Genomic DNA, 56,888 nt, shown 5'->3' with positions numbered 1-56,888 from the left:
CTTGCGAAGCTCGTCTGCGCCGCCTTCGGCGTCGATCCGGAGACGACGGAGAGCATCGCCATCGGCGCGATGGTGCTCGCGGCGCTGTTTACGTACACGCGCCTGAACCGGAACCGCGCGAACAAGAAGTAGCATTTACTTCGGCTCCAGACCGAGCCCGCGCGCGAGAAGCTTCCGAAGCGTCGAGGCGACGGCTTCCCCGCTCAACGCCTCTTCGTTGTGCGCCGGCGTGTAACAAGCGACGAACCCTCGGCCGAACGTATGCGACCAGCCTGCGATCGAATCCCCGTCCACGGAGGACGATCGCAGGAAGACGTTCGTATTCGCTTCGTCGCACGAGACGAAGTAATGCTCGTCATACAATTCATAAGCCGCTTCGTCCGCCGCCGTCGGAGAGTAACGCACCTGCTGATGTTGCGCCGGATGGAATTCGAAATATCCTCGAAGCATCTTCACGTAAGGCCCCTCAGGATCGTAACTCGCCAGACCGGAATGCCACGCGAGCCAGCTTCCTCCCGCTTCTACGTAATCCGACGCTTTCCGTTGCAGCGCTTCGCTCATCCAGCGCCGCGGTTCGTCCGCGTTCGGATCGACGCGATCCTCCTTGAACAAGACGACCATCCCGGGACCTTCTCCCAACGCCGCTTCGAATCCCGCTTCCTCGACGAACCGCAATTCTACGTCCTCCAGGCCCGCCGCGGCGAGGCGCAGCGCCGCTTCCGCCCACGACGCACGATGATAATAGTCTCCTACTAGGGCGATTACGGTTTTCTTCGTCATTCGTTTTTGCCGCCTTCCTCCCGCGAGGGAATTTTGCTGTTGAATTCTAGGACGTTGCCGTCCGGATCCGTCGTGAACAATTGGTGCCACCCCGTAATGCTCTGCGGGCGATCGTCGAACGGCCAATCGGCCGCCTCGAGCCGGGCTCTCACTTCCGAGGCGTCGCGCACGCGTACGGCGAAGTGGCCGTCTTTCGAATCGATCGAGAAGGCGCCTCGCAGCGTCTTGGCCTCGTCATGCACGATCAGATGCAGTTGATCCTCCCCGAGCGCATACCACGCGCCGGGGAACGGAAAGGCGGGACGGCCGTCCAATTCCTCGAGTCCGAGCACGCCGCCGTAGAATCGTCTGGCTCGTTCCAGATCGACGACGACGACCGCGACATGATGCAGCGCTTCATACATGGTTCGTTCCTCCCTCAGGTTCCGAGTGCAACGCTTCCATTGTAGCATACAACGTCCGACGAGACGTCCTCGCTCGCCATGTTCCGCTCCCCCGGTTGCAAGCTCCTTCGGAACATGCCAAACAACCCGCACCGCCGAACCGGCGAAACGGGTTGCTCCCAACCAACGTCATTGGCGCTCCGGAACGATCAACGAGAGCCCCCGCGGAACGAGCGTCAGCTCGGTAACCAACGGCTCGGCGGTTTCCCCGTCCACGTGGCAGGCCAGCGTTCGATCGCTCTTCAGACTCAGGCGCGCGCCGCGCAGCATCGTAACATACGGCAGCGAGACATGCGCGCCGCGATAAATGAGCGGGAAGTGGCGCAGCAGCCGCAGCCGCCCGAGGCCGTGCACGACGCACACGTCCATGACGCCGTCCGTCGCGGACGCGCCGGGACAAATATGCATCCCGCCGCCGAGATACGGCAAATTCGCCGCGACGACGAGCCAGACGTCATCGAAGTCGTACGATCGGCCGTCCAATGCGACGTTGACCCGCGCAGGACGATATGCGCCGAGCGCCGCCAGTACGATCAAACCGTAGGAGACGGCGCCCAGTCCGATCTTATTCATCCACCGCTTCCACGGAGAGCCGTTCGACCTCGCGGCCACTTCGCCGTCGAAGCCGGAACCGAACGAATTGACGAAGACGCGCCCGCCCGCGCGGCCGACGTCGATCTCGAGCCGATCCCCGCGCACGAGCGCCTCGACCGCCTCGCTCGGCTCCGAAGGCAGCCCCATAGCCCGCGCGAAATCGTTGCCCGAGCCGGCGCCGATATGCCCGAGCGCCACGTCGCTGCCGAGCAGCCCCGCCGCGACCTCGTTCACCGTGCCGTCGCCGCCGATCGCCGTGATCGAATCGTACGACCGATCCCGGACCATCCGCTGCGCGAGCGCCGTCGCGTGGCCGGACGCCTCCGTCCGAAAGACGTCGTACGGCACGCTTCTTGCCGAAAGCTCCCGTTCGACGGCGGACCAAACCTTCGCCCCTCGCCCGTTGCCGGAAGCGGCGTTCACGATAAACCCAAGCCTTGCCATGAGCAGCGTTCCTCCGTGCGTCCGCGCGTCAGACGAGAATATTGATGTCGAAATCTCCGATCCGCTCGACCGATAACGGGATGCTGACGGCCTTCTTGCCCCAATCGATCGCGCCGTCGCCGACGAGGCTCGGCGGCGTAATGTCGACGGCGATGCCGTTGTGATACAGTATCGTGCTGGCATTGCCGCTGATCATATTGCCCAGCTCCGCTACGGCGCTCCGGCACATGTCGTCGAGCTCCGTGACCGCATATCCTCCGAGCATCGTCGAGACGATATTCATCGCCATCGTGTCGGGGAAGCCGAACAAGATCTCCTTCTCCATCTGGCCGTGGATGCGGATTTTAAGCCATACGTAATCTTCCGTATATCGCATTTGCTTTAGCTGTAATTTGCCCACGGTGGGCTTCACTTGAACGATCGTCTCGAATACTTGTATCGAAGAAGTCAAGAACGGGTTAATGAGTTCGGCCTGCATGAAGATCTCCCCCTCTTTGTCCATTTTCGCAACAAAAAAACGCCCGAATCGCCGGGCGTTCATTCGAGAACGAACGAAACGTCTCCGCAATTTCGGCAACCCAGCTGCCTTAGCTCAGCCTTAGGCCTGTGGCTTTGCGCCCCTACCTTTCGGAAGGTTTGCCTTTTCGATTTAGAAGACTAGTAATATGGGCTTATTCTACCATACAGGTCATACTTTGGCACTATAATAATTTAGTTTGCTTACATTTCCCATTTTATTTGTCGATCAGCTGCACGTCGACGTCGACGAACAGCCGCTGGTTCGGCGTTCCGCGGTAAATCCCCTTCACCGGCACGATATCGAGATAATCGCGGCCGTGACCGAGCTTGATATATCGGCCGTCGACGCGGTTATTGTTCGTCGGGTCGAACCCGAGCCAGCCGGTGCCCGGAATATACGCCTCCACCCATGCATGGGACGCCTGCTCGAAATCGGCGGCGCGCGTCTGCAGATCGCCGATGAAGTGGTACCCGCTCGCGTATCGCGCCGGAATGCCCGATAATCGGCATGCGGCGATCATCAAATGCGCGAAGTCTTGACAGACGCCGGCTCGCCCCTCGAGCAGCTCCGCGGGCGTTGTGCCGATGCGGGTCGCGTTCGGCCGATACTCGAACTCCTCGTAAATCCTGGAGACGAGCTCCATCGTCTGCTCGTAGACGCCCGCGCCAGGCCGCCCGCACGACGCCGCGAACGCGGCCACGTCGTCGTTCGCCTCCGTGTAAGGCGTCGGGATCAAATATTCGGCGTACTTGTTCTGCACGGCGTCGTCCGCGAGCGTCGCCCAATCCTCTTCGGGCGTCAACACTCGCTTGCGCACCCCGTCGTTATCGTGCGTGACGACCGTCGATTCGGACCGAATGACGAGCTCCCGATGCGAGTTATTGACGGTGAACGCATGGATCCGGTTGCCGAAGCCGTCCTCGTAGGTAAGGAGCGGCGCGTTCGGCTCGATCGCGACGGAGTGGTGGTAACAGGATTGCCGATAGTTCGTACGCGGAGCGAGTCGGATTTCATTGACACTGTCCGTGACCGGCTCGTCGTATCGGTACGTGGTGACGTGACAAATTTTGAACTTCATGCGCCCGCCCCCTGCTCCTCGCGAAAGAACGCATTCCCGATCAAGCCTCCGAGCCCGTGGATGACCGTCATGCAATGCACCAGGTTGTCGTGAAGGGAGGCTTCTCCGCCATCGGTTCCTTCCAGCCACGAAAGCTCCGCTCTCGCCTTGACGACGAGCCGGATCGCTTTATCGTACGCCGCGTCGGAGCTTTCGAGATTGCGGAGCGAGCGAAGCTGCCCTTCCAGTTCACCGAGGCCGAATTGCACCGAACGGGGAAACTTCTCGTTGAGGATGAGCAGAGAGACGACGTTTTCCACTGAAAAGAGATCCATATGGAGGCGCCGGAACACGTCCGCGCCGCCGATCGCCCGCACCGCGGAAAACAAGTAAAACTGCGTCTTCTTCGGGTCCTCCAGAATCGAGTGATAGACCGAATCGAACAGCCTTGCCGTATTTTCCGCCCGCTCGAGAAACCGTCCGCTCTCCATCATATGCCAGTGACGGTCCCGCATCATCGTATGATGCGCCGCGCCGTAGAACGCGCCGAGCCATTCCTTCACGCGCTTCAGGAACAAGAACGGCGAATCGAGCAGCAGTTCGTCCGTCTCGTTGCTCTTGAGCCAGAGCGCGAAGCCGTTCAGGATATCCCACAGCTCCTCCGGCAGCCGGTCGCGGATCGCTTTGAGATTCGAACGCGCCTGATGGACGCAGGATTGGATCGAATTCATATGATTCGGATCCAGAATCATGTAGTGCAACACTTCGCGTTCGCCGTACGTGCGATACACCGTTTCGAACACCGCCGGGTCGCCCAGCGCCTGTACGATGCGGATCCACAGCCGCTCGCCCGAAGACGTCTCCTCCCGGATGTGATAGAACGCGTCGATCAAGCGAGCGTGGTTTTCCGCCCGCTCGGTGTACCGCCCGATCCAGAACAACGATTCCGCAATGCGATTCATCATCGCCGCCGCCCCCATTCCGATATATTGGAAAACGTTACGTCCCCAGCACCCATGTGTCTTTCACGCCGCCCCCTTGCGAGGAGTTGACGACGAGCGAACCTTCCTTCATGGCGACCCGCGTCAACCCGCCGGGGATGACGTGCGTCTCTCGGCCCGACAGCACGAACGCCCGAAGATCGATATGGCGCGGGACGAAGCCGCCGTCCCGATAAATCGGCGCCGTGGACAGCTTGATCGTAGGCTGCGCGATGTAATTCGACGGATTCTCTCGAATCTTGACCGCGAACGACGCGATCTCCTCGTCCGTGGCGGTCGGACCGATCAGCATGCCGTAGCCGCCGGAGAGCGACGTCTCCTTCACGACCATCTCGCCGAGCCGCGAGAGCACGAACTCCCGCTCGTCGGGTCTCGAGAGCAGATACGTAGGTACGTTCGACAGAATCGGCTCCTCGTTCAAATAATATTTGATCATGTCGGGAACGAACGTGTAGATCGCCTTGTCGTCCGCCACGCCGGTGCCCGGCGCGTTCGCGATCGCGACGTTGCCCGCGCGGTACGCGTTCATGACGCCGGCTACGCCGAGCAGCGAGTCGGGTCGGAAGGCGAGCGGATCGAGGAAGTCGTCGTCGATCCGCCGATAGATGACGTCGATGCGGCGCAGCCCCGACCGGGTTCGCATGTAGATCTTATGGTCCATGCATACCAAATCTCGGCCTTCGACGAGCTCGATGCCCATCTGCTGGGCTAAATACGTATGTTCGAAATAAGCGGAGTTATAGCTGCCCGGCGTAAGCAGCGCGATCGTCGGGTTCGCACGATCCGAGGGGGACATACGCTTCAGCGCGGCGAGGAAATGATTCAAGCTGTGGTCGACCTCTTCGATCGGATGCGAGAAGTACAGCTCGCGGAACAGCCGCTTCATGATCGAACGCGAGGTGAAGAGGTAGGAGTAGCCTGAAGGCGAACGCAGGTTGTCTTCGAGCACGAAATAATTACCTTGCTCGTCGCGGATCAGGTCGATGCCGGCGCAGGTCGTATAGATGCCGTTCGGCACCTGCAGGCGCATCATCTCCGGACGAAAATACCGGTTCGCGACGATGAGCTTGCGGGGAATGATTCCGTCGTGCAAGATATGCTGCTCGTGATACACGTCGGCCAGGAAGCAGTTCAGCGCCTTCGTGCGCTGCACGAGTCCGCGCTCGAGCTCCCGCCACTCCGCGTTCGGGATAATGCGGGGGATCAGATCGAACGGGATCGTCCGCTCGAGCGGATCCGCTTGACCGGGGTCGTAGAGCGTATAGGTGATCCCTTCTTCGAGCATGCGATCGTTCATCGCGGCTTGCCGGCGCGCCACGATTTCCGGCGTCATGCGCTCGAACGTTCGGCAGACCTCCTCGTAATGCGGCCTGACCCGCCCCCCGGCGTCGTGCATCTCGTCGTAATATGCAGCTGTCGCCGCCGCGAACGGCAACCCGGACTGCGATTGCGATAGGTTCATGCGAACGGCCTCCTCTACTGTATAATGTCATCTACTTTCATATTAATAACAGTAAATGTTATTGTAAATGACATTATTAGAGGAATTTTCAATAATATATTACACACACCTTACGTCAATTAGGATAAATCCGGTTGGTTGCGCTTTCCTCGTCGCGACGCGATGGCGTCGGCCGCCTTTACGATGCCGAGCAGCGCGAAGATCATCAGCAGCGCCACCGCCTCGAGCTCGAGAATGTACCAAGGCCACGGCGCCAATGCGTCGAGCAGCGAGCCCGTCGACGGCTTTCGCGCAAGGAACATGAAATTTTCGCCCGTGATCGCGTTCGCGATGCCCGCGGGGACGGCGAGCGCGTTCAACCAGAGCAGCGATCGGAGCGCGGAATGCCAGGTCGGTCGGATCCCGTCCACCGCGGTAAGAAATACGCCGGCGCTGACGATGCCGATATGCGCGAGGAAGAAGTGAAAGTAACGGAAGTCGGGAAAGCCTACGGTCAAGTACGGCGTCGCCAGCGCTTGCAGCGCGCCTAAGATGCCGAGGAAGAACGAAATCTCTACTAACGTCCGCTTTCGTGTCAACAAAGCGAACACGGAAAACCACAACGTCATTGTGCACAGCTGGAACGGCAGCGCGTAGAGCCCCCAAGCGTCCGTTATCGTATACCAGGAGTATAGCGCTGCCTCCGAGGCGGCGAGCAAGCCGGCAAGCCCGTACCGCGCGATACGGTTGGCCGTCGGACGGCGCAGCGCGGCGCGGAAGCCGACGATCGCCGCTACCGCCAGCGCCGCCGCGAGCAGACCCGCTCCGTGCGCCGCGGAAAATAAGACGAACGGTTCCCTCATGTCCCGACCCTCCCTTCTTCGTTCGGAATCAGTAGCGCTTGCCTTGCGCGCCGAGCCGATTGATCGCCGGCGGACGGCCGTTCAGCACCATCTCCAGGTTGCTCAGGAAAATATCGACCGCTCTCTCCGCGTACCGCTCGGTCGACCCGGCCGTATGCGGCGTCACGATGACGTTATTCATCGCCCAGAGCGGATGATCCGCCGGCAGCGGCTCTTCCTCGAAGACGTCGAGCCCCGCTCCGGCGATTCGCCCGGCGTTCAAAGCGTCGATCAGCGCTTCGGTGTCGACGACGCTGCCGCGTCCGACGTTCACGAAGTACGCCGTCTCCTTCATCGCCGCGAACGCGCGGGCGTCGAACAGATGCTTCGACTCGGACGTCGACGGTACGACGGCGACGACGTAATCGCAGGCCGGCAGCATGTCGAGCAACCGTTCGACCGCGAACATCTCGTCGACGGCGGGCGACGGCGCCCCCGACCGGCGCACGCCGAGCACGCGCATGCCGAACGCCGCCTTCGCGATGCGCGCCGTCTCTTCCCCGATCGCGCCGACGCCGACGATGCCGATCGTCTTGCCGTGCATCTCGGATTTGAGGCCGGCGTGGTCCCATTTTCGATGCTGTTGGTTGCGAATGTATGCGTCGATCTTGCGCGTGAAGGCGAGCAGCATCGCGAACACGGTTTCGGAGATCGGATACGCGTGCACGCCGTTCGCGCTCGTCAGCTCGATCCCTCGCTCCAGGTAGCGATCGATTTCCAGATGATCCATGCCGGCGCTCCAGCTTTGCAGCCATCTTACGCGGGACGACTCGGACAACACGACCGACTCGAGCCCGTCCCGCCAACCGACGACGATCTCGGCGTTCCGGACCGCGTCGTCCGTCGCCTCCCCTCCCGCCAGCACGGTCCAGCCCGGAGCCGCTTCGCGAATCCGGTTCAACTCGGGCGCCTTCAATTTCGGAATGATCGCGATCGTTCTGGTCATTCTCGTATCCTCCTTCGTTTTAAGCCTGTCATTGAAATAAAAATCCCCTGGGCGAAGACGCCCAAGGGATCACCCGTCAAATTGTTACGTCCAGCACCTTCCCGAGATTCGGATGCGGCGCCGCCTGAGGCTGCGCTCCGGCGAAGTCGGCCAACAATTGCGACGCCTGCTGCTTGGCCAAATCCTTCACCTTGCCGTACATCGCGTACGACACGTCTCGCTTCAAGATCGCGGTATCGAGCGAGATTTCCATACGGATTCATCCTCCTTGGTTTCATCGCCTCTATTATATCCGACCGCAAACTGGGAATCAATGCCTATTCGTCCGACCGGCCGCGAACTAGACTCGAGAAGGTTTACCGCGCTAACCTTCCCTCTGGTATAATAGACCCATTCTGACTAATTAAGAGAAACCAGGTGAATGTATGCAAGCTCCTCCCGGCGCGATCCCAAGGACCCAAGCCCCCCCGAAGAAGCGCAAGAATCGCCGAACGCTTCGCAAGCGGATCGTCCGCAATATGAACTATTCTTCGCTGATCAATTTATTTCTGTTCGCTTGCGTCCTCCTCCTGCTGGTTACAGGCGTCTTGCGGCCGATCAGCTATTCGCTGTCGGAGTATTTCGCGAAGTCGATTCAGAAGGACCTCTCCTCTCCGATCACGCTGCAATATTTCGGCGTCGAACGACTGTCGGAGCTCGACCCCCGGGACCCCGCGGTGAACGCTTGGATCACGGAACGCGTCGAAGAAGTGACCAAATACGAGCAGTTCTCGCTTATGGTGGAGATCGAGATGGAAGACGGCCGCTTCGAGAGCGCGCCGAAGCCGGAGGACGCCGTTTACGTCGAGCTTCGACTCGGGGACGCCGTTCCTTATTCCAACATCCCCCCGATGGCGTTATTGGGAGAAGGCCCGTTCCGGGAGCTCGTGGAGTATTACAAGACCGAGACGGTCCTTCCGCTCGTCGACGAGGCGACGGGCGCTCCGATCGGTTCGATCATGGTCGGCATCAATCCGAAAATTCCGGTGGCTATTACGTTCTTGCTCGGCTTCGCGATGCTCGTCCTGTGCATCGTCGCGCTCATGCTCACGAAGCTGATCGCGAGGCTCCTTACCGTACCGCTCATCGCGCCGATCACGCAGCTGGAGCATAAGGTCAAGGCGATCGCCGAAGGCGACTTCGAATCGACGATGGACGCCAAGATCGAGTTGAAACGGCCGCTTCGCGAGATCGAGTCGTTGATGGATTCGACCAATCTCATTATGGAAAATATGCAGCGTTACGCGGAGCAGCTCCAACTGCAGAAGACGACCGTGGAGGAGCAGAACGACGAGCTGGAAGCGCAGAACGACGAGCTCGTCCAATCGAAGCGCCGACTGCAAGAAGCCCAGCGCCTCCTCACCGCTCGGGAGCGCAGCGTCCGGAGCTTGCTCGACAACGCGAAACAAGGCTTCCTGACGTTCGGACCGGAGCTGCTCGTCGACGAGGAATACAGCCGCGAATGCGCGCGTCTGTACGGCGGACCGATCGCCGGCCTCTCGTTCCCGGACATGCTCGCGCAGGGCGACGAGGAGCAGCGGCTATTCATCGAGCGGCTGCTGCGCAAGCTGTTCGACGAACGGGACGCCGCGCGGCGGCAGGTGCTGCTCCCGCTCCTCCCGGAAGAGACGCGGATCGGTTCGATCGACGTGCAGATCGAATACGCGATGATCGCGGATCGCGGCAATGACGGCGAGCACTCGGAACGCTGCATGGTCATGTTAACCGACATCACCGAGAAGCGTCAGCTGCAAAACCGGATGGAACAAGAACGCAACACGCTGCAGACGGTCGTCAAGGTCGTCGTGGATTACAACGGCTATTCGTCGCTCGCGCGTTCCTTCTCCGAATGGGCCGCGGCGCCGTTCGACGAGGCGTGTCCCCCCGCCGGGATGAAGTCGGCGCTGTTCGATCTGTTTCGCGCCGTCCATACGTTCAAGGGCAGCTTCGCGCAGATCGGCATGTCGCGTCTCGCGGCGCGGCTGCACGGCGTCGAATCGCTCGTCTCCGCTTGGAGCAAGCATCCGGAGCCGCCGACGCCCGCGGAGGCGCTAGAGATGCTGAACGAGCTGCGAATGAGCGAGTGGCTGCAGGAGGAGCACGAGGTGCTGCGAAGCGTGCTCGGCGACTCGTTCTTCGATCAAGATCAAGTTCTCCTCGTCGACCGCGCAAAGCTACTGGAAATCGAGCGCAAGATGATGGCGACGCTGTCCCCGGCGGATTGCAGCTTGCTGCTGCCGGAGCTCCGGAAGATCCGGTACAAGCCGTTCCGCGAGCTGCTGTCGTCTTATCCGGAATACGTCGTAGGCCTTGGGGAGCGATTCGACAAGATGATCGAGCCGTTCGACGTCGAAGGCGGCGATTTCCTCGTCGACGGCGACGCGTACCTGCCGCTCGCCCGATCGCTCGTGCACGTATTCCGCAACGCCGTCGACCATGGGCTGGAAGGGCCCGATGAACGCGTCGCTGCCGGGAAGCCGGAGGAAGGGACGATTCGGTGCTCGGTGTCGCTGCAGGACGACACGATCCAGGTGCGCATCCGAGACGACGGCCGCGGCGTCGACGTAGAGAAGCTGAAGCGGAAGGCGCTCGAGCAAGGCGTCCTCCCGGCGGAAGCGATCGAAGCGCTCTCCCCTGCGGAAGCGATGCAGCTGGCGTTTCTCGGCGAGCTGTCGTCCAAGGACGAGGTGACGGAGTGGTCCGGACGGGGCGTCGGCCTCTCCTCCCTCCGTTACGAGGCGGAGCGGCTCGGCGGAACGGTGTCCGTCGCGTCGACGCCGGGCGCCGGCACCGCCTTCACCGTCACGCTGCCGTACGACGCCCTCGGGGGCATGCCGGTAGTTACGCCCTCCTCCCTGCTCCTCCCGATCGCCGAAACGGCGGCGAGCTTCTTCCGGGAAAACGCGGACCTCGACTTCCGTCCGAACGGCGACGTACGGTCCGAGACGGGAGGCAAGATGGCGCTGCTTAACTTCTCGACGTTCATGTCGGTCCAAGGCGTCTGCAACGGCATGTTCGTCCTGACGATGGACGAGTCGACGGCGAATACGTTGACGCGGCGGCTGGCGTACGGCGAGCTGACGCCCGAGGAGACGCGGCTGTATATGGAGGACACGCTCGCCGAGGCGGCGAATATCGTCTTGGGCAACTCGCTGAAGCGAATGGACGAGCTTGAAACCTACCTATCGATCGACCCGCCGATCACCGTCTTTACGGAAGGCGCTTCGATGAAGGTGGCGGAGTCGGAGATATGGACGATCGAGCTCGGCGGCGCTTCGGGCGCGATCGCGATCGGTTTTATCAAAATGTGATTCGGAAAAGGACGGGACTCTCGATATGGCAACGGTATTGATCGTAGACGATTCGATTTTAATGCGTCGCAATTTGAAGATGATGCTGACGGAGGCGGGACACGAGGTCGTAGCCGAGGCGTCGAACGGCATCGAGGCTTATAAGGAGTACGTTAAGACGATGCCGGACATCGTCACGATGGACATCACGATGCCGGTCATGAGCGGCATCGACGCGGTGAAGAAGATCATCGCCTCGTATCCGGACGCGAATATCGTCATGATCAGCGCGCTCGACCAGCGCAGCATGGTGTTCGACGCGATCCAGAACGGGGCGAAGCACTACATCCTGAAGCCGATTACGGCGGAGAAGGTGCTGCACACGATTAACGAGGTGCTTCACCAAGTATCGGCGGAGGACGAAACCGCCGCCTCGGCCGCGTCCTCCGGCGTCGCCGGCGCCGGGAACGCGGCTCCTCCGTTCGAGATCGCCAATAAGAACGGCGTCTTCATCGTTACGCTGCGCGCGTCGATCGGCGGCGAGCAGCTCGACGCCCTCGGCGGCGCGATCGCCGGCTTCCAGTTCATTAAGCCGCTCAAAGTCGTGTTCCACTTCGACGAAGCCGAAGGCATCGCCGACGAAGCGCTCGTCCGCATCGCGGGGTACGCGAAACAAGTGCTCCAGGCCGGAGGCACCTCGAAGACGGTGTCGACCGGGAAGCTGCTCAACGCGCGGTTGAAGTCATTGGACGAATCGCTGTTCGCCACGATTTACACCGACCTGTCGCAGATCGTCATATGAGCGGCGAACGCGGCGACGAGGCATACCGCCGGTTCGTGCCTCACGAGTTGCTTACTTACCTAAATAAGGGATCGTTCGGCGAGCTGCGGCACGACGACCATGTGCGGCTCGAGATGACCGTGCTGTTTACGGACATCCGCGCGTTCACGACGTTGTCCGAACGATGGAAACCGGAGGAAACCCTCCGGTTTTTGAATTCGTACTTATCTCGCATGGAACCGAGCGTGGAAGCGTTCGGCGGCTTCATCGACAAGTTCATCGGCGACTCGATCATGGCGTTGTTCGGCGAAAGCGCGGACGACGCCGTCAAGTCGGCCTTGCATATGCTCGGCGCCTTGCGCGAGTACAACCTCGGCCGGCTGCGTGCCGGCTATGAACCGATCCGCATCGGCCTCGGCCTGAACAGCGGCCCCCTCCTGCTCGGCATCGTCGGCGGCGAGCGGCGGCTGCAGGGCACGGTCATCGGCGACGCGGTGAACGTCGCTTCCCGGGTGGAAAACTTGAATAAGGCGTACGGGACGACGCTGCTGCTCACCGGCAACACCGTCGACCGGCTCGCCGATCCGTCCGCGTACGCGATGCGGCAGATCGACGCCGTCCAAGTGCGCGGGCGCCAGCGCGTCGAACGCATCTTCGAGCTGTTCGAGGCGGACGCGCCGGACATCTTCGAGAGGAAGCTGCGAACTAGGGAACGGTTCGAGGAAGCGCGAGGCTTATTCGAGCGGGGCGCGTATACGGAGGCGAAGCGCGCGTTCCGCGACGTATACGCAGCGAATCGGTACGATCTCGTGAGCCGCGCGTACGTCGATCGCTGCGACCGCCCGCCGATCGAGCGGATCGAAGCGCCGCTCGTCTATCCGAACGTCGGCGACAAGCTGGAACGCGGCGAACGCCGGCTGACCGAATGGATCGACGCCGCGCTATCCCCCGTTCCGTCCGCCGCGCGTTCGGCGTCCTTCGGACCGGACGCCGGAACGCCGGCCCTGCTCGAGCGGTTGGTCGAGGCGGCGCGCATCTACTTCGCGTATCATCTCGGCTTGCGCCTCCCGGAGGACGCTTGGAGGAACGCCGTTCCGACCTGGTCCCCTTCCGCTCCGTTGCTCGATTTGACGGCATGCGTCATCCTCGAAGGCGCGATGGACGGCGGGCTGCTGTTGAGCGTGGAGGTGGACGGCGGACTCCGGCTTCTGCATCGGATGAGCTTCGAAGGCTGGAGCGCCGAGGAGGAGATGCCGCTGCTTCTGGATGCCCTCGGCGAAGCGCTCAACATCGTCGCCGGCAACAGCCTGCGCATGTTTCATCAGTACGCCGACTTCGTCACGATCGAACCGCCCGTCGCGATGCGCACCTTCCGCCGCGAGCTTCGTCCGCCCGAGGGCGTCTGGTCCGTCGCGCTGCCGTTCGGGGAGGCGCGGATCCGAAGGATGGCCGTCGCTTGATCGACTTGCGAGTATACGAAGCCCGATAGGAGGAATGCGTCTTGAAGCTGAAGATCGGCGTGTTGGATCAATCGCCGCTCTTGGAAGGAGTCGACGCGTCGGAAGCGCTCCGCCAGACGATCCGGCTCGCCAAGCGGGCCGAGGCGCTCGGATTCGAACGGTATTGGGTCGCGGAGCATCACGACACCCCCGGCCTCGCCGGCTCCGCGCCGGAGGTGCTGATCGCCGCGATCGCGGCGAACACGGCGCGCATCCGCGTCGGCTCGGGCGGCGTGCTGCTGCCGCACTACAGCCCGTATAAGGTCGCCGAGCAATTCCGCGTCCTCGAAGCGTTGTACCCCGGCCGCATCGACCTCGGACTCGGACGAGCGCCGGGCGGCATGCCGCTCGCCTCGAAGGCGCTGCGGTACGGTCGAACGAAAATCATGGACGACCGGCTGCCGGATGCGCTGCTTGAGCTCTACGGTTACTTGCACGACCGCCTTCCCGAAGGACACGAGCTCCAAGGGCTTCAGGCAACGCCGGTCGTCCCGACCGCCCCCGAGCTGTGGCTGCTCGGCTCGAGCGTCGTCAGCGCGGAGATCGCCGCGAAGCTCGGCGGGGCGTTCGTCTTCGCCCATTTCATCAACGGCGACGACGGCGCGCAGGTCGTCCGGGATTACCGCGACGCTTTCCGCCCCGGCCCGCTCGGCGACGCTCCGCGCGTTATCGTCGCGGTACACGTCGTCTGCGCCGAGCGCGACGAAGACGCCGAGGCGTACGCGACGGCGTTGGATTTGCGGTTTCTGCTGTTCGAGCAAGGTCAGTTCGGACGACCGTTCCCGACCCCCGAGGAAGTGCGCGACTATCCGTATTCCGAGTGGGATCGGATGCGGATCGTGGAAAATCGCAAGCGAATGCTGGTCGGCGGCCCCGAAGCGATCCGCGGGAAGCTCGCGGCGTTCGCGGACGCGTACGGCGTCGACGAGCTGCTCGTCGTCACGTACGCGCCGACGTACGAGGCGCGCTTGCGCTCCTACGAGCTGCTCGCCGAGTCGACGATCGGTTCGTAATTAAAAATCCCCTGTCCGGCATGCGGACAGGGGATTCGTCGCGATCGAATCGAATCAATCGGAGTGAGCTTCGTCCTTCACTTCGCTGCGGAACTTCTCGATCGCCGCTTGACGGCGTTCGTTTTTCGCGAGAAGCGTCTCCTTTTCGGAAACGGGAATCTCGTCCGCGAACTCCTCCAAGTAATCCTCGGTGTCGTGTTGTTTCTTCAGCGTATTCTGAATCGCTTCCTGCAGATGTGGCACGTTATCTTCCCGGTTATCCGGCTTCGCCATGTCGCCTATCCCCCCTTTCCCCAGCGAGGTTAGTATGCGTAAGGAAGGAACTGCTTCATACAAATAGATGCGCCAAGCGGAGTCGGGATGTCGAAACTCGCGCCGCAGCGCCAAGCCGTTCGCTTCGGCGTCCTCGATGGGCAGCGCGGAGAGGACGTACCGCCCTCCGAGCGCGCGGAACGCGTCGACGTCCCACTCGAAGTTTCGAATCTTTTTCTTCGAGTTCGCCTTATAATCGTACTTCTTCCCCAATTCGTCGACGAACACGTAACAACGCCCGCCCCACGTATCGAAATACTCGCGAAGCTTCTCGTTCTTCTCGAGTTCCCGCGCGATGATGCGCCGAAAGGCATGCTTGTAGGCGAGCGGATAGAAATTATTATAGGTATCCAGGGTGTAAAAGCCGTTGAATTGGGCGATCGCCGGATGAATTCCGATGCTGACGACCCGGTAGCTCGACGGAGGCTCGCCGATATAGTCCCGGATGTCCCGAAACTGCGCTTCGGCGTAAAATTCGCGGAACGACGGCCGTTTGCGGTATACGATTTCTTCGTTGAACGCGCCGAGCAGGACCGCTTGGCAGACCAGCCCGGCGCATACCAGCACCCGCCCCCTTCTGCCGCCGAGGCGCCAGAACAACGAACAAGCGAGAGCGAAGCAAACATAGACGACGAGAGGACGCAGAAAATGAAACCGGGCGAAGTTAAACGTATTGAGCAAGTCCCAACGCTCTTTCAACGGCTGCCACCCGACGTAAAACCAAAACGCGTACCAAATCGACAACGCGGCGTTCAACGCCAGCAGCGGCAGCAGCCATCTTCCGTCGACGCCGGATCGCCAGGACCGACGGCCCGCCGCGAGCAGCGCGGCGACGTACGTCATCGGCAAGACGATCGCCGTATGAAGCGTATGCGCATGGTGATGCCCAAGGAGGAAGTTTTTCGCGGCAAGCCGCACGCACCGCCAGAACGGGAGCTTCGAGGAAACGAACTCGTCGCGGCTCGTCGGCGCCTCCGACAGCACGAGCGATAACACGAGCCGGTACTCGACGCATAAGTAGAGCGCCGTCGTCAGCGCGATCGCCGCCAGAAACCGCGGATTCCATCGCCTCCGGACGACGGCCTCCCACAGCCACCACGCGAACATCGCCGCAAGAAAGAAGAAGAAGCCGAGCACGAAGCTCGAATACAGCGGCAGCGCAGCGAGCGCGCCCCAGTGCCGCAGCTTCGCCGTTCCGCCGCGAATATGCAATAACGCCCACAGCGCCAGCGGCTGTCCTAGCGTGCTCAGCATCCCCGAAGGCCAGAAAGGCGTCAATGCGAACGCGAGCGACACCCCGATTCGAATCCAAGCGGCATCGTCGTTCCGGAGCGCGAAATCCCTAAGCAGCAAGTACATGCCTATGAAAGCGATGACGCGCACGAGCGTCTGGCTGATCGCATAAGCAAGCATGGGCGGGAACGCCGCGTGCAGCGCGACGAGCAGGCTGAATTCCGTGCCGAAGGCGTTCCGCGGCAAGCCGTTCATAATTTGCGGGATGACGGCATCATGCGCCCCGAACCATTGTCCGCTCCGGATCAATACCCGGTACCACGCGATATTCGAATCCAAATTGTCGTGCACGCGCAGATGCGCCCGTTCCCCGAGCAGGAACAGCGGCGCGACGTATGCCGCCAATGCGGCCGCTGCCGCCCACAGCCCCGGGTGAATTCGGTTTCTTCTTCGTTGCACGCCGTTCCCTCCCCTTCCTTCGTTCCGCTTACATAGTATTCCAAAGTAAAAACGGAATATTTTCGGAACGGGAAGGTAACGATAACGTCTGTCATTTTCCAATTTTCGGGGGGAGCGCCATTGTCCAACAGGAACGCTTTTCTTTATGCAGGCCTATTCGCGATATGGTTGAAATCGTATTTGGTGCAGCGGTTCGCCTTCTCCCTGCCGGTCTCCGGCTGGAAGCAAGAACTTATGATGTTGGTTCATCCGATCGCTTCCGTACTCGCGATCGCGCTCGTCTGCATGGTCGCGCTGCGCGGCCGCCTTCGCTTCGGCATCGTCGCCGCCGCGTTCGCGACGTCGACGCTCCTGTTCGCCGACTTGGTCTTTTACCGGTTCTTCAACGATTTCCTTACGCTCCCGGTCCTGCTTCTGTCGGAGCATATGAACGATCTGTGGGAGAGCGTATACGAACTGCTTCAGCCCGCCGACGTTCTCGTCTTCGCGGACGGCTTCGCGCTTACGGCGTTGGCGTGCCGACTCCGCCCGAAGCTCGTGCCATGGTCCAGGCTGAAGGTGATTTCGGCCTTCGCCCTCATGGGCGCGACGCTCTCGGCCAATTACTCGATGGCCGAGAGCGTCCGGCCGGAACTGCTTTCGCGGGCGTTCGACCGGCAAATCATGGTGCGCAGCATCGGAGCGTACAATTACCACCTGTACGACGCGGTCGTCAGCGCGCGTACGGGGTCGCGGAAAGCGTTGGCGCGCGAGCCCGATTTCACGGAGGCGTCGCGCTTCTTCGAGACGCTTCCGCCGGACGGCGTCGACCCCGCGACCTTCGGGTTGGCCCGCGGCCGCAATGTGTTTTTGATCTCCCTCGAGTCGCTGCAGAGCTTCATGCTCGATCGCCGCATCGAAGGTCGAGAAGTGACCCCGTTCTTGAACCGCCTGCGCCGGGAGAGCTTCTCGTTCGAAAATTTCTATCACCAGACGGCGCAAGGCAAGACGTCGGATGCGGAGTTTCTAATCGATACGTCGCTGTATCCGCTGCCGACCGGGGCGGTGTTCTTTACGCATGCCCAGAACGAATACCATACGTTGCCGAAGACGCTGAAGGAGCACGGCTTTACGCCCGTCGCGTTCCACGCGAACGGACCGTCGTTCTGGAATCGCGGGCGCATGTACGATACGCTCGGGTACGAGCGGTTTTATTCGGTTGACGATTTCGCCGTCGACGAGAGCAATCGGATCGGGTGGGGACTGAGCGACGCTTCGTTCTTCCGACAGAGCGTTACGATGGCGAGGGGGCTGCCGGAGCCGTTCTTCGCCAAGCTCATCACGCTAACGAATCACTATCCGTTCGAGCTCGACGAGGCGAACCGGCTCGTGCCTGAATATACGTCGAAGTCGCGAACGTTGAATCGGTATATCCCTACGGTGCGGTATTTGGATTCGGCGGTGGAGGCTTTCTTCGAAGCGGTGAAACGGGAGGGGTTGTACGAACGTTCGATGTTCGTGCTGTACGGGGATCATTACGGCATTTCGTCGAAGCATGACAAGTCGATGGCCCACCTTCTCGGGAAGGAGCGAATCACGCCGTTCGATACGATCCAGCTGCAGCGCGTGCCGCTGATCATCCATATTCCCGGCGTCGACGGGCGCGTCATGCCGACGGTTTCCGGCCAGATCGACTTGTATCCGACGCTGCTGCATCTGCTCGGCATCGTCCCGTCGGATCGGTTCTATTTCGGAAGAGATTTGTTCGCGAGAGGCCGCCCCGAATTCGTCGTCTTCCGGGACGGAAGCTTCGCGACGGACAAGCTCGTGTTCACGAAGAACGCATGCTACGACAAGTCGACCGGCGAGGCCGTCGACGCGGCGACGTGCGAACCGTTCAAGCGGACGGCGATCGATCGGCTGACGACGTCCGACGCGATCGTATACGGCGACCTGTTCCGATTCGATGCCGAACCCGCCCGGAAGCTGTAGCCGACTCTTAGGAAGTCGGAATTCCGCAACGGGCGACCGCTTGGCCCAAGGCATCTTCAAGCTCCTCGAGCGGCACCGGCCGGCTGAGCAGGTAGCCTTGCATCCATCGGCAGCCGAGGGAGCGCAGCGCCTTCCATTGCTCGATCGTCTCGATGCCTTCCGCGACGACCGCCAGCTCGAGCCGTTCGCACATCGCGAGAAGCCCTTCGACGATCGCGCGGCTTCTCGGATCGTGCGGCAGCGCCTCGACGAACAGCCGATCGAGCTTCACCTTCTGTACCGGCAGCTTCATCAGCAGCCCCAGCGTCGAGTATCCGTGACCGAAGTCGTCCAAGGCGAACGTCACGCCCATCTCGCGCAGCCGCATCACCTGCGGTTCGATCGCTTCGATGTCGAACATGCTGATCCGCTCGTTCAATTCGAATTCGATCCGATCGGCCGGGAACGACGTCTCGCGTAAGACGGCCGCGACGAGTTCGGGGAAGTCCGGCCGGCGCAGCTCGATCGCGTCGCAATTGACGGCGAGCTTCGAAATCCGGCTTCTCCATCCAGGCAAGCTCTGCAGTTGCAGGCATGCGTTCCGCAGCGTCTGCAAATCCATCTCGAGCAAATATCCGGACTTCTCCGCATGCGGCAAAAAGGCGTTCGGACCGACGACCCCCATCTCGGGATGCTTCAACCGGATCAGCGCTTCGACGACCGTCTCGCCTGTCGCGGCTTCGACGATCGGCTGATACATTACATGGAAGGCGTTATGCTTCACCCCCCGCCGCAGTCCGTTCTCCGGAATGAGCTCCTCGAGCTCGTCCTCGTACACCGCGATGCCTTCCTTCCCGTTCTTCTTGATTTGATACATCGCTGCGTCGGAACGAATGATATGATCCGAGAGCGTCGTCCCCTCCATGCTGACGCCCATGCTGACGGTAATTTGAATCTCGTGGCCCATCACGTCGAACGGCGCCGTCAACTGCTCGTAGATCGACTCCGCGATCCGATGGGCCTGTTCCGCGCTCCGATGGAACAAGAGCACCATAAATTCGTCTCCCGCATACCGGGCGGGAATGCCGATGCCGCGAACCGTATGCTTCAGCCGATCCGCGAACCGCTTCAGCAGCGCGTCGCCGAAGGGGCGGCCGTACGCTTCGTTCACCGCCTTGCAGCGATCGATGTCGATAAAGACGGCGGACAGCTCCGCGTCCGCGGACAGATGATCGTAAAACATCTCTAAGTAAGTACGGTTATATAACGAAGTAAGCTCGTCTATGTATAAGCTGTCTTCCACGTCGACCAATACGCCGAGGAAGACGGCCGCCTGTTCAAGGTAAGTCAGAGCGGGCGCCGTAAACCCGTTCGGACGGTCCAACGCGCAAATCGTACCGAACTTGCGTCCGTCCCGTCGACGGACGGGCACCCCGATGAAGGAACGCGGGCCGAGCATGGCGGTCAAACCGAGATGTTGCGTAAGCGGGTGCGCGGCCGTATCCGGAATCATGACGGGTTCGTCCTTGTCCAACACGAGCTTGCAATAAGACTTCTCGTAGGAGAGGGTATCGTCTTCCTCGAACGTCTGTTCGCTCCGGTTCCAAGCGCTGACGATCCGATTCTTCTCCAGGTCGCTCTCCGCTAGGAAGAACGTATTCGCGCCGAGAAGCTGGCCGAGATGCTCGAATACGACCTGCGAGGCTTCGTGTAAGACTTGTATCTGTTTCAAGCTGCTCCACCCTCTGCGACAGTGACTGACTCCATTTGACATTATTCGACAGCCATTGTCGTTTTCCTGCTTTGTCCCCGATTATTTTCCATCGGACAATAACGAACGACCCTTCCCCGATTTCCTCGAGGAAGGGTCGTTATCGTTACGCGTGCGGAAGCGTCAATCGCAGCTTTCGGAGAATGGAGCCGAACTCGTCCGGCGGCGGCGCCTGGAACGTCCGGCCGTCGGGCAGCGTAATCCTCCAGGCGTGCAGCAGCTGGTGGTTTACGCCCTCGTACGGCCGCCCGCCGTATTTCACGTCGCCGAGAAGCGAGTGACCGATGCTTTGGAAGTGGGAGCGGATTTGGTGCGTACGTCCGCTCTCGAGATCGACCTCGACCAAGGTATAACCGGAAGCCGAATGCAGCGCTTCGTACCGAGTCATCGATTCCTTCGCCTCTTCCGCGGTCGATACGCGCGTCCGGTTCGACCTCTCGTCCCGTTCGAGGGAAGAGGAGATTTCGCCTTTGCCCTCGAGGCGTCCCTGCACGATCGTCACGTAATATTTGCCGATCTCCCGCCGCTGCACCCATTGATTAAGCTTGTGCAGCATGCCCGCCGTCTTGCCGACCAACACGAGCCCGCTCGTGTTGCGGTCGAGCCGGTTGGCGGAGGCCGGTAAGAACAGCCGGCTGTCGAGCGCGTCCTTCCGGTACAAATATGCATGGACTCTCGTGATCAGGGTGTCCTTCTGCTCCGTTCGGTCGGGATGCGTCAGCAGCCCCGCCGGCTTATTGACTACCAACAGCTCGTCGTCTTCGTAGACGACATCGATGTTCGCGGGAATGCCGATGAATTTCGGCTTCTTCTCCGCTCCGGCCGAGCGTTGGAACGTCTCTTCGTCTACGAAGATCGTCAGCTCGTCGCCGGACGCCATCTCGTAGTTTTGCTTCTTGCGCTTTCCGTTTACGCGCACCTTGCCTTGGTCGATCATCTTGTAAATTTGGCCGAGGGGATAGTTCGGCATCAGCGAGCACAAGTACCGATGCAGCTTCTTGCCGCTTTCCGACGGGGTGACGGTCCGTGTAATCATTCGCGTTCCGCCTTATAGCGACCAGTCGAGCGTAATTTCCTTGCCCGAACGGGAAGAGCGGTAGATCGCGTCTAGAATCAGATTGTTCGTATAGCCCGTCATAACCGAGGTGATCGGCTCCTTGCCGTCCCGAACGCAAGCGAGGAAGTGATCCGACATCCGCTTCCGCGCGCCTTCGTCCTGCTCCGGACGCGAGAGCTCGACTTCCATGGGGGCGTCGAATCGTTCCGTCAAGAACTTGCCGCGGTTTCCGTACAGCGCGGCGCCGCCGTCCGTACCCATCAAGTGCACGAACGGCGTGCTGTTCGTGTCCATATGCACCGCCCAGCTCACCTCAAGCGTCAACGTCCTGCCGTCTTCCATCCGGATGAACGCCGTCGCGAGATCTTCGACGTCATAGTAGCCTTCCCAATTCGGCTTGCCCCACGTGCCGATCCCCTTCTTCCGCGGGCCGAACTCCGCGTACGTCGCGCCGGAGACGGCGACCGGCTTCGGACTCCCCATCAAGTGCAGCGACAAGTCCAGCATATGTACGCCGATATCGATCAGCGGGCCGCCGCCCGATTCGCTCATGCGGGTAAACCATGTGCCCCAACCCGGAATGCCCTTCCGGCGATACCATCCGGCTTTAGCCGTGTAGACGCTGCCCAGCTCGCCGCGGTCGACCTGCTCCTTCACCTTCGTCGCGAGCCATTCCCACCGCATCTGATGCGCGATCATGACGATCTTGCCCGTCTCTCGCTGCTTGCGCACGATCGCCTTCGCGCTATCGAGATCGATGCCCATCGGCTTCTCGAGCAGCACGTGCTTGCCCTTCTCGAGCGCCAGCGTCGCGACCGGCGCGTGGAATTTGTTCGGCACCCCGACGACGACGGCGTCGACGTCGCTCTCGAGCAGCGCCTCCGCGTTATCGTATACGTTCGGAATCCCGTATTCCTTCGCCCGCTGCTCCGCCAGCGGAAGGTACGCGTCGGTCACCGCGACGACCTCGCATTGGTCCTTCATCGCGGAGAACTGCTTGATATGCTCGTTGCCGATATTCCCGGCGCCGATAACGCCGATCTTCACGATCTTCCCGTTGCTCATGTTCGTGTTCTACCATCCTTCGCTTTGATTATTCCCATTATAATCCTCGGGGCGAAGGAATGGTAGCTTGCCCGCCTCGCCGGTTCAGCCCTCGAGGCGGCGAATTTCCTCTTCGGTCAGCGTCAGGAAGCTCGCGTCTCTGCACGAATGCAGCTCGTCTAGATTGGCCGGACCGATCAACGCGCAGGTCGGGAACGGCTGGTTCAACACGTACGCGAGCGCGATTTGGATCGTCGTGACGCCCTTCTCGGCGGCTAACTCGCTCGCGCGGCGTTGGCGCGCCCAGTTATCGTCGCTGTAGAACACGCGGACGAGATCGGCGTTCTCCCGGTTGTCCGGCGTGAACCGGCCGGAGAAGAAGCCGCGGGCTTGCGACGACCAGGACAGCAGCGGCAGCCGCGTATCGCGATGCCAAGCCCACGTCTCGTCGTCGACCGATACGCAGCCCTTCCAGAACGGCTCGTTCGCGCGAGCGAGGCTGAAGTTCGGGCTGCTGAAGCTGAAGCCGACGAGCCCGTGCGCGGCGGCGTAATCGTTGGCTTCCTGCAGCCTTCGATACGACCAGTTCGAAGCGCCGATCGCCTTCGCGCGTCCCGCCTCTATGTGCGCGTTAAGCGCTTCGAGAATCGGGCCGACCTCGACGTCCGGATCGTCGCGGTGCAGCGCGTACAAGTCGACGAAATCCATCTGCAGCGTCTCGAGACTCCGCTCCATATCGTCGTCGATCGCCGCTTTATTCACGCGGGGACCGTTCGCGTCGTGATGAGCGCCCTTAGTCCAGACGTTGACGCGGTCGCGGTTGCCGCGCTCGCGAATCCATTGTCCCAACGCGGCTTCGCTCTTGCCGCCGCCGTAGATGCGGCCGGTATCGAACGTATTGCCGCCGATCGCGACGAATTCGTCCATGATCGGGGCGATGCGCTCCATAATTTCGGGCGCGTAGTAGTCCGTGCCGAGAATGAGGCGAGATACGCCGCGGCCGACGCCGGGCAGGTCGATCGTATCGATCGTGCGTTGTTGTACCATGGGAAGGTCCTCCTTATAACGTCACGCGAGCTTTCTCGCGAGCGGATTTCAGACAAGCGTCGACGACGCGCATGTTGAGAACGGCGTCTTGCGGCGCGAACGGCAGCGGCGCCTCGCCGTTCGCCGCTCTCGCGAAGGCGTCCGCCTGAAGCGTATAAGTATTAAGCGTCGGCATCTCCAGTTCGGTACTCTGGCCTTTGGAATGAAGAACGATATTTTGCGGGCCGATATACGCGGACGGCACCTCGATGCGCCCGGTCGTGCCGAGAATCTCCAGCGTGTTGCGGAATTCCGCCCACATGCCGCAATCGAACGTCAGCGAGACGTCGTTCGGAAACTCGACGAGCCCGGACGCCATCATGTCGACGTCGCCGTGCTCCGGCGAGAACAGCGCGCGGCAGGTTACCGCTTCCGGTTCCAACCCGGTGACGAGACGCGCGGCCGAAATCGGATAGACGCCGATGTCGTACACCGAGCCGCCGCCCCACTCTTTCACGAAGCGTACGTTGCTCTTGTTCGCGGCGCCGTTGAACGTGAACGTGCCGTGGATGCCGCGCAGCTCTCCGATGTCGCCGGCGGCGATCATCTCTCGAATTTTCTCGTACCGAGGATGCAGTCTATACATGAACGCTTCGGCCAATACGACGCCGGCCCGTTCGCACGCCTCCGCCATCCGCTCGGCTTCGGCGGCGGTGAGCGCGATCGGCTTCTCGCACAGGACGTGCTTGCCGGCTTCCGCCGCCTTCAACGTCCACTCCATATGCAGGTGGTTCGGCAGCGGAATATAGACGGCGTCGATCTCGTCGTCGGCGAGCACCGCCTCATACGAAGAATACGCTTTCGGAATGTCGAGCCGCTCGGCCGTCTCCTTCGCTTTCGTTTCGGTCCGGCTCGCGATGGCCGCGACGACGCCCGTCTCCGAACCCTTAATGCCGGGGATGACCGCACGTTCCCCGATGCTCGAGCAGCCTAAGATGCCCCATTTGATTTGTCGACTTGCCATGACGAACACGCTCCATTCCATGAAATTCTTTGCGACGATATTCATATTATAAAAAACGGATTTCAATCGCGATATAAAAGATTATTGAGATCGGATAGCACAATATTCACATTATCACCAGAACCTAGATCGAAGGCGCGGCGCGTCCCGACGCTTGTCCCCGGCTCGCGGATGCGGTATGATCAAGCCAAAAAAAATCGCCCCGGTACCGTACCGGAGCGACGCGCAAGCATACGAACAAGGAGGCAAGCCAAATGGCGTTCGGCGTAACGAGAGAACAACTCGCGGCCTGGAAGAAAGACGTCGCCGAAGGCCGTATCGCCTTCCTGACCCATTATTGGCTTCACCCGAAGGTTTCCGGCGTCACGTCCGTGACGAAGGTCGGCTGCTCGGATCTCGAGAAGCTCCGTCGATGGGCCGTCTCGCACGGCCTTCCCCCGCAGTACATCCATCATCGCGACAGCTATCCGCACTACGACATCTTCGGAGAGTTGCAAGCCGTCATCCTCGAGAGGGAAGGCCAGTGGGAGCAGCTGCGGAAATTCGGGCCGAAGCCGAAGGACCGCCCGTCCGACCTCTGAACAAACCGTTACTCCTCAGCGATCGGCGCGCTGTCCCATGCAGTCTCCAACGCCTCGAGCACCCAATCCGCCGCCGCTTCCGCGGACGCCGCTAAATTCGAACGGCCGTTCGCGCTCAGGAACGGCGCATGCGAGCGAAAATAGTCGCGATGGCCCCCGATCAACTCCAAGCCCTGCGCACGCGCCGGCGTCCGGGCCGCCCAGGCGCCGATCCGCGCGATCGGATCCGCCGGCTTCCCGCGCGCGTCGGCGGCGTAGAAGTACGCCGTCTTCGACCGGACGCCTCGCGGCAGCGGTGTCTTCGGGGAACCGATCATCGCGACGGCGCCGATTCGGTATCCGCGCTTCGACAGCTCGTCCGCCGCATGCGCCGCCGCGACGCCGCCCCCGCTGTGGCCGAGCAGCGCGACGAAGCCGCAATCCGAGGGCGCCCCGCAGAGACGGGCGGCTTCCGCCGCCTGCCGCAGCTTCGACCTCGTCCAATCCCCGTAAGGCATCAGCGAGAACGACGTCACGTCCCACCCCGCGCGCTCGCATCGCTTCGCCGTCTCCGCGAGGAACTCGTCCATGAAATTCGGCGCCGTGAACACCCCGGCCAACGCGACCAACGTCAGCTTACGGCAGCGTTCGATCATAGTCGAGCGCCTCCGTAATGCGGTCTCCGAGCGACGGGTGCGTGTAGCGGAACCAGTAGGTCAGCGCCGGCGGGTACAGCGTCCCCCGCGAGGATGCGGCCAGCTTCTGGTACATCGTGACGGCGGCGTCCGCGTCGCCGGTCAGCGCGTACGCGTATCGGTCGGCTTCGAGCTCGGCGTTCCGGGACACCGCGCTCGTAAGCGGCGTCGTAACGAACGTCAGGACGGAGACGACGAGCAGCATGAGCGGTAGGCCCGGCCAATCCGCGGGGTGACGAATGAACAAGAAGGATCTCCATCGCTTGAGCGCGAAGCGGTACGCCTTGTTCCCGATCCACAGCAGGAAGAACATGGACGCGACGCCGCCGGCCGCGCTCCACTGCAGATGCTTCTTCACGTAATGGCCGACCTCGTGCGCCGTCAGGACGACGATCTCCTCCGCGGTAAGCTTGTGAAGCGCCGTATCCCAGATGACGATGCGCAGCGACGGGCCGATGCCGTCGACGTATGCGTTGATCGCGTTCGTCTTTTTCGAATAGTTCGCCTCAAACACCCGTTCCGCCGGCACCCCCGCCTTGGCCGTCATCTCGAGCACCGCATGCTCCAACGCCGGATCGGAGAGGCGCTCGTACTTGGTAAACAGCGGATCGATCGCTACGGGCCGGATGAACATCAGAAAGACGAGGAACGGAATCGAGAGCAGCCATAATCGGAACCACCACGTTCCGCCTTTGCGCGCGAGCGCGAAGACGACCGCCCCTACGGCGAGCATCAGCGCGTAATCGACGGCGAGCTGCACCCATTGGTCTCTCCACCAGCCGCCGAACGACAGCGTGGAGACGTCGTAATTCCGCGAAATCGAATACGACAGCAGACGCAGCGGAAGCCCGAGCGCGAACAACGCCGCGGCGATGCCCGCGATGTACGCCGGGAAGCGGAGCCATACGCTGCCGATCAGCCCCTTCAGCCCCTGCGACAACGTGCGGGCGTACCCGCTCGTCATGAGCCAAAGCAGCATGCCCCACTCCCAGAAGTACCCGACGAAAAACAACAGATCGCGGAGCATCGAATACGACGCTGCCCGCGCCACGTCCGCTTCGCTTAAGAACGTCCGCGGGTCGGCGGCCGTGTTCGCCAGCGCTTCGGCCAAGGGCGTCCGGTAGGCGATCCATAAGTACGCGCCGATCGTCCCGGTCGCCAGCAGGAAGAACAGCATATATTTCCGGAAGGCCCGTACGCCGCGCTGCGTCGGGCGGTTCGGCGGACGGCTCGGTTGTCGGTTCGGCGTTCGATGCGAGCTTCGATTCATTGTTCCGTATCACCGCCTATGCTTGAGTTACCCGAACCATTCGATGAGCGCGATCATAGTGATAAGTCCGAAAATGAAGGAAAACGTCGACGAGCTTTCGTTCCCGTCCCCATGGCTCTCGGGGATCAACTCTTTATAAACGACGAACAACATCGCGCCGGCGGCGAACGCCAAGCCGTACGGCACCAAATTCGAGACGTAAGACGTCAAGAAGAACCCGAGCAGCCCCGTCGCGATTTCGACCGTGCCCGTCAGGGTGGCGATCGCGAACGCCTGCCATTTCTTCACCTTCTGCGTCACAAGGAACAAAGCGACGAGGAACCCCTCCGGGGCGTTCTGCAGCCCGATGGCGAGCGCGATGATCGGACCGAGGCCGGCGCTTTCGCTCGCGTAGCTGACGCCGACGGACAAGCCTTCCGGCAGGTTATGCAGCGTGATCGCGGTAATGATGAGCATGCTCTTCTGATCGAATTGCACGGTCGACGTTTTCGAATGCTCCAGATCGATATGCGGCATATACCGTTCCATGACGCTCAGCACGCACGTGCCGAGCAAAATGCCGATCGTGACGGTCAGCAGGTTCGAATGATCGAGCGCGACCGGAATCAGGTTGAACACCGTGGCGGCCACCATGATGCCCGCGGTGAACGCGAGCAGGATATCCCTCCAACGATGCGTTACGACCTTCATCATTAAGATCGGCAGCGCGCCGAGTCCGGTCGCCAGGGCGGAGACGATGCTTCCAATGAGGACTTCTTGCATGGCGCAGCCTCCTAGCTGTCATGAATCAGTTGAGTTACGATTTCTACTATAGTACCATTGGGAATCATAGGTTGAAAATAAGGAGGACCCCCCTTGAACGTCCACGAGTCGATCTCGAAGCACTCGAAGAAGCAGCATCTGCACCTCGTCGAGTTCGAACGGCTGGATGCGCTCCGCGAGGAGGCTATAGAAGAAGCCGTAACGAAATGCAGGAACGGAGAACCGTTCGACGTCGATCGCATTAACGAAGCGACCGCCCGCATTAATGCGCACGCCAAACACGGAATCTCCCCCACTAGGAAATATGTTACGATCGAAATGGTGAAACAATTCGTCTTTTCTTCCAAGGCATGAACGATTTTCCGCGAAAATAAAAGCAGGACGGAACGGCAACCTCGCCGCTCGGTCCTGTTTTTCGTTACGTTATTTTCTTTCGTTCGACGGCTCCGCCGCGGGCGCCGCTTCGATCGCGGCGGCCGGGGTAACCGGATCCGAAGGACGAACCGACTTCTGCGTAAGCCCCTTGATCAGCCCTTCGACGTCGATGCCGGATACGTTCTTCAGCATTTCCGGCGCGGTAGCCATGAGCGAGGTCACGTAGTTGCTCACCCTGGCCGCCCCTTCGCCGTGCCCCGTATCCACGACGGTCAGCTTGTCGATCGCGGAGATCGGCGCCGCCACCTTGCCCGCGAGCTCCGGCAGCATCTTCACGATGATGTCGAGCACCGCCGCCTCGCCGAACTTCGCGAACGCCTCGGCGAGCTTCTCCTTCGCTTCCGCTTCCGCGAGACCCCGGAGGCGGATGACCTCGGCGTCGGCCGTCCCCTTGGCCCGCTCGGCGTCGGCGATGGCAAGACCTTCGAGCCGCTTCTGCTCCGCAAGCGCCTTCGCTTCGGCTTCGATTCGGAATTGCTGCGCCTCCGCCTCGCGGATCGCCCGCGACTTCGCCGCTTCCGCCGCCTGCTCTACCGAGTACCGGTCCGCGTCGGCCTTCTTCTTCACTTCAGCGTCGTATTGCTTCTCGCGGCGGGAAATTTCCTTCTCCTCGATGTCGATCTCCCGCTCCTTGCGCACGATCTCGATACGCATCTGTTCTTCGACCGCGAGCTGCTTCGACTTCGCCTCTTGAATATGGTACGCCTGATCCGCTTCCGCCTTCGCCACGTCCTGCTCTCGCCGGAACGCCGCGACCTTCAATTCCTTCTCCTTGTTCGCCTCCGCGACGTTCGTATCGCGAAGCAGCTCGGCCTTCTGCCCTTCCTCGTCGGCGCGCGCCTTCTGGATCCGGGAGTCCCGTATCGCTTCCGCTTCCGCGATTTCCGCGTCGCGCTTGACCGCCGCGATACGCGGCTTCCCGAGCGCATCCAAATATCCGTGCTTGTCGCGGACGTCCTTGATCGTGAACGACACGATCTGCAGCCCCATTTTCTTAAGATCTCTAGCCGCCACGCCTTGCACTTCCTGCGCGAACTTATCGCGATTGCGGTACACTTCCTCGACCGTCATCATCCCGAGGATGGCCCGCAGATGACCTTCGAGCACCTCTTGCGCTTCGCCCTTCAGCGCCTCCGTCGGCTTGCCCATGAACTGCTCCGCCGCGGTGGCGACGTCCTCGGTCGAGCCGCCGATCTTGATGATCGCGACGCCGTCCGCCATGACCGGCACGCCCTGCTCCGTATACACCTCGGGCGTCGAGACGTCCAGCTTGTGGGATAAGAGCGATAAAAATTCCGCCTTCTGGAAGATCGGCCAGATGAATGCGCCGCCGCCGCGGACGATCTTGATCTTCCGGCCCGAATCGTCGACGAGCACGTTCTTCGAGCCCAGCAGCGAACCGGTCACCACCATCGCCTCGTCGGGACTGACCGTCTTGTACCGCGCCCAGAACGCGAGACCGAGAAGCACGATCACGCCGATGACGACGACCGGCACGAACAACCAAGACTCCGTCGTTAAAAAATCCATTCCTTCTCCTCCTAATTATGTATTGGATAAGATTCCGACCATCGGCACACGGTGACGACGCCGTCCTTCACGTCGATCGCGAGCACCCGCTCGCCGGCTTGGATCGTCTCCGCATCGTCGCTGTTCGCGGTATGATACACCAAGCCGTGACCGAACGTAAAGCCCACTTCGCCGTACCCGCCGGCAGGAATCGGAACCGACACCTCGCCGAGCTTGCCTTCCAGCTCCTTCATCGAATACGCGACCGAATTTTCCGCCTGGCTCATCGGCTTGACGTAGAAGAAAAACAACCCGATCGCGAGGAGCGCCGCCGCGAGCGCCGACAACAGGACGACGGTCCAGACGCCGAACGAGCCGTATTCGGTCAGGAGAATACCCGCTCCGCCGAAGGAGACGATGCCGCCTGCGATAAGAATCGGATGCGCCGCGTCAGGCAATGCATCGAATATCCCGTCGACCCAACCGCCCGCGATCGTGTCGAACAACACGAGCAATACCGCGAACGCCGCGCCGCCGAGGAAACAAAACCAATACACGTCCAACATGTCGATCGCACGCACGCTCCTTTTCATTTCCGATTGTGGAATCGTTCTCCAATTATATACGCACGCAAAGCGGAAAACGTTTCACGAGGTGAAGCATTCGCTTTCTTCCATGCGGAACGCGAAAGACGCTCCCGGTCCCGTAAGGGGGCTCCGGAAGCGTCGCCATCCGCGTGCAACCTTGTTACACTCTGTGAATCGGTTGCGCCGGTCTATCCAGCGCTTCGCGCCACATCTTCCTCCACGCCTCGTCGTCCTTCAAGACGCTGTCCGGATTCGCACGGCTTCGAACGACGAACGACGGTTGGTGCGATCTTCCCGACGGTGCGCCGGTCTTATGGTATCGCAGATCGAGCGACCAGCGCACGATGTTCGACCGGTTCGTCGTGCCGCGATGCGGCGTATATTTGTTCATGATGACGATGCCGCCCTTGCGACATTCCGCGGTAACCGGTTTGACGCCCGGCAGCAGCTTCGGCACGATCGTCGTGCCTCCTTCCGCCTGATGCTCCAAATACCCGAGCTTGAACACCTCCGGCATGACCTCCATACAACCGGTCTCCGCCGTCGCATCGACGAGCGGCATCCAGAACGTTAGAATTTCGGACGCTTCCGAATCTTTCGACGTGACGGCGGCATCTTGATGCCACGGCACGTTCTCGTACCCTGCGGGCTGTTCGTCGTCGCCGGTCCACGGCATTTTCGCGCGGATATGTTGAATCGGGTTACAGCTCAGCTCGCGGCCGAGCAGGCTTTCGACGACGTCCAGCAGCTTGTCGTTGCGCAGGAAGTCGAACATGGCGGAGCCGAGCAAGAACATGATATCGAATCGTCTGCCGATGTCCGGGCATTGCCGGTGGAGCAGCGCGTAGCGCCGTTCGAACGGTTCGTCTTCGTGCAGCGACGCAATCTTGCCTTCCGCATGGAGCGCGCGCGCTCTCCGGTCGATCTCCCGCTCCAGCTCCGCGATGACCGGCGCCAAGTCGGCGTCGGTAAAGACGTCTTCGGCGATGACATATCCGTACGTTTGGAAATCAGCGACTTGCTCCCGGGTTAAGCTCATGGATCAGACCCACTCCTCGATACGTAAGATGGTTGCCTTCCTGTACCTGACAGCCTCAGTATAGGGCAACCCTCCGCTTCGCAGAAGACACGATCTATTCCGTTATGCGGACTATTTTATCCGGTTTCTCGCCAAGAGCCGCTTGCGGAACGCCTGCGGCGACTCGCCGGTCGCGCGGCGGAACACCCTCGCGAAATAGGACGGTTCCTCGTAGCCGAGCTTCTCCGCGATCGTATAGACGGGCAAGTCCGTAAGGGCGAGCAGCTTCTCCGCTTCGCGCATCCGAGCCGCCTGCAAATAACCCATCGGCGTCTCGCCGGTTCGTTCCTTGAAGACGCGGCATAAGTAATTCGGCGTCATATGGGCGAAGTCGGCCGTCTCTCCAAGCGTCACGGGGCGTCCCCGGTTCGCCTGAAGGAACTGCTTGACGCTGTCGATCAACGCCTCCGACGAATCGAGGGCCTCCTCCTCGCGGCTCGCGCCGAACGCGACGGCTTCCGCCCGCGATAACAGGTCCGCGACCGCCAAAGCGAGGCTGCCCCGCGTCAGCGGACTCCGGTACAGCTCGAGGACGCGCTCGAAGCCTTCCGTCAGCAGCGGCTTCATCCGCTCAGGCACGCGGAACGGCTGCGAGCGGAACTCTTCCGGCAAGCGCCGCCCCCGGGACGTCTCGACCAAGTCGAAGAAATCGACCTCCGCCGGCTCCTCCCGTTCGTCCAACAGCCGGAACGTGCATTCCAGATCGGTCAGCGGCTCTCCGTCGCCGAACAAGAAGCTATGAGGCACGTTCGGATTAATAATATACAGCAGTCCCGGCGCCGCCGTCGTTTCGGTGCCGCCGACCGTTACCTTCCCCTTCCCCTCCAGCACGTAAATCAGATGAAACACCGGATGCCGGTGCATCGCGACGGCTTCGTTCCGCCGATTCCGCATGACATTCGTCGTAACGTGCTCGATCGCGTAGTTCGCGCCGCCCGCCGATAGACGAAACTCCATTCCGCCCCACCCCTCTTGGAAAATATATCATGGCTGGCGGGACGACGTATACCGTCTCCCGCGATGCATAAGGAATCCGGCCGACTGGAAAACCTAGGATGACGAATTCGAATAGCGAGGTGTCACGATGCTGCATGCGACGATCGCCGCCATCGGTACGGCCGTCCCCGATTTCCGCGTTCCCCAAGCCGACGTCAAGGAATTGGTCCGGCATATGTTCGGCGCCAGCGTTCCGCAATTGGACCGGTTGTTGCCTATTTTCGATAATAGCGGAATCGTCGCGCGTCACTTCTGCATGCCGCTGGAATGGTTTCTGGTCCCGCACGATGCGGAAGAGAAGAACTGGATGTTCGTCGAACACGCCTCCTCGCTTGCGGAACAGGCGGCCCGGAACTGCCTGGAGCGCGCAGGCGTCGAGCCGACCGCAGTCGACCACATTCTCTTCGTCACGACGACCGGCACGGCGACGCCCAGCATCGACGCGCGCCTGTTCAACCGGCTGGGGCTGCGTCCGGACGTCAAGCGGACGCCGATCTGGGGGCTCGGGTGCGCCGGTGGGGCCGCCGGCTTGTCCCGGGCCGCCGAATACGTGAGCGCGTTCCCTGGGCATCGGTGCCTTGTCGTCGCGGCCGAGCTGTGCAGCTTGACGTTCATTCGGGACGACGCCTCGAAGAGCAATCTGATCGCGACGTCCCTCTTCGCCGACGGCGCCGCCGCGGCGCTCGTCGAAGGCGAGGCGGTCGCCGCGGCGCGGGTTTCCGGCGGACGCGCGGTCCCGAGGATCGTCTCGACCCGCAGCACGATCTGGCCGGACTCGCTCGACGTCATGGGCTGGGACGTCACGAACGACGGGCTGAAGGTCGTCTTCTCGAAGGATATCCCGAGCCTCGTGACGCGCGAGATGCGCGGCGTGACGGAGGCGCTGCTCTCTCCCGCCGGCCTGACGATTTCGGACGTCGCGCATTACGCGCTGCATCCCGGAGGGATGAAAGTGCTTCGCGCGTACGGCGAGGCGCTCTCCTTGGCGCCGGGACGGCTGGCGGCGGCGGAAGGCGTACTGCGCCGATTCGGCAACATGTCGTCTTGTACGGTGTTGTTCGTGCTCGAGGCGCTGCTCGGCGAAGGCGGCGCGCTTCGCCCGGGCGAGTTCGGCGTCGCAGGCGCGCTCGGTCCCGGCTTCAGCTCGGAGCTGCTGCTGCTGCGATTTTGAAAATCTTCCTTATTCCTGGAAAGAGGTGGACTCGTCGATGAGTTTATGGTTCGCGCTTTGGTTCGGGGCGGTCGTCGTCCAACGATTGGCGGAGCTGCGCCTTGCGAAGCGCAACGCGGAACGGCTCCGCCGGATAGGCGGGTACGAGGTCGATGCGGCGTTTTATCCGAAGATCGTCCTGCTGCATGCGTCGTTCTTCGCCTGCGTCTTCGCGGAATTTCTTTGGCGCCGACCGGAGCCGTCGCCATGGATGGCGGCCGCCGCCGCGGCGTTCCTGCTGCTTCAGGCGGGACGCGTCTGGTGCATCCGCTCGCTCGGACCGTACTGGAATACGCGCGTCTTCGTCGTCCCCGGCATGAAGCTCGTGCGCAAAGGTCCGTACCGGTGGATGAAGCATCCGAATTACTTGGTCGTGACGCTGGAGATGCTGGCGTTCCCGCTGTTGTTCGGCTGCTTCGGCGCCGCCTGCTTGTTTCCGGCGTTGAACGTGCTCTTGCTTCGCCGCCGCATCGCCGCCGAGGAAGCGGCGCTGCGCGCCGCGTCCGCGTAGATCGCCGCCCGAGACGTCTGAGCCGCTTGCGCTTCCCGCACCGACTGACGCCTGAGAGGAGAAGATATCATGCCCATGGAACGAGACGAAGAACGACCGGGGGAATTTCCGTATACGAGGGGCATCCATCCCGGGATGTACCGGGAACGGCTGTGGACGATGCGGCAATACGCCGGCTTCGGCACCGCCCGGGAGACGAACCGGCGGCTGAAGCGGCTGCTGGCGCAAGGCCAGACGGGTCTCTCGCTCGCCTTCGATTTGCCGACGCAGCTCGGCATCGACCCCGACGACGCGCGCGCGGCCGGCGAAGTCGGCAGGGCGGGCGTCTCCGTCGCGACCGCGGCCGATCTCGATGCGGTGCTGAAGGGCATTCCGCTCGGCTCGGTCGGACTGTCGATGACGGCGAACGCGACGGCGCCGGCCCTGTTCGCGTTCGCCGCGGCGACGGCCGGGCGAGCCGGCGTCGGAGCGGACGCCCTTCGCGGCACGGTGCAGAACGACGTGCTGAAGGAATACGCCGCGCGGAACTTATATTTGCTGCCCCCCGCGCCGTCGATGCGGATGGCCGTCGACCTGATCGAATTCGGCTGCCGCTTCTTCCCCCGCTGGCATCCGGTCAGCGTCAGCGGGTACCATCTGCGCGAGGCGGGCGCCGACGCCGGTCAAGAGATCGGCTTCGCGGTCGCGAACGGTCTGGCGTACGCGACCGCCGCGATGCGCCGCGGGCTGTCGGCCGACGAGGTCGCGCCGCGACTGTCGTTCTTCTTCTCCGCCGGCTGCGATCTGCTTGAGGAAGCGGCGAAATTCCGCGCCGCGCGCCGGCTGTGGGCGAAGCTCGCCCGCGCGCGGCTCGGCGCCGGAAGGCCGGAGTCGTGGCGCATGAAATTTCATGCGCAGACGGCCGGCTCGGCGCTTACGGCCGTGGAGACGGACAACAACGTCGTCCGCGTGACGCTGCAGGCGCTCGCGGCCGTGTTAGGCGGCGCGCAAAGCCTTCACGCGAACGCCAAGGACGAAGCGTGGCGGCTGCCGACGCCGGCGTCCGCCGCGCTCGCGCTCCGCACGCAGCAGATTCTCGCGTTCGAGTCCGGCCTCGCCGGCCACATCGATCCGCTCGGCGGAGCCCATGCGGTCGAGGAGGCGACCGACCGGCTCGAGGCGGAAGCGCTCCGTTGGGTGGACGCGGTCGACCGCGCCGGCGGCGCGCTCGTCGCCGTGGAGTCCGGCTTCGTCCAATCGACCGTGCGCGAGGCGGCGTACCGCGAATACGTCGCCGCGGAGAGCGGCGAGCGCGCGATCGTCGGCGTCAACCGCTTCGCCGGCGACGCCGCGCGCCACGTCGCGGCGGCCGACCGCCCGCGGGGGCGGAGCGGCGACGCCGAAGAGGCGCGCGCCGCCGAGGCGGTACGGCGGCATCGCGCGGCCCGCTCCGAAGCGGACGCCGGTCGGACGCTCGCCGCCGTCCTGGACGCCGCGGAACGCGGAGCCAACGTCATGCCGGCGATGCTGGACGCCGCGAACGCCGGCTGCACCGTCGGCGAAATCTACGGGGCGCTCGCGCGGCTGTTCGGGGAATATCGGGAGCCCGTCATCCCGGAAGGGAGAATCGCCCCATGAATTCGACGCATCCCGGCTTCGGTTCCGAGACGAAGCGGCCGCCCACGGTGCTGATCGCCAAGTGCGGCCTCGACGGCCACGACCGCGGCGCGCTCGTCGTCGCTCGCGGTTTGCGGGAAGAAGGCTTCGCCGTGTTTTACACGGGCATCCGCCGGACGCCGGAGGAGGTCGCCCGGCAAGCGGTCGACGTCGCCGCCGACTGCGTCGGGCTGTCGTCGCTCGCCGGCGCGCACCTGACGATCGTGCCGCGGCTCGTCGACGCGCTGCGGGACGCCGGCTGGCGCGGGCTGCTCGTCGTCGGCGGCATCATCCCGGCCGCCGACGAGCCGGCGCTGCGCGCGACCGGCGTCGCCGCCGTCTTCCGGCCGCATCAGCGCGTAAGCGAAGCCGCCGCGTTCCTCCGCGACGCGCTTCATACCGCGAATGGCATCTTCGGCGAAAATGAGGTAGGATAATCGAAAACTCATTTTTCCTTCTTGGGAGTGGAGGGTTCGCCATGGAAGACGTCATCGTCGTCGGCGCCGGTCCCTGCGGACTGGCGGCCGCGATCGCGCTGCAAGACGCCGGCATCGGCGCCGTCGTCATCGAAAAATACAATCTCGTCCATTCGATCTACCGATATCCGACGAATTTGCACTTCTTCAGCACGCCCGAGCTGCTCGAAATCGGCGGATACCCGTTTCCGACGCCGCACGACAAGCCTACGCGCCGGGAGGCGCTCGAGTATTACCGCAACGTCGCGCAGCGGCGCAAGCTGGACGTGCGCCCGTACGAGGAAGCGACGCTCATCCGCAAGACCGCCGAAGGCTTCTTCCTCGTCGAGACGGAGCGGCACGGCATTAAGCGATTTTACGAATCGCGCGCCGTCGTCGTCGCGACCGGGTATTTCGATCGGCCGAACGCGATCGGCATTCCGGGCGAAGAGCTGCCGCATGTTTCGCATTACTTCACGGAGGCGCATCCGTACGCCGGCACGAAGGTCGCGATCATCGGCGGCAACAACTCGGCCGTGGACGCGGCGATGGAGCTCAGCCGCGTCGGCGCCGAGCCGTTCGTCGTCTACCGCGGCGACGCCGCGAAGCAGAAGATCAAGCCTTGGGTGCGTCCGCTGTTCGAAGGCGCCGTCGCCAAGGGGGCGATCGGGATGCTGTATAACGCTCAAGTCGTCGAGATCCAGCCCGGTCGGGTGAGGATCCGGCACGCGGACGGCAGCGCGGAGACGAGAGACGCCGACTTCGTGTTGGCGTTGACCGGCTTCCGCCCCGACCGGACGCTGCTCGGAGGCGCCGGCGCCGAGACCAAGCCGGAGACGGGCGCCCCGGTGTACGACCCCGAGACGATGGAGACGACGGTGAAGGGGCTGTACGTCGCCGGCGTCGTCGCCTCCGGCGAGGACGCGAACGAAGTGTTCATCGAGACCGGCCGGCACCATGGAACGGCGATCGCCCGGCACCTATGCGCCGGGCGATCCTAATAACCCCTATTCGATTACCCCAAGACGAGGCGTTCGTCGGCGAGCTTCTCGCCGCGAATCGCCGCGAATCGATCGAGAAGCGATTCGACCGTGAGCGCCCGCTTCTCTTCCCCGCCGATATCCAGAATGATCTTCCCTTTATCCATCATGATCAAGCGGTTCCCGAGCCGAATCGCTTGCTCCATGTTATGCGTAATCATTAACGTCGTCAGCCGGTTTTCGTTGACGATCTTGTCGGTCAGCTCGGTCACGAGCGCCGCGCGGGACGGATCGAGCGCGGCGGTATGCTCGTCGAGCAGCAGCACCTTGGGCTGCGTGAACGTCGCCATCAGCAGGCTCAGCGCCTGACGCTCCCCGCCGGACAATAGTCCCACGCGGGCGGTCAGCCGAGAATCGAGCCCCAGGCCGAGGCTGCGCAGCTGCTCGACGAACATCGTCCGCTTCTCCTTCGTCACGCCGGCGCGAAGCCCGCGCGACGCGCCCCGCAGATGCGCGAGCGCGAGGTTCTCCTCGATCGTCATATGCGGAGCCGTTCCCGCCATCGGGTCTTGGAACACGCGGCCGATCCAGCGACTTCGTTCATGCTCGGACATGCCGTTGACGATCGTCCCGTCGATCGACACGTCGCCTCGTTCCTGCGCGAGCACGCCCGACACGACGTTCATCAGCGTCGACTTCCCCGCCCCGTTGCTGCCGATCACCGTGACGAAGTCCCCTTCCTTAAGCGTCAGCGAGACGTTGGATAAGGCGATCTTCTCGTCGGCGGAATACGGGTAAAAGATTTTCGTAACGTTGGATAGGGTCAGCATCTCAGGTCCCCGCCTCCTCGGTCAGCTCGAGACTTCGCTTGCGCCCGACGAGCCGTTGTCTTCTCCGCTTGTTCACCATCGGCACGATGAGCGCGACCGTAACGATCAGCGCCGTCATCAGCTTCATATCGGACGCTTCCAAGCCGTAGCGGATCGAAAGCGCGATGACGATCCGATAGACGACGGCGCCGAGAATGACGGCAAGCGTCGTCCGCCAGATCGAGCGTACGCCGAAGATGACCTCCCCGATGATGACCGAGGCGAGACCGATGACGATCATCCCGATCCCCATCTGCAAGTCGGCGAAGCCTTGGTATTGCGCCACGAACGCGCCGGCCATCGCGACGAGGCCGTTGGAGAGGCTGACGCCCGTGACGATCGTGTTGTCCGTATTGACGCCGAAGCTGCGAACCATGCGGGCGTTGTCGCCCGTCGCGCGAATCGCCATGCCGAGATCCGTACGCAGGAACCAGTCCAGCAGCAGCTTCAAGACGAGCACGATGATCGGCGCCATCAGCAGCGCGTAGGTCGAGCCGAGGAACAGGCTCCCGTCCGGAAACACCGTCTCTTGATTCAACAATGGAATGTTCGGTCGTCCCATGATGCGGTAGTTGATCGTATACAAAGCGATCATCATGAGAATGCCCGACAAGAGCGGGTTGATGCCGCCCTTCGTATGGAGCAAGCCCGTAACCGCGCCAGCCGCCAAGCCGCCGAGGAAGGCGACGCCCGTGGCGAGCCACGGGGAATAACCCGCGACGATCATGCCCGCCGCGATGCCCGCGCCGGTCGTAAAGCTCCCGTCCACCGTCAAGTCCGGGAAATCCAGCACCCGGTACGTGAGGTACACGCCGAGCGCCATAATCGCGTACATCAGGCCGAGCTCCACCGATCCGACGATCGATCCGAGCAAGGAACTTAGGAAAGCCATGGAAATACCCCTCCGTAAAAGGTAAGAGTGGCCCGCGAACGGGTCACTCTCCGGTAATGGTTTATGGTTGCGCGACTTCCTTGATCACCTGCACCGCTTCGTCGGAAATCAAGTCCCGAATCGCTTGCGTCACCTCGACGCCTTGCGCCGCGGCCGCCGGCTCGCTGTAGTACAAGTCGAGCTGCTCCGGAAAGCCGACCGGTACGTCGCCCGGATTTTTCCCGTTGAGCAAAATATCGGCCGCCATCTTGCCCGTCGTGTAGCCGATGTCGTAGTACTCGTAGCCGAACGTCGCGAACGCGCCGCGCTTGACGGAATCGATGTCGCCGACGAAGAGCGGAAGCTTCTTCTCGTTCGCGACGCCGACGACCGCTTCGAACGCGGAGACGACCGTGTTGTCCTTCGGGATGTAGATCGCGTCGACGCGGCCGACGAGCGATTCCGCCGCCTGCTTCACCTCGGAGCTGTTCGTGACGGCCGCCGTCTCGATCTTCACGCCGTGCGCGTCCATCGCCGCTTGCGCGCGTTCGATGGAGACGACCGCGTTCTGTTCCCCTTGGTTAATGACCGTACCGACCGTCTTCACGTCCGGGAAGTTCGCCGCGATGAAATCCATCAGCTTCGCGATTTCGTCCGGATGCGTGTCCGAGACGCCCGTAACGTTACCGCCCGGCTTCTCCGGATTTTCGAGCAGTCCCGCGCCGATCGGATCGGTGACCGCCGTGAAGAGGACCGGAGCGTCCTTGATCGCGTCGGCAAGCGCGACCGCGGAAGGCGTCGCGATCCCGAGGACGAGGTCTTTCTTGTCCGCTTTGAAGTTTTGCGCGATCGTCGCGTTCGTCGAGTTATCGCCTTGCGCGTTGCTGTAAGCGATCTTGAGGTTCTCGCCTTCGACGAGCCCCGCGTCTTTGAGGCCCGCGATGAAGCCTTCCCTCGTCGCATCCAGAGACGGGTGCTCTACGATCTGCGAAATCCCGACTTGATAAACTTTCTCTCCGCTTCCTTGATTGGAGCAGCCGACCGCGAACGTCAACGTCGCCGCGGCGAGCACGAGCGAAATCGCTTTCCAGCTTGTCCGTAAACTCATCCGTAAAGTCCCCCTCAACGATATGCAAATCTGTATAAAAACTTATCTCACATTCTATATTGAGCAGTGGTTAACGTCAATAAGAAAACGTATCTACGCGTCGACGCGCCACAGCGAATTACCGTTTCGAGCAAAAGAAAACCGGAGGGCGCCGCCGGCCGATGGGCCGTATGCGGATCGCTGCTCCGGTTCGTTCACGTCGTCTTCCAGTCTTCGACAGGCTCGTCGGCTTCCATGGCATATTCGAAATCTTCGATATCGAACACTTGGACCGGCACCTCGGTTTCGATCACGCGCTCGAGGAAATCCAGCTGGTCCGTTAAAATCGGAACCTGCTCCCGAAGCGACGTAAGCAGCAGCTCGGTCTCGATCGGATCGAACGTCTCTCCGTATTGCGCGTTCTCGATCGAATTGACGACCACGAACGACACCTGCTCGTTCACGACGAGCGGCGGGCTCTGTTTCCAAGGCGCGGAGAACGACCGTTCGATCTTCTTTCGATTGAACGAATCCTCGAAGAAGGCGATCATCTCTAGGATTTTCTTCTTGACGTGCGCGTCGTCCGCCGGGTCCGGCATGACGGGCTCCGAATTTTCTTTCATATCGTACAGCTCTTGCACGGTGGAATACGGCAACAAATATTCTACCGGACGGTTCGGGACCATAATCTCTCCGTAAATGGCCGCCATGACCGCTTCGATGACAAAACGCCGTTTCATCAGGCGCCCTCCTTCCCGGACAATCCGAAATCGACTCTATACATACATATCATAAATGTCCCAAAAAGTTAAGATTCATTCCGCCCGAATTCCGCGCAGAACGAAAAGCGCCCCCGACGACAACAACTTCGCCGGAGGCAAACTCGATGTTTCGATCGGTGCTTAGACCGGCGCGGACGAAGATTTCGCCGCGAACCGGGGCGACAAGGACAACGGGACGACATGCAAATCCATGCATTCGAAGCAATGGTTCCAATAGCAGTCCGCCTGCTCGTGCAACGCTTCGCCGCAGGTGCGGCAAAGCTTGGGCGGCAGGCTGTCGAAGAAGTGGACGACAGAAAGCTGCTGCATTCGGTTTCACCGCCTTGTATTCGCCTCTGTACCTATTGTAATAGAACAGAAGCTCGGACGACAAGCCTTATTTTGCAACCGCTGTCATCGGGTTTCCCCGGCTCGCTTCGGTCGGTCGTTATTCTCCTGTCAGCTGCAGCGCGTTAACGACCTTCTGCAGTCGCAAATATTCGTTTTTTTCGAGCGTCGGCTTAAAGTAGCCGAACAAATACGCGGCTTCGATAAAGCTGAGCGTCGGATAACAAACCACCTCGTTGTTCGTGAACGGGTTATCCATGACGATCTGCCATTCGCCTTCCCGATCCGCGGAAGAGACGGCTTCGTAGGCGTACCGCTTCCAACGCAGCTTCTCGCCGAGCTCCGCCCATACGACCTGCCACGTCGGGCTGAAGCGGGACGGCTCCGGAAACAGACGCTCCCCCGCGGCCAGACGCGCGGCGTAATCGTCGAATCCGCCCTCCTCGACTTCCTTCAGCGCTTTCTCCAGTTGGTCGACCAAGACGCGGAACGCGTCGTAGCCGATGCGCTCGACCGTCTCCCGCAGTTCCTCCTGCCGATCGGCCATACCCAGCCATTCATAATAATTCGTCGTCGATGTAATCGCCATGCGAATCCTTTCCCCTGCCGACGCGACGCGAACAATCGAAAAAGTTCCGCCGTTATACGGCGGAACCCTTCTCGACGCGTAGCGTCCCGTTGTCGTCGATGAACAACTTCCGGCCGGCATCGTTATTCAGCTTCACGTTGAACACTTTCAACTTCGCTTCCGTCACCTGAGTCGGAACCCACTCCGGGCGGGAGGCGGCGTCGCTTGCCGCCTCCTCCTCGGTCTCCCACCATACGGCCCCGTAATAATCCAGGTCATACACGTTGCGGAGCGTCCCTGCGGCGATCTCTCCCGTATGCCGGTGACGCAATACATATGGCATGCGCGCTTCTCCGTTCCTTACAAGTACGGGTTCTCGTGCTTCGCCTTGAGACGGCTCCAGCGACGATCCACTTCTTGCTCGAACGACTTGTACGCAGCTTCGTACTCCGGCTTCGTCATATGACGCGTCTTGCCCATCTGCTTCAGCCAGTCGGAGAGCGGAACGCGCTTGTTCTTCTCTTCCGGATTGTACGTAATGTTCGTCACGCCGTTCTCGATTTCGTATAACGGGAAGAAGCAAGAGTTGACCGCGTTGTCGATGATCGTCTGGCCGTCCTTCTCCTCCGACAGCCAGTTCAGCGGGCAAGTGATCAAGATCTTACCATATACCATGCCCTCGTTTTGCGCGTAATATTGCGCCTTCGCGGCCTTACGCAGCAAATCTTGCGGCTGGGACTCGGAGCCGGTGAAGACGTACGGAATGTTCGTCGCCGCCATGATTTGCGCCGTGTCCTTATGGTGGAACAGCTTGCCGCCTTGGTGCTTGCCGACGTTGGACGTCGACGTACGGTGGCCGAGCGGCGTCGAATAGGACAACTGCGCGCCTGTATTCATATAGCCTTCGTTGTCGTACTCGAGCACGATCATCTTATGATTGCGAAGCGCGGCGCCGATCGCCGGCCCCATGCCGATATCCATGCCGCCGTCGCCCGTGATCATGACGAACGTAAAGTCGTCTTTCAGTCCGTACTGATCGAGTTCCCCGCGGCGCTTGCGCTCCCAGAACATCTCCACGACGCCGGACAGCGTCGCCGCGCCGTTCTGGAACAGGTTGTGAATGTACGTAGCCTTGTGGGACGAGTACGGGAAGCCCGTCGTGACGACCATCGCGCAGCCCGTATGGTACAGCGCAACGATATCGCCTTCGATGCCCTTGAAGAACAGCTCGAGACCCGAGAAGATGCCGCAGCCCGGGCACGCGCCGTGGCCCGGCGCCATCCGCTTCGGCTTCTTCGTGAGCTGCCGGATCGGCGGAACCTTAACCTTCAGCTGGCCGGTCTCTTCGTCTTTATTGACGGTAATGAGACCCGTCTTCAAGTCCTCGTACGCCATCGGCTCGAGTACCCGCTTAGGCGCCTTGTCCGGGTCGCCCGGCGTGTGGCCGTAGTAGTCGAACGGCACTTCCACTTTGTTTTTCGCGGCCGCGTCGATCGCGAGCTCGAAGAACGCATGCGCGTCTTCCAAGAAGTAATCCTTGCCCCCGAGACCGTAGACGCGGGAAATCACTTGGATGTCCTTCACGCCGTTCGTGAACAGCGCCGCCTTCACCTCGAGCGTCATGTTGCCGCCTTGCGCGCCGTACGAATCCGCGCGGTCCGCCACGACGACGGCTTTCGCGTTCTTCAGCGCTTCTGCGATCTGCCCCCCCGGGAACGGACGAATCATATTCGGCGCGATCGACCCCGCCTTCACGCCCTTGGCGCGGAGCTGGTCGACGGCGACCTTCGTAATTTCCGATGCGGAATTCAGCGTGAACAACACGACTTCCGCGTCGTCCATCATGTACAGGTCGAGGATCGGGTAGTCGCGGCCCGTCAACGCAGCAAATTCCTTGCGAATCTCCTCGTATACCTCTCCCGCGTTGTACATGGCGACCGATTGTTGGTAACAGTTATTGATATAATCCGGCTCGTTCATGTACGGGCCGACGGTGATCGGATTGTTCCGGTCGAGCACGTGCGGGAATCCTTGCGGCGGCTGCTCGCCGACGAACGCCTGTACGTCCGACTTGTTCGCGAACGTCTGCACGCGGCGCTTCTGGTGGGACGTGAAGTAACCGTCGGATGCGACGAGCACCGGCAAGCGCACCTTCGGATGCTCCGCCAGCTTGATCGCCATGATATTCATGTCGTATACGGCTTGCGGGTCGCGGCACATCAGAATCGGCCAGCCCGTGTTCAAGGCGAAGTACAAGTCGGAGTGGTCGCCGTGAATGTTCAGCGGTCCGGAGACCGAACGGCAAACCAAGTTCATGACCATCGGGAAGCGAGTACCGGATTGTACCGGCATCTGCTCCAGCATGTACAGGTATCCGTTCGCGCTCGTCGCGTTGAATACGCGTCCGCCCGCCGTCGACGCGCCGTAACAGATGCCCGCCGAGCCGTGCTCCCCGTCCGCCGGGATGAGCTTAATGTCGTGCTGTCCGTTCGCCTTCATCAAATCGAGGAATTGCGCCACCTCGGTAGAAGGCGAAATCGGGAAATACCCCATAATATGATAATTGATTTGGTGCGCCGCATAGGCCGCCATCTCGTTGCCGGATTCGTACACGATCCGCTGCTCGACGGTGCCCGCGCTCACTTCCTTCTCGAATTCGATCGCCACGCTCGTTCACCTCTCCCTTCGATCCCTTGAAATCCTTACGCTTGAACCAAATTGAATCTATGAGGCACGCGGTGTTCCTCGCCGTAGCCGTCCGTCTCGCGTTCGGAGCTGAGCGCTTCCGTCGGGCAAGCCGTAACGCACTTGAGGCACCCCTTGCAATATTGATAATCGATCCCCTGCAGGAACATCTGCGGACGTCCCTTCTTGTCGGGTTGTTCTTCCCAGACGAAGCAGAAATCCGGGCACGCCGTGTCGCACGCCGCGCAATGGATGCACTTGTCGTCGTCGAAGTGCGGCATCATCCCGCTGCGGGAGATGCTGAGATCCTTCAGAATGCTGTTGCCGGGATTGATGACGACGCCGCCGATCGGCTGCGTCTCGTAGCCGAGCACCGGAATGTCCCACCGCTTCGGAAGCGGCATCTCGACGCCTTCCGGCAGATCGAACGTGCGGAATCGCACTTCGTCGTATCCGCGTTGGAACGTACGAAGCGCCGGTTCTACGGCCTGAGGATATTTCTTTTCGAGGGATTTGCGGATAACCCCGCGCATATGCTCTGCGTCGAGGAAGTCGCAGAGCCGGAACAATGCTCCGAGCATCGCCATGTTCGCCCGGTTTTTCTCTTCGAGCGCGATGCCCGTCGCGTCGATGACGGCGACCGTGCCGCCGACGAGCTTCATCTTCTCTTTCAGCTCTTCGGGCGTGCGCGCGGAGTTGACCAGAACGGTGCTGTCCGCATAGATGCCGCTGACGACGTTGATCGTTTTCGATAAATTTTCGTGAAAGATGCCGACGATGTGCGGCCGCTCGACCGGCGTCGTGTCCCGGATGTCCGCGTTCGTATCGCAGAACCGAATGTGAGCCTTCACGGGAGAACCTTTTTTCTCCGAACCGTAAGACGAAAAGCTAACCCCATTGAATCCGCTTCCAACCACACCTGATTCGGCAAGCATTTTCCCGGCCAAGTTCGCTCCGAGCCCGCCGATCGATTCCAGTCGAATTTCGAAAAAGCCCAGATCGTTCGTTTTTGGTAACTGTGCCATGAAGCCCTCCCCTTCCCTGATCCCTCCGACCAATCTCTGAAACAGAAACTTAATAGAAGTATAACAGGAAACGATGCGGTTGCGAACAACTTTTTTCCTCATTAGGCAAAAATAACGCCGGTAGCGGCATGCGCCCCGGCGTCATTGATATAAACAGATGCTCTCTATTGTATAACACAGATGGCCGGATCCTACCGATCTTCGCTCTACCCGACCAGCCGCTCTATATATATTTGAGAGTGCTGACGCAGATCGTAAAACTGATTGTCGACCTGTACGAGCGGATGAATCGGATCGTCCGGGAATACGAGCACGATGTTGCCCGTCGCTTGGTTCGACAGCAGCACCTCGCTGCCGATCGACATCTCCATCATCCGGTGCACGAACAAATTGCAAATGAACGGGTCCATCTTTCCGAAAGCGTCTTCTTTCATCTGCAGAAGCACTTTGTAAAACGGGATTTCCCCGCGGTACACGCGGTTGGAGGTCATGGCGTGGAAGACGTCCGCCACCGCGACGATCTTGCTGTTATAGGTCATCTTGTCTCCAGAGATGCCGAACGGGTACCCTCTGCCGTCCAAGCGCTCGTGGTGCTGCAGCGCGACGAGCGGCACCTCCGGAGGCAAGTCGTTCCTTCCGGATAAGATTTCGTGCCCGTACGTCGTATGCCGCTTCATGAGGCCGTATTCTTCGTCGGTGAACTTCCCGGGTTTGTTCAAAATATCGTCTTCGATCTTCACCTTGCCGATATCGTGCAGCGCGGCGGCCAACGTCAGCGTCTGCAGCTTGTCCGAATCGAGTCCCAGCCACTTGCCGATCATCGTCGAGATGACCGCGACGCCGATGTTGTGCCGGAACGTGTAGTCGTCCTTGGCCTGAAGGCCCGAGAGCAGTCCGAACAACGTCGGGAATTCGATCGCTTCTTGGATCGTCGGAATCAAATTCGTCTTCATTTCGCTGACGGACGGCGCTTCGCCGGCGCGGAAACGGACGAATACGTCTTTCATTTCTTCCGTCGCGTGCGACACGACGACGTCGTTCGTCTTCGGAGCTAGCTTCGGCGCCGGCGCTTTCAGATGATGCGGGAGAATGGTGACGCCGTGTTTCTTGATCATGTCGATGTGGATTTCGCTGAGCTTCGTATTCGCAGGGATGACAAGCAGTCCCTGTTCGTTAAATACATCGTTCTTCACCACGTTGCCGATCAAGCTCGCAAGCATCTCCCGGCCCCCCTCGCTGCGCTGCTTTGTAATATAATGTAATAACGTCATCCATAAAAGTCACGTAATAACGTCATGTTTATATTACCAAACAAACATTTTTTTCCATAGTGACTACTGTCACAATATGGATACTCTTTCGCGCGCAGTGAGGACGCCAGGCGTCTCGTCTTTCCCCTGGAAGCCGGAATCCCGCAGGAAGATAACCGCCTTCGCTCGGTCGTGAACGCCTATCTTCTCGTAGACGCTGCTCACGTAGTTGCGCACCGTACCGTCGCTGTACATAAGCGCTTCCGCGATTTGTCGGTTGTTCAATCCCTTAGCCATCAGCAGCGAAATTTCGAATTCCTTCTCCGTCAGCCGAAACCGCTCGAGCAGCGACTGGACGTGGCGCGTCCCGTATCTCTCTCCCGTCAGGATGCGAAACAGTTTGTTCGACAGCTTGGCCGCGAGGCGTTCAGGCAGGAACATCTGTCCCTTCAAGACGAGGCGGATTTGCATCAGCAAGTCGTCCCATTGAATATCCTTTAATAGAAAGCCGTTCGCTCCCGCCGCGATCGATTGCAGCAAGTCGTCTTCGTCGATGTCGGTCGCGAACAGAATCACCTTCGTCTCGGGTCTCCGCTCCTTGATCCAAGCCGTCAGATCGATGCCGCCGTCGGCATGCAGGGACGTATCGACGACGACGGCCGACGGACGAAGGGTCAGCACCGCTTCGCGCAAATCTTCCTCGTTGTCGGCGGTGGCGCACACTTTCAGGTCAGGCTCTAAATCTATGATTTTACGAATTCCTTCGCGAAGCAGCGTCTGCTGCTCGGCTATCGCAATCGTCTTGGTTTCCATGGGTACCATGCGTTCCTCCGTTACTTCGCCGCCAGACGACATTCTATGGAATGCTCGGTCTCCCCCATGCGGCGCACTTCTAACTTCTTCCAATCATTATATATAAACTTGTAAACTTTTGGGGAATGTTTTGAAACGCGTTAATTTTTTATGCAACTTTATTTCGGAAGTGCAACCTTTTTCGAAGATGGTTAAATTACCCTGGAAAACCCGCCTAACAGAACATATGATCCATATTCAATGATGAAAAAGCCGGCCTCGTCGAATGATTCGACGGAGACCGGCTTCCTTATCCGCGATGGAGTTCAGCCGCCGACGGCGAACCATTGCACGAGTCCGAGCACAAGACCGATCGCGAAGCCGCAGACGGCGCCGTTGACCCGGATCCATTGAAGGTCCTTGCCTATGTGCTCTTCCATCATCGCGATCAACGTGTCGTCGTCCAGCTTGTCCGCGTTCTCCTTGACCAGCTGGCCGATGACGCCGTGATTTTTCTCGACGAACGTCGCGGCTTGATGCTGAATCCAGCCGTCGGCGCGCTCGATCCAATCCGTCCCTTCCAGCCGAGCCATCGCTTCCCGCGCGTAAGGCACGACTTTCTCCCGGCAGAACGCCGGATCGGACAATCGGCGCTCCGCCGCGTCCAGTACGCTTCCGACGAATTCGGCGATCGTTCCGTCCCGCTCCCCGCCTTCCGCGAAGCGCGCCTTCAGCCGCTCCGCCTCCTCCAGCACGCGCTCGTTGTCGGCGAGCCCCCTCATCGCGCCGCGCAGCGCGTCCAGGGCGGACTCCCGATACGGGTTGCCCGACCTTCTCATATCGTATAAGAAGGAAACGAGGAAATCTTGAAGCATGCCGCCAAGCTTGTCCTCGTTCATAAACCCCGCGAAGGCGTTGACGGCGAAGCCCATGAAGCCCCCGAGCTGCATCTGTTCGATGGAGCGGAGCGCCATCGCGCCCATCCGCCGACGCATCTCTTCGCCGATCGCGAACCGCTCGCCGAGCGACAGCGCGTAATCGAGCAGCGGCTCCTCGTAACCGCGTTCGGCGGCGGCGCTGCCGATGCGTTCGAGCGTCGCGCGCGCGTCAATCCCCCGCACGGCATCCCGAAGGGCGGCGGTCAGCGCCTCCGCGACCCGCTCCCTCGGCAGCGCGCGGATCGCGCCGCCGAGCAGCTTGGCCGCGCGTTCGCCGATATCGTCCGCCTCCAGCTCCCGTTTCGCCCGATCGGCGAGTCGGTGCGCGATGCGCGCCTCCTTCATCTTGTCGAGGATGCTCTGTTTATGTAACAGGTTCGTCTGAATCGCCTTGACGAGCGCATTCGTCACCTTGCCGCGGTTTTTCGGGAGCAGGGCCGTGTGCGGAATCGGAATGCCCATCGGATGACGGAACAGCGCCGTCACCGCGAACCAATCCGCGAGCCCGCCGACGAGTCCCGCTTCGAACCCGCTCTGCAGCACGAAGCCGTAGGGCAGGTGCGCGATCGGGAACGCCGCCGCGAAGCCCGCGCCCATAATGCCGAGCGAGACGGCCGCCGTATGTTTCGCGTTCTTCTTCAAGCTGTCTTCCCCCTGTGTTTCGAATCGATAGTCGCCTTGTCAGCAGTATACACTAGCGCCGCGTCCGATTCCAAAACGCCTCGATCCTCGCAAGCCTCCGCTCCGACGCTTCGCGCAGCCGTTCCGGACCGATGTCGCCTCGACGGAACAGCGCAACGTCCCAAGCGAGCGTCATGATGGAATTGTCGACCATCATGAGGTCGAAGTCGGCCATCACATCGTCGTATTCGCCGGATAAGCCGTTCGCCAGGAGGCGCGTCGCATGGGACGCCGCGACGTGCGACAATACCTCGTCGTCCGGCTCGTCCTGCACGAGAATGGCGATGTCGCGCATCGGCGCGGCCACGTTCGTCCATTCCCAGTCGATCAACGTCACGCGATCGCCGAGCCGCAGCGCGTTGCCCCAGTGCGGGTCGCCGTGCGTAAATACGGCCGGACCGCGCATGGCGGACGCGGAGTACCCGGCGTAAAAGTCGTACGCGATACGCGAGAGCGAAGCCCATACGCCGCGATCGAGCACGCCCTCCGCCTCCTTCAGCAGCGCGTCCGCCCATTCCCGGCTGAAGGCGTACGGCGCCGCCTTGCCTTCGCTCGCCCATCGCGCGGCCGCCGCCGCCGTGCGAAGGTGAAGCTCGGCGAGCCGTTCCGAGACGAGCTCGTACGCCGCCAGCCGTTCCGCCGCGGGAACCGTTCCGGCTCGATCCGGCGGCAATATCGGCTCTCCCGCGTACCGCATCGCGATCGCCTTCGGCGACGACTCGAACCGAACGATTCCTTCCGGCAGCCAAGGCGCCAGTTCCGCGCCGAGCTTGCCGACGACGTCGAATTCGCCGTTGCGTTCCGGCGAAGGCAGCTTATATATGTAGCGTTGCGAATCGCTTCCCGCAGCGTCGGTCCATACGTCGTACAACGTCGCGGCGAAGAGGCCTTCCCGCCGCTCGATTCGGTACGCGTCCAACCCGATGGCGCGAAACCGCTTTTGCAGCAACGTCTCGTCAATGTTCGCAGTCAACTTGCTCCCCTCTTTCCCCGTTCGTCCAAATCGATTATAATGCTTGACGACGATTATGGTAAAATAAGCGTGATCCGCTCGGCATCGGAAAGGAATCCGTATGAAAAAAATATCGTTTACGAAATCGCCGTTCAAAAAAATTACGATCGGATACCTTGCGATCTCGCTCGCTTTCGCTTTCCTTTATTGGCTGCCCCCGTTCCGCCAAGGCGAGCTGTCGTTTCTTGACGCATGGTTTATCTCGTCCAGCGCTCTCAGCACGACCGGACTCAGCACGGTCGTCGTGGCCGACGTCTTGACGCCGGGCGCCCAATGGTTGATGATACTGGAGATGCAGATCGGCGGCATCGGCTTTATGGGCATCATCGGATCCTACCTGTTCCTGATGTACCGGGACGCGACGCTGCCGCAGTTGACGCTGATGGGCTTCGATCAGAACCAGCGCAGTCTGCGCAACGTGAAGAGCCTCATCCTCTTCATCGCCATGTTTTCGGCCCTGTCCGAATTTATAGGATTCTTGTTTCTAATGCCCGACGTGCTGCGGGCGGAGCCGCACGTCGGCACGGCGATCCGGGACGCCGCGTTCCATGCCGTATCCGCGTTCACCAACACCGGATTGGACGTGTTCGGAGGAACGATCGAGCCGTTCAACCGTTCGCCGGTGTTTATGATCGTCACGGCGCTGCTCGTTTTCCTCGGGGTCCTCGGCTTCCCTACCGTTTGGGAGCTGATCTATCTCCGAGGGAAGAAGAAGAGCTTGTACACGAAGGTGAATTTGCTGTTCCACGCCGTGCTGCTCGTCGTCGGCGCCGTGTTGATTACGGCGCTCGAATGGGGAAACCGCAGCACCGTCGGCGATATGCCGTACGGACTGCGGGCGCTCAACACGATGTTCCTATCCGTGGTCTCCCGAAGCGGCGGCCTCGGCAACGTCGACCTCGGGGCGGCGATGCCGGCGACCGTCCTGCTGCTGATGGCGCTCATGTTCATCGGCGGCTCGGCGAGCAGCACAGCCGGCGGCATTCGGATCACGACGTTCGCGATTCTTCTCGCCAAAGCGCGAAGCGCGATCACGCGGAACAGCGACGTCATCCTGTTCCGCAAGTCGCTGTACGAAGAAGACGTACAGAAGGCGTATCTCATCTTCTTCTTCGTCTTGATTTTCTTCTTCTTGTCCTGCTTCGTCCTATTCGTCAGCGAAAGCGCGACGGATACGCTCGCCATCGTGTTCGAAGCGATGTCGGCCATCACGAACAACGGATTTTCGCACGGGGTGACCGGCGGACTGTCGCCGTTCGGCAAGCTGTGGCTCATCCTGATGATGATGGTCGGGCGTATCGGCATCATCTCCATCATCTACAGTATCGTCAAACCTAAGAAATCGGCGGTTAAATATATTAAAGAATCGATTATCGTCGGGTAAGTCAACCGGGAGGAAAAGGAAACCATGCGAAGGAAGTATTTAGTCATCGGACTCGGACGCTTCGGCAGCGCCGTCATGAAAGAACTGCATCAAGCGGGGCATCACGTCGTCGGCTGCGACAAGAACGAGGCGCTTCTCGAGGCCGTGGAGGCGTACGCCGAATACGTCGTGCAAGGCAACGCGACGGACGACGCGGTGTTGGACGAGTTGAACGTCGAGGTGTTTCATTCGATCGTGGTAGCCATGGCGACCGAATTCGAATCGTCGCTCGTCATCGTGGCGAAGCTGAAGAAGCGCGGGTGCAAGCATGTCGTCGTGAAGTCGAACGACCACTTCCGAGGAGAAATCTTATCGGAGATCGTCGGCGCGGACAGCGTCGTCTATCCCGAAGAAGAATCGGGACGCCGCACCGCAAGGCAGCTCTCGATGCCGGGGCTGATGGAGTACATCCAATTGTCCCCGTATTGCAGCGGCATCGAATTAAAGGCCCCGGCGTCTTTCCTGCACCGGAGCCTCATGGATTTGGATTTGCGCAAGAAGTTCGGCGTCACCGTCCTTCTCATCAATCGGGAGCATATGCAAAAGCCGATCGTCTCCCCCGCGCCTTCGGAGATGTTCCAACCGGGCGATACGCTCTTCGTCGTCGGGGAACCGAGGGACGTCGACCGGTTCCAAGAACACTATACGAGCTAGAACGCGTTCAACTGTCCGTACCTCGCGACGGCGCGGAGCAAGTCCGGAGCCATCGGCAGGATGAACTCGGTCGCGCCGAGCGTGTAGATGCCGCTGCGGGAGTGCATGACGGCTTCCCTCGCGTAGATGCGATAGTGATCCTTACCGATCGCCAGACCGCTTAACTCGTACGTCGGAATGCCTTTCCACCCGCGCCGCGCGCCGGGCGATCCCGCTTCTTCGAACGGCGTGATCGTGACGATCGCATCCAGTCGGATCACATAATTGACATGAGGCTTCTGATACACCAATTCCTTCGTGGAGACGGTGATTCCGAAGTCTCTTTTCTTATGCGACAGTTTTAACTCGCCTTCGAGCGACTTGATTTGCATGAAATCGCGATCCATCGCCGGACCCCTCCTCGCCGGAAAGCGGCATGAAAAAAAAGCCGCCTCATGTTTTGTCGAGTGTATCACAAAACAAGAGTCGGCTCCATAGAAGGAAGCTATTCCCACGAATCGATCTGAGCGACGAACGTCTCGCACGAGACGATCTGTCGACGTTGGCTGTCCGGGACGAGTTCGTTGTATCGTTCGATCTTCCGGTTCACGTCGTCGAGCGAATCGGAAAGCCCGCCGGTCACGCCCAGCTCGGTCAGCTTTCTCAATTGAACGAGCCGAGTATGTACGTCCTGCTTCAGCATCGCCCGTTCCTCGATCGCCGCTTCTTCAATCGCCACATCCACCACCGTCGGTTCCGCCAAGCTCACCGCGACGCCCTCCCCGTTTGTTAAGGCTTCTTTACAATCCATTATAAATTGTCGAAGCGTCAGGGAGTGTGTCGAAATCGTGAACTTATCTTGAACTCGCGTACAATCGCTCCGGCACGTCGCGGAGGAACGGCGAAGGTTCGCCTTTAGCGAGGACGACGAGCCGATGCAGCGCCCGAGTGCATACCGTGTACAGCAGCTTCCGCTCGCTCTCCCTGGCGTACGCGCCCGCCCCGGCGTCCCACACGACGACCGCGTCGAACTCGAGCCCCTTGGCGAGGTACGACGGCAGCACGACGATCCCGGACGGGAACGTCTTCGTCTCCTTCGTCAGACGGGACGCCGAGACGCCTTGCGCGGCGAGCTGCCGATACGCATCCTCGGCGGCCTTGGCCGTCTTCGCCACGACGGCGATCGAGCCGCTCCCTTCGGCCAGCAGCTTCCGAATCCGTTCGGCCGCGAGACGCCCGAAGTCCGACTCCCCCGCCGCTTCGGGAACGACCGTCACGTCCGGCGGCGGACCGTCGCGTTCGAACGGCTCGTTCTCCGCGGCGTCCGGGAGCATCGCCGAAGCGAACGCGACGATCTGCCGCGTAGACCGATAGCTCTTCTTCAACCGAATCTCCACGGTTTCCTCCGCCGGGAACGCCTTGGCCGACGCCATATGGCCGCCCTCGAGCTCCACGCCGTGGATCGCTTGATTCGCGTCGCCGACGGCCGTCACCCCCGCGTTCGGGAACAGCCTTCGCAAATACGCCCACTGCAGCGGCGTATAATCTTGCGCTTCGTCCACGACGACGTGCCGCACCCGATTCATGCGGGAGGCGCCGTGCAGCGCTTCGAGCAAATACAGCATCGGCACGGCGTCCTCGTACGGCAAGGCGGCGGACGCGTCCAGCCGATCGTTCGTATCCCGGACGATCGCGCCCCATTCCGCCGCACGGACGGGGAACGAGGCGCCGCCGGCGTCGATGTCCGCGAGCAGGCGCCGATACGTGCCGACGACGTCGAGGAACGCGTACGCCGCGACTTGCTCGCGGAGCGGCGCGTACGCCTTCTTCGCCTTGGCGAGGCCGAGGCGCTTCAGCTCCTGCTCCGTGCCGAGATAGTTCGGCTCCTTCAACCACTTGCGATACAAGGCGACCGCGCGCTTGCGCTCCAGCTCCTTCAGCCGCTCGAGCAGCCGTTCCTTCATCGATTCCAGCCGGTGCGGCGGCCGCTGCTTCGCGAACTCGACGTAGAACATCGCTTCGAGCTCGGCGGCGTCGAACACGGTCTTGTCCTTCCGCGTCAACGAACGGAAGACGACGCCCCGCTCCGCCAGCGTCTTCGCGTACGCGTCGATCCGCTCCGCGAACGCGAGTGACGCTTTGACGCGGATGCCCTCCCGGCGCGGATCGCTCGCCTCCGGCGATGACAACAAGTACTCCAGCTGATCGTACGGATGCTCCACGTCGCCGACGTGACGAAGCCGGCGCCAGACGTAATCGTAGAACGTCGTCTGCGGAATCGCGTCTTCTCCGAGCTCGGGCAGGACGTTAGAAACGTAATCGTTAAACACGTCGTTCGGCGAAAACAACACGACCTGCTCCGGCTCCCAGTAGTTCCGGTACTTATATAGAAGGTAAGCGACCCGCTGCAGCGCGGCCGACGTCTTCCCGCTGCCGGCTGCGCCTTGTACGAACACGAAGCGATGGTCCGTCTCCCGAATGATTCGATTTTGCTCGCGCTGGATCGTCGTGACGATCGACTTCATCTTGTCGTCCGCCCCTTGCCCCAGCATCCGCTGCAGCATCTCGTCGCCGATCGTGACGCCGGTGTCGAACGCGGCGAGCAGCTTGCCGCCGCGGATGACGAACTGACGCTTCAGCGTCATCTCGCCGGTCACCTTGCCGTCCGGCGCGTCGTACGACGCCGGTCCCGGCCCGTAATCGTAGTACATGCCCGCGACCGGCGCGCGCCAATCGTACACGATGACCTCGTGCGTCTCCTCGTCGGCGATCGACATCGTGCCGAGGTAGATCGGCTCGTCCGTTTCGCTCCCCGTCTCGCGGAAGTCGAACCGGGCGAAATACGGATTCGAGAGCAGCCGCTGCAGGTGTTCGGACCGGCCTTGCGCGAGCCGGTAGCTCGTCGCGTGCTGGGACAGTTCCTGGGCTTGTTGGGTGAGCTGCACCGCCGCTTCGAACCAATCGTCCGTATCGTAAACGAGGTCCTCCCACAGCTCGCGCTTGCCGCCGACAAGCTGCTCCTTGCGGCCGCCGGCCGTTACCCTCGACTCTTCGATCTCCCGTTCCACCCGCTCCAGAACGGTCTCGAGCCTTCGTTCCTCGCGCCGCAGTTCCTCTTCCGGCAAACTCATGACGTATGTTCCCCCCATGCGAAAAACCTGTTTTCTTCTTGAACGTTATATTATTCCATAGATGTGGCGAAACCATTATAATATAGTCTGACTTTACTTCGGGAGAGGGGTTTCGCCTACGATGGGCAATCGTTTGTTTTTCATTTTACTGGCCGCCGGACTTCCGTTATCGATCGTCGGCAGCCTGCTTCATTGGGAGCCGACGATGCTGTTCGTCATCTATTGCGTCACCATCATCGCGCTCGCATCCTACATGGGACGGGCGACGGAAAGCCTCGCGATCGTCTCCGGCCCTCGCATCGGCGGACTCCTCAACGCGACGTTCGGCAACGCGGTCGAACTGATCATCTCGATCTTCGCCCTTAAGGCCGGACTCGTCGGCGTCGTGCTCGCCTCGCTGACGGGTTCCGTGCTCGGCAACCTGCTGCTCGTGGCGGGGCTGTCGTTTTTCGTCGGCGGCCTGAAGTTCAAGCGGCAGGAATTCAGCGTCTACGACGCGCGTCACAATTCCGGCTTGCTCATGTTCGCCGTCATCGTCGCGTTCGTCATCCCGGAGGTGTTCTCGATGAACATGCCGGAGCGGGAGACGATGAACCTCAGCATCGGCGTGTCCGCGGTATTGATCGTGTTGTACCTGGCCGCCTTGTTCTTCAAGCTCGTCACGCACCGAGGCGTATATGCGGTGGAGGGCGAAGACGAAGGCCACCACGACGAAAAGCCGGAATGGAGCAAAGGCGTCGCCATGCTCGTCCTCGGTCTCGCGACGGTCGCCGTCGCGTACGTCTCGGAAAATCTTGTCCATACGTTCGAGAGCGTGGCGCACCGATTCGGATGGAGCGAGTTGTTCATCGGGGTCATCATCGTCGCGATCGTCGGCAACGCCGCCGAGCACGCGTCCGCGATCATCTTCGCGTTCAAGAACAAGATGAACATCGCCGTGGAAATCGCCGTCGGCTCGACCTTGCAAATCGCGATGTTCGTCGCGCCGGTACTCGTATTCGTGTCGTTGTTTTTCGAAACGCCGATGCCGCTCGTCTTCTCCTTGCCGGAACTCATCGCGATGGCGACCGCCGTGCTGCTGACGATCGCGATTACGAACGACGGCGACACGAACTGGTTCGAAGGGTTGACGCTGCTAGGCGCCTACCTGATCATGGGGATCGGATTTTTCTTGTTATAACTTCGGAAAACGGAGAGCTCGGTCCCGTTCCTTACGAACGGCGGCCGAGCTCTTCCCGCCTCCAGCGGGCGAGCTCCGCGTAGACGTCGATCATCTCCTCGAGCTTCATCCGCACGAGACCGCTCGACGACGGCCCGACGAACTCGCGCACCCCCGGCACCTGTTCCGAGGCTTCCGGCTGAAAGCCCCACCCCGACGTCTTCCGTCCGGAAAACTGCTCATACACGCCTTTGCCCACGAAACAAGCGGCCCTGGGGCGGTACAACTTCAATTTTGTAAGCAACTCCTTCCGCCCTGCCGCATATTCTTCTTTCGTAATCTCCTC

Annotated in this window: 55 protein-coding genes, 2 pseudogenes and 1 riboswitch (2 of these 58 running past the window's edge); of the genes and pseudogenes, 16 read left to right on the top strand and 41 right to left on the bottom strand. The window is 61.2% G+C overall.

The window, feature by feature from the left end:
* Positions 1–132, top strand: partial view of a hypothetical protein gene (locus tag FE782_RS21735; RefSeq protein ID WP_138196440.1) — the 3' portion only. Its footprint begins 63 nt before the window's first position; 132 of the gene's 195 nt are visible here — the last part of the coding sequence; its start codon lies off the left edge, out of view; it ends in the stop codon at positions 130–132.
* 3 nt (positions 133–135) lie between these two features.
* Here FE782_RS21735 and FE782_RS21730 read toward each other — a convergent pair whose 3' ends face one another.
* The 10 genes from FE782_RS21730 to FE782_RS21685 form a co-directional block, all read right to left on the bottom strand.
* Complete coding sequence (locus FE782_RS21730) at positions 136–780, bottom strand: ThuA domain-containing protein (protein WP_138196439.1); 645 nt, start codon at positions 778–780, stop codon at positions 136–138.
* Positions 777–1,184, bottom strand: a complete 408-nt coding sequence (locus FE782_RS21725; protein WP_138196438.1) for a VOC family protein — start codon at positions 1,182–1,184, stop codon at positions 777–779. The genes FE782_RS21730 and FE782_RS21725 overlap by 4 nt, the downstream gene beginning before the upstream one ends.
* A 168-nt stretch (positions 1,185–1,352) precedes the next feature.
* Positions 1,353–2,261, bottom strand: a complete 909-nt coding sequence (locus tag FE782_RS21720; RefSeq protein WP_138196437.1) for a diacylglycerol/lipid kinase family protein — start codon at positions 2,259–2,261, stop codon at positions 1,353–1,355.
* Positions 2,262–2,289: 28 nt separating this feature from the next.
* Entirely contained in the window at positions 2,290–2,739 is a 450-nt protein-coding gene (locus FE782_RS21715) for a chemotaxis protein CheX (protein WP_138196436.1), read from the bottom strand.
* A gap of 91 nt (positions 2,740–2,830) precedes the next feature.
* Positions 2,831–2,912: riboswitch (cyclic di-GMP riboswitch) on the bottom strand.
* A gap of 83 nt (positions 2,913–2,995) precedes the next feature.
* A complete protein-coding gene (locus FE782_RS21710) occupies positions 2,996–3,859 on the bottom strand; it encodes a transglutaminase family protein (RefSeq protein ID WP_138196435.1) in 864 nt (287 codons plus the stop codon).
* Positions 3,856–4,803 carry an alpha-E domain-containing protein gene (locus tag FE782_RS21705; protein WP_158299497.1) on the bottom strand — a complete coding sequence of 316 codons (948 nt, stop codon included), beginning with the start codon at positions 4,801–4,803 and terminating at the stop codon, positions 3,856–3,858. The genes FE782_RS21710 and FE782_RS21705 overlap by 4 nt, the downstream gene beginning before the upstream one ends.
* A gap of 34 nt (positions 4,804–4,837) precedes the next feature.
* Positions 4,838–6,301, bottom strand: coding sequence for a circularly permuted type 2 ATP-grasp protein (locus tag FE782_RS21700; RefSeq protein ID WP_138196433.1), 1,464 nt, complete (start codon positions 6,299–6,301; stop codon positions 4,838–4,840).
* 119 nt (positions 6,302–6,420) lie between these two features.
* Entirely contained in the window at positions 6,421–7,143 is a 723-nt protein-coding gene (locus FE782_RS21695; protein WP_138196432.1) for a YwaF family protein, read from the bottom strand.
* Between the two features lie 28 nt (positions 7,144–7,171).
* Positions 7,172–8,128 (bottom strand): D-2-hydroxyacid dehydrogenase, encoded by a 957-nt coding sequence (locus FE782_RS21690; protein WP_138196431.1) that lies wholly within the window; start codon positions 8,126–8,128, stop codon positions 7,172–7,174.
* A 76-nt stretch (positions 8,129–8,204) separates the two neighbouring features.
* The gene (locus tag FE782_RS21685) at positions 8,205–8,381 is read right to left on the bottom strand and encodes a YjfB family protein (protein ID WP_138196430.1); all 177 of its coding nucleotides are present in this window, start codon (positions 8,379–8,381) and stop codon (positions 8,205–8,207) included.
* Positions 8,382–8,646: 265 nt separating this feature from the next.
* Between FE782_RS21685 and FE782_RS21680 the strand changes: the two genes are divergently transcribed.
* The 4 genes and pseudogenes from FE782_RS21680 to FE782_RS21665 all read left to right on the top strand — a co-directional run bounded on the left by FE782_RS21680 (position 8,647) and on the right by FE782_RS21665 (position 14,750).
* Positions 8,647–11,478, top strand: a complete 2,832-nt coding sequence (locus tag FE782_RS21680) for an ATP-binding protein (RefSeq protein ID WP_138196429.1) — start codon at positions 8,647–8,649, stop codon at positions 11,476–11,478.
* Positions 11,479–11,503: 25 nt separating this feature from the next.
* Positions 11,504–11,857: pseudogene (locus tag FE782_RS33460) on the top strand (response regulator); the annotation flags it as partial.
* 398 nt (positions 11,858–12,255) lie between these two features.
* The gene (locus tag FE782_RS21670; RefSeq protein WP_138196427.1) at positions 12,256–13,698 is read left to right on the top strand and encodes an adenylate/guanylate cyclase domain-containing protein; all 1,443 of its coding nucleotides are present in this window, start codon (positions 12,256–12,258) and stop codon (positions 13,696–13,698) included.
* Between the two features lie 41 nt (positions 13,699–13,739).
* Positions 13,740–14,750, top strand: a complete 1,011-nt coding sequence (locus FE782_RS21665; RefSeq protein ID WP_138196426.1) for an LLM class flavin-dependent oxidoreductase — start codon at positions 13,740–13,742, stop codon at positions 14,748–14,750.
* Between the two features lie 54 nt (positions 14,751–14,804).
* On the opposite strand, the gene tlp is transcribed toward FE782_RS21665, so the two are convergent.
* Positions 14,805–15,023 (bottom strand): small acid-soluble spore protein Tlp, encoded by a 219-nt coding sequence (gene tlp, locus FE782_RS33420; protein WP_439116450.1) that lies wholly within the window; start codon positions 15,021–15,023, stop codon positions 14,805–14,807.
* Between the two features lie 45 nt (positions 15,024–15,068).
* Positions 15,069–16,733 (bottom strand): annotated as a pseudogene (locus FE782_RS21660) (DUF6044 family protein); the annotation flags it as partial.
* A 141-nt stretch (positions 16,734–16,874) separates the two neighbouring features.
* Between FE782_RS21660 and FE782_RS21655 the strand changes: the two are divergent.
* A complete protein-coding gene (locus FE782_RS21655; RefSeq protein WP_238392600.1) occupies positions 16,875–18,725 on the top strand; it encodes an LTA synthase family protein in 1,851 nt (616 codons plus the stop codon).
* A gap of 7 nt (positions 18,726–18,732) precedes the next feature.
* Here FE782_RS21655 and FE782_RS21650 read toward each other — a convergent pair whose 3' ends face one another.
* The 5 genes from FE782_RS21650 to FE782_RS21630 all read right to left on the bottom strand — a co-directional run bounded on the left by FE782_RS21650 (position 18,733) and on the right by FE782_RS21630 (position 24,626).
* Positions 18,733–20,436: a putative bifunctional diguanylate cyclase/phosphodiesterase gene (locus FE782_RS21650; protein WP_158299496.1), complete on the bottom strand. Its 1,704-nt coding sequence runs from the start codon at positions 20,434–20,436 to the stop codon at positions 18,733–18,735.
* 145 nt (positions 20,437–20,581) lie between these two features.
* Positions 20,582–21,511: an RluA family pseudouridine synthase gene (locus FE782_RS21645; protein WP_138196424.1), complete on the bottom strand. Its 930-nt coding sequence runs from the start codon at positions 21,509–21,511 to the stop codon at positions 20,582–20,584.
* Positions 21,512–21,523: 12 nt separating this feature from the next.
* Positions 21,524–22,597, bottom strand: a complete 1,074-nt coding sequence (locus FE782_RS21640; RefSeq protein ID WP_138196423.1) for a Gfo/Idh/MocA family protein — start codon at positions 22,595–22,597, stop codon at positions 21,524–21,526.
* 84 nt (positions 22,598–22,681) lie between these two features.
* On the bottom strand, positions 22,682–23,605 hold the full coding sequence (locus FE782_RS21635) for an aldo/keto reductase (protein ID WP_138196459.1): 924 nt from the start codon (positions 23,603–23,605) through the stop codon (positions 22,682–22,684).
* Between the two features lie 31 nt (positions 23,606–23,636).
* A complete protein-coding gene (locus FE782_RS21630) occupies positions 23,637–24,626 on the bottom strand; it encodes a Gfo/Idh/MocA family protein (protein ID WP_138196422.1) in 990 nt (329 codons plus the stop codon).
* 254 nt (positions 24,627–24,880) lie between these two features.
* Here FE782_RS21630 and FE782_RS21625 point away from each other — a divergent pair, with 254 nt between their 5' ends.
* Positions 24,881–25,207, top strand: coding sequence for a hypothetical protein (locus FE782_RS21625; RefSeq protein WP_138196421.1), 327 nt, complete (start codon positions 24,881–24,883; stop codon positions 25,205–25,207).
* Between the two features lie 8 nt (positions 25,208–25,215).
* On the opposite strand, the gene FE782_RS21620 is transcribed toward FE782_RS21625, so the two are convergent.
* The 3 genes from FE782_RS21620 to FE782_RS21610 are packed head-to-tail and all read right to left on the bottom strand — an operon-like array spanning position 25,216 to position 27,913.
* Positions 25,216–25,842 (bottom strand): hypothetical protein, encoded by a 627-nt coding sequence (locus tag FE782_RS21620; RefSeq protein WP_138196420.1) that lies wholly within the window; start codon positions 25,840–25,842, stop codon positions 25,216–25,218.
* On the bottom strand, positions 25,823–27,151 hold the full coding sequence (locus FE782_RS21615; RefSeq protein WP_138196419.1) for a M48 family metallopeptidase: 1,329 nt from the start codon (positions 27,149–27,151) through the stop codon (positions 25,823–25,825). Before FE782_RS21615 ends, FE782_RS21620 begins: the two co-directional genes overlap by 20 nt.
* Before the next feature lie 27 nt (positions 27,152–27,178).
* A complete protein-coding gene (locus tag FE782_RS21610; protein ID WP_138196418.1) occupies positions 27,179–27,913 on the bottom strand; it encodes a ZIP family metal transporter in 735 nt (244 codons plus the stop codon).
* Between the two features lie 93 nt (positions 27,914–28,006).
* Between FE782_RS21610 and FE782_RS21605 the strand changes: the two genes are divergently transcribed.
* Positions 28,007–28,267 (top strand): DUF2533 family protein, encoded by a 261-nt coding sequence (locus FE782_RS21605; RefSeq protein ID WP_138196417.1) that lies wholly within the window; start codon positions 28,007–28,009, stop codon positions 28,265–28,267.
* A 69-nt stretch (positions 28,268–28,336) separates the two neighbouring features.
* Here the strand turns inward: FE782_RS21605 and floT are convergent, their stop codons facing one another.
* The 4 genes from floT to FE782_RS21585 form a co-directional block, all read right to left on the bottom strand.
* Entirely contained in the window at positions 28,337–29,878 is a 1,542-nt protein-coding gene (floT, locus tag FE782_RS21600) for a flotillin lipid rafts scaffold protein FloT (protein WP_138196416.1), read from the bottom strand.
* Between the two features lie 11 nt (positions 29,879–29,889).
* Positions 29,890–30,438, bottom strand: a complete 549-nt coding sequence (locus FE782_RS21595; protein ID WP_238392599.1) for an NfeD family membrane protein — start codon at positions 30,436–30,438, stop codon at positions 29,890–29,892.
* Positions 30,439–30,604: 166 nt separating this feature from the next.
* Positions 30,605–31,483, bottom strand: a complete 879-nt coding sequence (locus FE782_RS21590) for a phytanoyl-CoA dioxygenase family protein (RefSeq protein WP_138196415.1) — start codon at positions 31,481–31,483, stop codon at positions 30,605–30,607.
* Between the two features lie 111 nt (positions 31,484–31,594).
* Positions 31,595–32,479, bottom strand: coding sequence for an AraC family transcriptional regulator (locus FE782_RS21585; protein ID WP_138196414.1), 885 nt, complete (start codon positions 32,477–32,479; stop codon positions 31,595–31,597).
* Positions 32,480–32,606: 127 nt separating this feature from the next.
* Here FE782_RS21585 and FE782_RS21580 point away from each other — a divergent pair, with 127 nt between their 5' ends.
* From FE782_RS21580 to FE782_RS21560, 5 genes are all read left to right on the top strand, one after another.
* Entirely contained in the window at positions 32,607–33,689 is a 1,083-nt protein-coding gene (locus FE782_RS21580; RefSeq protein ID WP_138196413.1) for a type III polyketide synthase, read from the top strand.
* A gap of 37 nt (positions 33,690–33,726) precedes the next feature.
* Entirely contained in the window at positions 33,727–34,239 is a 513-nt protein-coding gene (locus FE782_RS21575) for an isoprenylcysteine carboxyl methyltransferase family protein (RefSeq protein ID WP_138196412.1), read from the top strand.
* A 69-nt stretch (positions 34,240–34,308) separates the two neighbouring features.
* Positions 34,309–35,856 (top strand): acyl-CoA mutase large subunit family protein, encoded by a 1,548-nt coding sequence (locus FE782_RS21570; RefSeq protein ID WP_138196411.1) that lies wholly within the window; start codon positions 34,309–34,311, stop codon positions 35,854–35,856.
* Entirely contained in the window at positions 35,853–36,311 is a 459-nt protein-coding gene (locus FE782_RS21565; RefSeq protein ID WP_138196410.1) for a cobalamin B12-binding domain-containing protein, read from the top strand. The genes FE782_RS21570 and FE782_RS21565 overlap by 4 nt, the downstream gene beginning before the upstream one ends.
* Before the next feature lie 41 nt (positions 36,312–36,352).
* Positions 36,353–37,330, top strand: coding sequence for a YpdA family putative bacillithiol disulfide reductase (locus FE782_RS21560; RefSeq protein ID WP_138196409.1), 978 nt, complete (start codon positions 36,353–36,355; stop codon positions 37,328–37,330).
* Positions 37,331–37,344: 14 nt separating this feature from the next.
* Here the strand turns inward: FE782_RS21560 and FE782_RS21555 are convergent, their stop codons facing one another.
* From FE782_RS21555 to FE782_RS21495, 13 genes are all read right to left on the bottom strand, one after another.
* Positions 37,345–38,139, bottom strand: a complete 795-nt coding sequence (locus FE782_RS21555; RefSeq protein WP_138196408.1) for an ABC transporter ATP-binding protein — start codon at positions 38,137–38,139, stop codon at positions 37,345–37,347.
* 1 nt (position 38,140) lies between these two features.
* The gene (locus FE782_RS21550) at positions 38,141–39,070 is read right to left on the bottom strand and encodes an ABC transporter permease (protein WP_138196407.1); all 930 of its coding nucleotides are present in this window, start codon (positions 39,068–39,070) and stop codon (positions 38,141–38,143) included.
* A gap of 61 nt (positions 39,071–39,131) precedes the next feature.
* Positions 39,132–40,157, bottom strand: coding sequence for an ABC transporter substrate-binding protein (locus FE782_RS21545; RefSeq protein WP_138196406.1), 1,026 nt, complete (start codon positions 40,155–40,157; stop codon positions 39,132–39,134).
* 194 nt (positions 40,158–40,351) lie between these two features.
* Entirely contained in the window at positions 40,352–40,876 is a 525-nt protein-coding gene (locus FE782_RS21540) for an ADP-heptose synthase (RefSeq protein ID WP_138196405.1), read from the bottom strand.
* A 162-nt stretch (positions 40,877–41,038) separates the two neighbouring features.
* A complete protein-coding gene (gene yhfH / locus FE782_RS33205) occupies positions 41,039–41,227 on the bottom strand; it encodes a protein YhfH (RefSeq protein ID WP_138196404.1) in 189 nt (62 codons plus the stop codon).
* Between the two features lie 118 nt (positions 41,228–41,345).
* Entirely contained in the window at positions 41,346–41,834 is a 489-nt protein-coding gene (locus tag FE782_RS21530; RefSeq protein WP_138196403.1) for a hypothetical protein, read from the bottom strand.
* 52 nt (positions 41,835–41,886) lie between these two features.
* Entirely contained in the window at positions 41,887–42,156 is a 270-nt protein-coding gene (locus tag FE782_RS21525; RefSeq protein ID WP_138196402.1) for a hypothetical protein, read from the bottom strand.
* A gap of 17 nt (positions 42,157–42,173) precedes the next feature.
* Entirely contained in the window at positions 42,174–44,480 is a 2,307-nt protein-coding gene (locus FE782_RS21520) for a thiamine pyrophosphate-dependent enzyme (protein ID WP_138196401.1), read from the bottom strand.
* A 35-nt stretch (positions 44,481–44,515) separates the two neighbouring features.
* The gene (locus tag FE782_RS21515; protein WP_138196400.1) at positions 44,516–45,523 is read right to left on the bottom strand and encodes a 2-oxoacid:acceptor oxidoreductase family protein; all 1,008 of its coding nucleotides are present in this window, start codon (positions 45,521–45,523) and stop codon (positions 44,516–44,518) included.
* 206 nt (positions 45,524–45,729) lie between these two features.
* Positions 45,730–46,743 carry an HD-GYP domain-containing protein gene (locus tag FE782_RS21510; RefSeq protein WP_158299495.1) on the bottom strand — a complete coding sequence of 338 codons (1,014 nt, stop codon included), beginning with the start codon at positions 46,741–46,743 and terminating at the stop codon, positions 45,730–45,732.
* A 120-nt stretch (positions 46,744–46,863) separates the two neighbouring features.
* Positions 46,864–47,595, bottom strand: coding sequence for a response regulator (locus FE782_RS21505; protein ID WP_158299494.1), 732 nt, complete (start codon positions 47,593–47,595; stop codon positions 46,864–46,866).
* Between the two features lie 296 nt (positions 47,596–47,891).
* On the bottom strand, positions 47,892–49,145 hold the full coding sequence (locus FE782_RS21500) for a DUF445 domain-containing protein (RefSeq protein WP_138196397.1): 1,254 nt from the start codon (positions 49,143–49,145) through the stop codon (positions 47,892–47,894).
* 52 nt (positions 49,146–49,197) lie between these two features.
* Positions 49,198–50,157 carry a phosphotransferase gene (locus tag FE782_RS21495; protein ID WP_158299493.1) on the bottom strand — a complete coding sequence of 320 codons (960 nt, stop codon included), beginning with the start codon at positions 50,155–50,157 and terminating at the stop codon, positions 49,198–49,200.
* Positions 50,158–50,257: 100 nt separating this feature from the next.
* Between FE782_RS21495 and FE782_RS21490 the strand changes: the two genes are divergently transcribed.
* Both FE782_RS21490 and FE782_RS21485 read left to right on the top strand, forming a co-directional pair.
* Positions 50,258–51,580, top strand: coding sequence for a TrkH family potassium uptake protein (locus FE782_RS21490; protein ID WP_138196395.1), 1,323 nt, complete (start codon positions 50,258–50,260; stop codon positions 51,578–51,580).
* A gap of 24 nt (positions 51,581–51,604) precedes the next feature.
* Complete coding sequence (locus FE782_RS21485) at positions 51,605–52,273, top strand: potassium channel family protein (protein ID WP_138196394.1); 669 nt, start codon at positions 51,605–51,607, stop codon at positions 52,271–52,273.
* On the opposite strand, the gene FE782_RS21480 is transcribed toward FE782_RS21485, so the two are convergent.
* The 3 genes from FE782_RS21480 to helD form a co-directional block, all read right to left on the bottom strand.
* Positions 52,270–52,659 (bottom strand): hypothetical protein, encoded by a 390-nt coding sequence (locus FE782_RS21480; protein WP_138196393.1) that lies wholly within the window; start codon positions 52,657–52,659, stop codon positions 52,270–52,272. The genes FE782_RS21485 and FE782_RS21480 overlap by 4 nt on opposite strands.
* A gap of 98 nt (positions 52,660–52,757) precedes the next feature.
* Positions 52,758–53,021: a hypothetical protein gene (locus FE782_RS21475; RefSeq protein WP_138196392.1), complete on the bottom strand. Its 264-nt coding sequence runs from the start codon at positions 53,019–53,021 to the stop codon at positions 52,758–52,760.
* An 85-nt stretch (positions 53,022–53,106) separates the two neighbouring features.
* Positions 53,107–55,383 (bottom strand): RNA polymerase recycling motor HelD, encoded by a 2,277-nt coding sequence (helD, locus tag FE782_RS21470; protein WP_158299492.1) that lies wholly within the window; start codon positions 55,381–55,383, stop codon positions 53,107–53,109.
* Between the two features lie 121 nt (positions 55,384–55,504).
* Between helD and cax the strand changes: the two genes are divergently transcribed.
* Positions 55,505–56,563, top strand: coding sequence for a calcium/proton exchanger (gene cax, locus FE782_RS21465; protein ID WP_138196390.1), 1,059 nt, complete (start codon positions 55,505–55,507; stop codon positions 56,561–56,563).
* A 31-nt stretch (positions 56,564–56,594) separates the two neighbouring features.
* Here the strand turns inward: cax and FE782_RS21460 are convergent, their stop codons facing one another.
* A protein-coding gene (locus FE782_RS21460) for a mismatch-specific DNA-glycosylase (RefSeq protein WP_202914583.1) crosses the window boundary here: on the bottom strand, positions 56,595–56,888 show its 3' portion. The gene runs 237 nt beyond the window's last position; the window shows 294 of its 531 coding nt (coding positions 238–531); its start codon lies off the right edge, out of view — the gene reads right to left on this strand; the stop codon is at positions 56,595–56,597.

Origin of the sequence: Paenibacillus antri, from assembly GCF_005765165.1 — a bacterium.
In the GTDB taxonomy this organism is placed as follows: Bacteria; Bacillota; Bacilli; order Paenibacillales; family YIM-B00363; genus Paenibacillus_AE; species Paenibacillus_AE antri.
This window is presented reverse-complemented; position numbering and strand designations above follow the sequence as displayed.

Bases quoted from the DNA above. Each gene is read 5' to 3' on its own strand.
- FE782_RS21730 (WP_138196439.1), bottom strand. From the start codon at position 780: ATGACGAAGAAAACCGTAATCGCCCTAGTAGGAGACTATTATCATCGT.
- FE782_RS21725 (WP_138196438.1), bottom strand. From the start codon at position 1,184: ATGTATGAAGCGCTGCATCATGTCGCGGTCGTCGTCGTCGATCTGGAA.
- FE782_RS21720 (WP_138196437.1), bottom strand. From the start codon at position 2,261: ATGGCAAGGCTTGGGTTTATCGTGAACGCCGCTTCCGGCAACGGGCGA.
- FE782_RS21715 (WP_138196436.1), bottom strand. From the start codon at position 2,739: ATGCAGGCCGAACTCATTAACCCGTTCTTGACTTCTTCGATACAAGTA.
- FE782_RS21710 (WP_138196435.1), bottom strand. From the start codon at position 3,859: ATGAAGTTCAAAATTTGTCACGTCACCACGTACCGATACGACGAGCCG.
- FE782_RS21705 (WP_158299497.1), bottom strand. From the start codon at position 4,803: ATGATGAATCGCATTGCGGAATCGTTGTTCTGGATCGGGCGGTACACC.
- FE782_RS21700 (WP_138196433.1), bottom strand. From the start codon at position 6,301: ATGAACCTATCGCAATCGCAGTCCGGGTTGCCGTTCGCGGCGGCGACA.
- FE782_RS21695 (WP_138196432.1), bottom strand. From the start codon at position 7,143: ATGAGGGAACCGTTCGTCTTATTTTCCGCGGCGCACGGAGCGGGTCTG.
- FE782_RS21690 (WP_138196431.1), bottom strand. From the start codon at position 8,128: ATGACCAGAACGATCGCGATCATTCCGAAATTGAAGGCGCCCGAGTTG.
- FE782_RS21685 (WP_138196430.1), bottom strand. From the start codon at position 8,381: ATGGAAATCTCGCTCGATACCGCGATCTTGAAGCGAGACGTGTCGTAC.
- FE782_RS21680 (WP_138196429.1), top strand. From the start codon at position 8,647: ATGAACTATTCTTCGCTGATCAATTTATTTCTGTTCGCTTGCGTCCTC.
- FE782_RS21670 (WP_138196427.1), top strand. From the start codon at position 12,256: ATGAGCGGCGAACGCGGCGACGAGGCATACCGCCGGTTCGTGCCTCAC.
- tlp (WP_439116450.1), bottom strand. From the start codon at position 15,023: ATGGCGAAGCCGGATAACCGGGAAGATAACGTGCCACATCTGCAGGAA.
- FE782_RS21645 (WP_138196424.1), bottom strand. From the start codon at position 21,511: ATGATTACACGGACCGTCACCCCGTCGGAAAGCGGCAAGAAGCTGCAT.
- FE782_RS21640 (WP_138196423.1), bottom strand. From the start codon at position 22,597: ATGAGCAACGGGAAGATCGTGAAGATCGGCGTTATCGGCGCCGGGAAT.
- FE782_RS21630 (WP_138196422.1), bottom strand. From the start codon at position 24,626: ATGGCAAGTCGACAAATCAAATGGGGCATCTTAGGCTGCTCGAGCATC.
- FE782_RS21625 (WP_138196421.1), top strand. From the start codon at position 24,881: ATGGCGTTCGGCGTAACGAGAGAACAACTCGCGGCCTGGAAGAAAGAC.
- FE782_RS21620 (WP_138196420.1), bottom strand. From the start codon at position 25,842: ATGATCGAACGCTGCCGTAAGCTGACGTTGGTCGCGTTGGCCGGGGTG.
- FE782_RS21615 (WP_138196419.1), bottom strand. From the start codon at position 27,151: ATGAATCGAAGCTCGCATCGAACGCCGAACCGACAACCGAGCCGTCCG.
- FE782_RS21610 (WP_138196418.1), bottom strand. From the start codon at position 27,913: ATGCAAGAAGTCCTCATTGGAAGCATCGTCTCCGCCCTGGCGACCGGA.
- floT (WP_138196416.1), bottom strand. From the start codon at position 29,878: ATGGATTTTTTAACGACGGAGTCTTGGTTGTTCGTGCCGGTCGTCGTC.
- FE782_RS21590 (WP_138196415.1), bottom strand. From the start codon at position 31,483: ATGAGCTTAACCCGGGAGCAAGTCGCTGATTTCCAAACGTACGGATAT.
- FE782_RS21585 (WP_138196414.1), bottom strand. From the start codon at position 32,479: ATGGAGTTTCGTCTATCGGCGGGCGGCGCGAACTACGCGATCGAGCAC.
- FE782_RS21580 (WP_138196413.1), top strand. From the start codon at position 32,607: ATGCTGCATGCGACGATCGCCGCCATCGGTACGGCCGTCCCCGATTTC.
- FE782_RS21575 (WP_138196412.1), top strand. From the start codon at position 33,727: ATGAGTTTATGGTTCGCGCTTTGGTTCGGGGCGGTCGTCGTCCAACGA.
- FE782_RS21570 (WP_138196411.1), top strand. From the start codon at position 34,309: ATGCCCATGGAACGAGACGAAGAACGACCGGGGGAATTTCCGTATACG.
- FE782_RS21565 (WP_138196410.1), top strand. From the start codon at position 35,853: ATGAATTCGACGCATCCCGGCTTCGGTTCCGAGACGAAGCGGCCGCCC.
- FE782_RS21560 (WP_138196409.1), top strand. From the start codon at position 36,353: ATGGAAGACGTCATCGTCGTCGGCGCCGGTCCCTGCGGACTGGCGGCC.
- FE782_RS21555 (WP_138196408.1), bottom strand. From the start codon at position 38,139: ATGCTGACCCTATCCAACGTTACGAAAATCTTTTACCCGTATTCCGCC.
- FE782_RS21550 (WP_138196407.1), bottom strand. From the start codon at position 39,070: ATGGCTTTCCTAAGTTCCTTGCTCGGATCGATCGTCGGATCGGTGGAG.
- FE782_RS21545 (WP_138196406.1), bottom strand. From the start codon at position 40,157: ATGAGTTTACGGACAAGCTGGAAAGCGATTTCGCTCGTGCTCGCCGCG.
- FE782_RS21540 (WP_138196405.1), bottom strand. From the start codon at position 40,876: ATGAAACGGCGTTTTGTCATCGAAGCGGTCATGGCGGCCATTTACGGA.
- yhfH (WP_138196404.1), bottom strand. From the start codon at position 41,227: ATGCAGCAGCTTTCTGTCGTCCACTTCTTCGACAGCCTGCCGCCCAAG.
- FE782_RS21530 (WP_138196403.1), bottom strand. From the start codon at position 41,834: ATGGCGATTACATCGACGACGAATTATTATGAATGGCTGGGTATGGCC.
- FE782_RS21525 (WP_138196402.1), bottom strand. From the start codon at position 42,156: ATGCCATATGTATTGCGTCACCGGCATACGGGAGAGATCGCCGCAGGG.
- FE782_RS21515 (WP_138196400.1), bottom strand. From the start codon at position 45,523: ATGGCACAGTTACCAAAAACGAACGATCTGGGCTTTTTCGAAATTCGA.
- FE782_RS21510 (WP_158299495.1), bottom strand. From the start codon at position 46,743: ATGCTTGCGAGCTTGATCGGCAACGTGGTGAAGAACGATGTATTTAAC.
- FE782_RS21505 (WP_158299494.1), bottom strand. From the start codon at position 47,595: ATGGTACCCATGGAAACCAAGACGATTGCGATAGCCGAGCAGCAGACG.
- FE782_RS21490 (WP_138196395.1), top strand. From the start codon at position 50,258: ATGAAAAAAATATCGTTTACGAAATCGCCGTTCAAAAAAATTACGATC.
- FE782_RS21485 (WP_138196394.1), top strand. From the start codon at position 51,605: ATGCGAAGGAAGTATTTAGTCATCGGACTCGGACGCTTCGGCAGCGCC.
- FE782_RS21480 (WP_138196393.1), bottom strand. From the start codon at position 52,659: ATGGATCGCGATTTCATGCAAATCAAGTCGCTCGAAGGCGAGTTAAAA.
- helD (WP_158299492.1), bottom strand. From the start codon at position 55,383: ATGAGTTTGCCGGAAGAGGAACTGCGGCGCGAGGAACGAAGGCTCGAG.
- cax (WP_138196390.1), top strand. From the start codon at position 55,505: ATGGGCAATCGTTTGTTTTTCATTTTACTGGCCGCCGGACTTCCGTTA.